General features: G+C 70.2%; 49 protein-coding genes (1 of these 49 only partly in view). 29 read left to right on the plus strand and 20 right to left on the minus strand.

Going from position 1 to position 57,671, the window contains the following annotated elements; all coding sequences use genetic code 11:
• Positions 1-46: 46 nt before the first annotated feature.
• From ABD401_RS12820 to ABD401_RS12850, 7 genes are all read right to left on the minus strand, one after another.
• Positions 47-253, minus strand: coding sequence for a hypothetical protein (locus ABD401_RS12820; protein WP_344605260.1), 207 nt, complete (start codon positions 251-253; stop codon positions 47-49).
• Between the two features lie 37 nt (positions 254-290).
• A complete protein-coding gene (locus tag ABD401_RS12825; RefSeq protein WP_344605262.1) occupies positions 291-749 on the minus strand; it encodes an SRPBCC family protein in 459 nt (152 codons plus the stop codon).
• A gap of 94 nt (positions 750-843) precedes the next feature.
• Positions 844-1,296: a hypothetical protein gene (locus tag ABD401_RS12830; RefSeq protein WP_344605264.1), complete on the minus strand. Its 453-nt coding sequence runs from the start codon at positions 1,294-1,296 to the stop codon at positions 844-846.
• 178 nt (positions 1,297-1,474) lie between these two features.
• Positions 1,475-1,720 (minus strand): hypothetical protein, encoded by a 246-nt coding sequence (locus ABD401_RS12835; protein WP_344605266.1) that lies wholly within the window; start codon positions 1,718-1,720, stop codon positions 1,475-1,477.
• Between the two features lie 46 nt (positions 1,721-1,766).
• Positions 1,767-2,156 (minus strand): VOC family protein, encoded by a 390-nt coding sequence (locus ABD401_RS12840; protein ID WP_344605268.1) that lies wholly within the window; start codon positions 2,154-2,156, stop codon positions 1,767-1,769.
• Positions 2,157-2,271: 115 nt separating this feature from the next.
• Complete coding sequence (locus ABD401_RS12845; RefSeq protein WP_344605270.1) at positions 2,272-3,654, minus strand: nitrate/nitrite transporter; 1,383 nt, start codon at positions 3,652-3,654, stop codon at positions 2,272-2,274.
• 215 nt (positions 3,655-3,869) lie between these two features.
• Positions 3,870-4,367, minus strand: a complete 498-nt coding sequence (locus ABD401_RS12850; protein ID WP_344605525.1) for an inorganic diphosphatase — start codon at positions 4,365-4,367, stop codon at positions 3,870-3,872.
• Between the two features lie 130 nt (positions 4,368-4,497).
• On the opposite strand from ABD401_RS12850, the gene dacB reads away from it, so the two are divergent.
• The 5 genes from dacB (at position 4,498) to ftsH (ending at position 10,850) form a co-directional block, all read left to right on the plus strand.
• On the plus strand, positions 4,498-5,943 hold the full coding sequence (gene dacB, locus ABD401_RS12855) for a D-alanyl-D-alanine carboxypeptidase/D-alanyl-D-alanine endopeptidase (RefSeq protein WP_344605272.1): 1,446 nt from the start codon (positions 4,498-4,500) through the stop codon (positions 5,941-5,943).
• Positions 5,944-5,995: 52 nt separating this feature from the next.
• Complete coding sequence (locus ABD401_RS12860; protein WP_344605527.1) at positions 5,996-7,075, plus strand: zinc-dependent metalloprotease; 1,080 nt, start codon at positions 5,996-5,998, stop codon at positions 7,073-7,075.
• 107 nt (positions 7,076-7,182) lie between these two features.
• Positions 7,183-8,169 (plus strand): tRNA lysidine(34) synthetase TilS, encoded by a 987-nt coding sequence (tilS, locus tag ABD401_RS12865; RefSeq protein ID WP_344605274.1) that lies wholly within the window; start codon positions 7,183-7,185, stop codon positions 8,167-8,169.
• A gap of 16 nt (positions 8,170-8,185) precedes the next feature.
• The gene (hpt, locus tag ABD401_RS12870; protein ID WP_344605276.1) at positions 8,186-8,737 is read left to right on the plus strand and encodes a hypoxanthine phosphoribosyltransferase; all 552 of its coding nucleotides are present in this window, start codon (positions 8,186-8,188) and stop codon (positions 8,735-8,737) included.
• Positions 8,738-8,798: 61 nt separating this feature from the next.
• Complete coding sequence (ftsH, locus tag ABD401_RS12875; RefSeq protein ID WP_344605278.1) at positions 8,799-10,850, plus strand: ATP-dependent zinc metalloprotease FtsH; 2,052 nt, start codon at positions 8,799-8,801, stop codon at positions 10,848-10,850.
• 114 nt (positions 10,851-10,964) lie between these two features.
• On the opposite strand, the gene ABD401_RS12880 is transcribed toward ftsH, so the two are convergent.
• Entirely contained in the window at positions 10,965-11,639 is a 675-nt protein-coding gene (locus ABD401_RS12880) for a hypothetical protein (protein WP_344605280.1), read from the minus strand.
• Positions 11,640-11,981: 342 nt separating this feature from the next.
• On the opposite strand from ABD401_RS12880, the gene folE reads away from it, so the two are divergent.
• The 13 genes from folE to ABD401_RS25095 all read left to right on the plus strand — a co-directional run bounded on the left by folE (position 11,982) and on the right by ABD401_RS25095 (position 22,125).
• Positions 11,982-12,605: a GTP cyclohydrolase I FolE gene (folE, locus tag ABD401_RS12885; RefSeq protein ID WP_344605282.1), complete on the plus strand. Its 624-nt coding sequence runs from the start codon at positions 11,982-11,984 to the stop codon at positions 12,603-12,605.
• A gap of 52 nt (positions 12,606-12,657) precedes the next feature.
• Entirely contained in the window at positions 12,658-13,455 is a 798-nt protein-coding gene (folP, locus tag ABD401_RS12890; protein WP_344605529.1) for a dihydropteroate synthase, read from the plus strand.
• Complete coding sequence (locus ABD401_RS12895) at positions 13,452-13,883, plus strand: nuclear transport factor 2 family protein (RefSeq protein WP_344605284.1); 432 nt, start codon at positions 13,452-13,454, stop codon at positions 13,881-13,883. Before folP ends, ABD401_RS12895 begins: the two co-directional genes overlap by 4 nt.
• A gap of 113 nt (positions 13,884-13,996) precedes the next feature.
• The gene (gene folB / locus ABD401_RS12900) at positions 13,997-14,365 is read left to right on the plus strand and encodes a dihydroneopterin aldolase (RefSeq protein WP_344605286.1); all 369 of its coding nucleotides are present in this window, start codon (positions 13,997-13,999) and stop codon (positions 14,363-14,365) included.
• The gene (gene folK, locus ABD401_RS12905) at positions 14,362-14,922 is read left to right on the plus strand and encodes a 2-amino-4-hydroxy-6-hydroxymethyldihydropteridine diphosphokinase (RefSeq protein ID WP_344605288.1); all 561 of its coding nucleotides are present in this window, start codon (positions 14,362-14,364) and stop codon (positions 14,920-14,922) included. The genes folB and folK overlap by 4 nt, the downstream gene beginning before the upstream one ends.
• A 7-nt stretch (positions 14,923-14,929) precedes the next feature.
• Entirely contained in the window at positions 14,930-15,445 is a 516-nt protein-coding gene (locus ABD401_RS12910; RefSeq protein WP_344605290.1) for a DUF3180 family protein, read from the plus strand.
• Between the two features lie 303 nt (positions 15,446-15,748).
• A complete protein-coding gene (locus tag ABD401_RS12915) occupies positions 15,749-16,285 on the plus strand; it encodes a DNA-binding protein (RefSeq protein WP_344605292.1) in 537 nt (178 codons plus the stop codon).
• Positions 16,286-16,560: 275 nt separating this feature from the next.
• Positions 16,561-17,184 carry a hypothetical protein gene (locus tag ABD401_RS12920; protein ID WP_344605294.1) on the plus strand — a complete coding sequence of 208 codons (624 nt, stop codon included), beginning with the start codon at positions 16,561-16,563 and terminating at the stop codon, positions 17,182-17,184.
• A 561-nt stretch (positions 17,185-17,745) separates the two neighbouring features.
• Positions 17,746-17,964, plus strand: coding sequence for a ribonuclease PH (locus tag ABD401_RS12930; RefSeq protein ID WP_344605296.1), 219 nt, complete (start codon positions 17,746-17,748; stop codon positions 17,962-17,964).
• A complete protein-coding gene (locus ABD401_RS12935; protein ID WP_344605298.1) occupies positions 17,952-18,347 on the plus strand; it encodes a hypothetical protein in 396 nt (131 codons plus the stop codon). Before ABD401_RS12930 ends, ABD401_RS12935 begins: the two co-directional genes overlap by 13 nt.
• Positions 18,348-18,524: 177 nt before the next feature.
• The gene (locus ABD401_RS12940; protein WP_344605300.1) at positions 18,525-19,145 is read left to right on the plus strand and encodes an arsenate reductase/protein-tyrosine-phosphatase family protein; all 621 of its coding nucleotides are present in this window, start codon (positions 18,525-18,527) and stop codon (positions 19,143-19,145) included.
• 450 nt (positions 19,146-19,595) lie between these two features.
• Positions 19,596-21,089 (plus strand): sugar transferase, encoded by a 1,494-nt coding sequence (locus ABD401_RS12945; protein WP_344605302.1) that lies wholly within the window; start codon positions 19,596-19,598, stop codon positions 21,087-21,089.
• 289 nt (positions 21,090-21,378) lie between these two features.
• On the plus strand, positions 21,379-22,125 hold the full coding sequence (locus tag ABD401_RS25095; RefSeq protein WP_425566130.1) for an FkbM family methyltransferase: 747 nt from the start codon (positions 21,379-21,381) through the stop codon (positions 22,123-22,125).
• A gap of 124 nt (positions 22,126-22,249) precedes the next feature.
• On the opposite strand, the gene ABD401_RS25100 is transcribed toward ABD401_RS25095, so the two are convergent.
• The 6 genes from ABD401_RS25100 to ABD401_RS12970 all read right to left on the minus strand — a co-directional run bounded on the left by ABD401_RS25100 (position 22,250) and on the right by ABD401_RS12970 (position 28,884).
• Positions 22,250-23,125, minus strand: coding sequence for a glycosyltransferase family A protein (locus ABD401_RS25100; protein WP_425566131.1), 876 nt, complete (start codon positions 23,123-23,125; stop codon positions 22,250-22,252).
• Between the two features lie 51 nt (positions 23,126-23,176).
• Entirely contained in the window at positions 23,177-24,280 is a 1,104-nt protein-coding gene (locus tag ABD401_RS12955) for a hypothetical protein (RefSeq protein ID WP_344605306.1), read from the minus strand.
• A gap of 182 nt (positions 24,281-24,462) precedes the next feature.
• Positions 24,463-24,966, minus strand: coding sequence for a serine O-acetyltransferase (locus tag ABD401_RS25105; RefSeq protein WP_425566132.1), 504 nt, complete (start codon positions 24,964-24,966; stop codon positions 24,463-24,465).
• A gap of 124 nt (positions 24,967-25,090) precedes the next feature.
• The gene (locus tag ABD401_RS12960; protein ID WP_344605308.1) at positions 25,091-25,849 is read right to left on the minus strand and encodes a WecB/TagA/CpsF family glycosyltransferase; all 759 of its coding nucleotides are present in this window, start codon (positions 25,847-25,849) and stop codon (positions 25,091-25,093) included.
• Between the two features lie 53 nt (positions 25,850-25,902).
• Entirely contained in the window at positions 25,903-27,210 is a 1,308-nt protein-coding gene (locus ABD401_RS12965) for a lipopolysaccharide biosynthesis protein (RefSeq protein ID WP_344605310.1), read from the minus strand.
• 3 nt (positions 27,211-27,213) lie between these two features.
• Positions 27,214-28,884, minus strand: coding sequence for a tyrosine-protein kinase domain-containing protein (locus tag ABD401_RS12970; RefSeq protein WP_344605312.1), 1,671 nt, complete (start codon positions 28,882-28,884; stop codon positions 27,214-27,216).
• A gap of 383 nt (positions 28,885-29,267) precedes the next feature.
• On the opposite strand from ABD401_RS12970, the gene ABD401_RS12975 reads away from it, so the two are divergent.
• Positions 29,268-30,902: an Hsp70 family protein gene (locus tag ABD401_RS12975; RefSeq protein WP_344605314.1), complete on the plus strand. Its 1,635-nt coding sequence runs from the start codon at positions 29,268-29,270 to the stop codon at positions 30,900-30,902.
• 105 nt (positions 30,903-31,007) lie between these two features.
• On the opposite strand, the gene ABD401_RS12980 is transcribed toward ABD401_RS12975, so the two are convergent.
• On the minus strand, positions 31,008-31,397 hold the full coding sequence (locus tag ABD401_RS12980; RefSeq protein ID WP_344605316.1) for a hypothetical protein: 390 nt from the start codon (positions 31,395-31,397) through the stop codon (positions 31,008-31,010).
• A 174-nt stretch (positions 31,398-31,571) separates the two neighbouring features.
• Between ABD401_RS12980 and ABD401_RS12985 the strand changes: the two genes are divergently transcribed.
• Complete coding sequence (locus ABD401_RS12985) at positions 31,572-33,293, plus strand: DUF4012 domain-containing protein (RefSeq protein ID WP_344605318.1); 1,722 nt, start codon at positions 31,572-31,574, stop codon at positions 33,291-33,293.
• 199 nt (positions 33,294-33,492) lie between these two features.
• On the opposite strand, the gene ABD401_RS12990 is transcribed toward ABD401_RS12985, so the two are convergent.
• Together ABD401_RS12990 and ABD401_RS12995 are read right to left on the minus strand one after the other, a co-directional pair.
• Positions 33,493-34,032 carry a hypothetical protein gene (locus tag ABD401_RS12990; RefSeq protein ID WP_344605320.1) on the minus strand — a complete coding sequence of 180 codons (540 nt, stop codon included), beginning with the start codon at positions 34,030-34,032 and terminating at the stop codon, positions 33,493-33,495.
• Between the two features lie 238 nt (positions 34,033-34,270).
• Positions 34,271-34,948: a pentapeptide repeat-containing protein gene (locus tag ABD401_RS12995; RefSeq protein WP_344605322.1), complete on the minus strand. Its 678-nt coding sequence runs from the start codon at positions 34,946-34,948 to the stop codon at positions 34,271-34,273.
• 372 nt (positions 34,949-35,320) lie between these two features.
• On the opposite strand from ABD401_RS12995, the gene ABD401_RS13000 reads away from it, so the two are divergent.
• Positions 35,321-36,049: a DUF4184 family protein gene (locus ABD401_RS13000; protein ID WP_344605323.1), complete on the plus strand. Its 729-nt coding sequence runs from the start codon at positions 35,321-35,323 to the stop codon at positions 36,047-36,049.
• A gap of 15 nt (positions 36,050-36,064) precedes the next feature.
• On the opposite strand, the gene ABD401_RS13005 is transcribed toward ABD401_RS13000, so the two are convergent.
• Entirely contained in the window at positions 36,065-37,780 is a 1,716-nt protein-coding gene (locus tag ABD401_RS13005; RefSeq protein ID WP_344605325.1) for an Hsp70 family protein, read from the minus strand.
• A 553-nt stretch (positions 37,781-38,333) separates the two neighbouring features.
• Here ABD401_RS13005 and ABD401_RS13010 point away from each other — a divergent pair.
• The 4 genes from ABD401_RS13010 (at position 38,334) to ABD401_RS13025 (ending at position 48,741) form a co-directional block, all read left to right on the plus strand.
• Complete coding sequence (locus tag ABD401_RS13010; protein ID WP_344605327.1) at positions 38,334-43,094, plus strand: IniB N-terminal domain-containing protein; 4,761 nt, start codon at positions 38,334-38,336, stop codon at positions 43,092-43,094.
• A 181-nt stretch (positions 43,095-43,275) separates the two neighbouring features.
• Positions 43,276-44,226, plus strand: a complete 951-nt coding sequence (locus ABD401_RS13015) for a hypothetical protein (RefSeq protein ID WP_344605329.1) — start codon at positions 43,276-43,278, stop codon at positions 44,224-44,226.
• A gap of 180 nt (positions 44,227-44,406) precedes the next feature.
• Positions 44,407-46,575 (plus strand): hypothetical protein, encoded by a 2,169-nt coding sequence (locus tag ABD401_RS13020; RefSeq protein WP_344605331.1) that lies wholly within the window; start codon positions 44,407-44,409, stop codon positions 46,573-46,575.
• Positions 46,576-47,040: 465 nt separating this feature from the next.
• Complete coding sequence (locus tag ABD401_RS13025; protein WP_344605333.1) at positions 47,041-48,741, plus strand: hypothetical protein; 1,701 nt, start codon at positions 47,041-47,043, stop codon at positions 48,739-48,741.
• A gap of 133 nt (positions 48,742-48,874) precedes the next feature.
• On the opposite strand, the gene ABD401_RS13030 is transcribed toward ABD401_RS13025, so the two are convergent.
• Positions 48,875-50,821, minus strand: a complete 1,947-nt coding sequence (locus tag ABD401_RS13030; protein ID WP_344605335.1) for an Hsp70 family protein — start codon at positions 50,819-50,821, stop codon at positions 48,875-48,877.
• Positions 50,822-51,246: 425 nt separating this feature from the next.
• On the opposite strand from ABD401_RS13030, the gene ABD401_RS13035 reads away from it, so the two are divergent.
• The 4 genes from ABD401_RS13035 (at position 51,247) to ABD401_RS13050 (ending at position 56,634) form a co-directional block, all read left to right on the plus strand.
• On the plus strand, positions 51,247-51,948 hold the full coding sequence (locus ABD401_RS13035) for an IniB N-terminal domain-containing protein (RefSeq protein WP_344605337.1): 702 nt from the start codon (positions 51,247-51,249) through the stop codon (positions 51,946-51,948).
• 241 nt (positions 51,949-52,189) lie between these two features.
• Positions 52,190-52,882, plus strand: a complete 693-nt coding sequence (locus tag ABD401_RS13040) for a hypothetical protein (RefSeq protein ID WP_344605339.1) — start codon at positions 52,190-52,192, stop codon at positions 52,880-52,882.
• Between the two features lie 210 nt (positions 52,883-53,092).
• Positions 53,093-54,937 carry a dynamin family protein gene (locus tag ABD401_RS13045; protein WP_344605341.1) on the plus strand — a complete coding sequence of 615 codons (1,845 nt, stop codon included), beginning with the start codon at positions 53,093-53,095 and terminating at the stop codon, positions 54,935-54,937.
• A complete protein-coding gene (locus ABD401_RS13050) occupies positions 54,934-56,634 on the plus strand; it encodes a dynamin family protein (RefSeq protein WP_344605343.1) in 1,701 nt (566 codons plus the stop codon). The genes ABD401_RS13045 and ABD401_RS13050 overlap by 4 nt, the downstream gene beginning before the upstream one ends.
• Before the next feature lie 110 nt (positions 56,635-56,744).
• Here ABD401_RS13050 and ABD401_RS13055 read toward each other — a convergent pair whose 3' ends face one another.
• Positions 56,745-57,671: the end of a helix-turn-helix transcriptional regulator gene (locus ABD401_RS13055; RefSeq protein ID WP_344605345.1), read on the minus strand. Its footprint extends 1,734 nt past the window's final position; 927 of the gene's 2,661 nt are visible here — the last part of the coding sequence; its start codon lies off the right edge, out of view — the gene reads right to left on this strand; it ends in the stop codon at positions 56,745-56,747.

The following is a 57,671-nucleotide window of genomic DNA, read 5'->3' on the forward strand; positions in this document are numbered from 1 at the left end:
CCTATAGCCCACAGTTGGCCGGACGCTACGAGCTCAGTCGACGAGCTCAGTCCGCGGCGGCGCGGCGCTCGGCTCCGGTCTCGCCGGAGAAGTCCTCGTCCCCGGCGACCCGGCCGACGAACTCCTCCGCACGGCTGGTCCCGGTGGTGCCGCCCTCGGTGTGCCGGCGGTCCGGGTCACCCCCGGTGGCCCGGGAGTCGACCCGCGCCTCGTCGGGCTGCACGTCGTCCTCGGTCTTCTGGCGTCCGCTCATGGCGTTCTCCTCTCGTCGCGACGGGGAAGCGCGCTGGTCAGGGCTTCGGCCGCTCGACCTCGCCGCGCCAGCCGCCGGTCTCGGCGCCGCGCTGCTCGATGAACTCCTTGAACCGGCCCAGGTCGCCGTCGATCTGGCGGCCGATCACGCCGGTGGCGAGTCCGAGCTTCTCGAGCATCCCGCCCTCGATGTCCATCTGCAGGGTGAGGCGGGTCTGCGCCTCGTCGAGGCGGTGGAACGTGACGACGCCGGCCTGCTCGGTCTCGCCGTTGGTCGTGGTCCAGGCGATCCGCTCGTCCGGGATCTGCTCGGTGATGCGGGTCTCGAACTCACGCTCGGCGCCCATCACGTTGGTCTTCCAGCGGCTGCGGGTGTCGTCGATCTGCTGGACCGACTCGACGCCGTCCATGAAGCGCGGGAACTCCTCCAGCTGCGTCCACTGGTTGTAGGCCGTCGACACGGGGACGGCGACGTCGACCGTCTTGAGCAGCGTCATGTCGCTCTCCTTCGTTCCGGGCACAACCCGTTCGGGCGCGCCGTGATCACGTGGGAGAGCCCTACCCGGGCCGGGGCCGGAAACTCGGGAGTAACTAGCCGAGCCGACCCGGCAGCGCCGGGCGCGGGTGGGTGCGGAGGCGGTCCGCGAGCGTGGTCGCCGCGGCGGGGTCCCCGACGCCGGCGGCGGCGAGGGTGGCGTACGTCTCGGACCGGTCCAGGCCCTCGAGGTGCCGAAGCGCGTACGCCGCGCGCGCGGCGGGGAACAGGCCGACGAGGTCGGGGTCGGACGCCCGGGGCCGGGCGGCGCAGGAGGCGAGGACGGCGCGGCGGCGGCCGGTGTCCAGCGTGCGGCGCAGGACCAGCTCGCGCAGGACGGTGTACGGGGCCTCGGCGTTGTAGGTCCGGTCCACCGCGACGTGGGCGATCAACGCCCGCCGGCGGCGTCCCAGGCTGGGGCTCAGCACCAGGAACGCCAGTCGCTGCAGTCGGGCGCGCGCGTCGGCGGCGGAGGGGTTCAGACCTGGTTCGGCAGGGTTACCGGACACGAGAGCGACGTCCCATCTTCCGGAGCGGCGGGACCGCGAGTGGCGGGTGGCGGTGCTGTGACTGATCCGGAGCGCAGCGTCACGGGTTTGACGCACGTCCGAGGGACAATCCTCTGGTTCCCGGGGGGTGTGTCAAGACCCTTGGGCCCGGTGGGCCGAACTCTTAGCTGACGGCCCGTCACTTGCTCGGCGTGTCGCCGCCTGAGCCCGCCTTACCGGTGATCTTGCTCTTGAGCGTCTCGACTCGTTCCTTGTTCTTCGGATCCTGGAGCTGCTTCTGGACCTGTTCCTTGGCCTTGGCGATGCGCTCCTGGTTCTTAGGGTCGGCGAGCTGCTTGCGGACCTGCTCGTTCGCGACCTTGATCGCCCGGCGGCCTTGGGGGGACGCGAGGATCTGGGCGACCTTGACAATCGGCACCGCCATGAGAAACCCCTTGGACGAGTCGGAGGACTTTCTCAGATTACCGGCATTACGGACGCTGGTCCCGGCGAAGCGGATGGTCGGCCGGGACCTCGACCAGGACGATCTTCATGCCGTCGGGGTCGGCGATCCAGCACTCGATGAGCCCCCAGGGCTCCTGGACCGGCGGCCGGAGGATCGGGACGCCCGCCCGTTCGAGCCGTTCGTGCTGCTTGTGGACGTTGCGGACCTGGATCCACATGGCGATCGCGTCGTTCGGTCCGCTCTCGGAGGAGCCGGAGAGCTCCAGCAGCCCGTTGCCCAGGTGGAACACCACGCCGGGGTGGTCGGCCGGCCCGAACTCGCGGAACACCGCGAGACCGAGCGTCTCCTCGTAGAAGTGGCGGGACCGGGCGTGGTCCGTCGGGCGCACCAGTACGCGACTGCTCAGGACGTCCATGGCCGCAATTCTTTCGGACCGGACCCCGCGAACGGAGAACGGCCCCGGGACCGAGGGAGGGAACTCCCGGTCCCGGGGCCGACTCGCCCGGAGTGATGTAGCTCGTGACGGGGCGTCAGACTCCGAGGAGCTTGCCGTCGCGCGGCCGGAGGTAGACCCACCAGGTGACGACGAAGCAGGCCGCGTAGAAGAGCAGGAAGCTCAGGTAGGCGGCGTCGCCCGTGCCGTTGCGGAGGAAGGACTCGCGGAAGGCGATGTTGACGAGCACGCCGCCGAAGGCGCCGATCGCACCGGCGATGCCGATCAGGGCGCCGGACATCCGGCGCGCGTGCTTGTCGGCGACGGCCGAGTCCTCGCCCGCGGCGACCGCGAGCTGGGCCTTGGCCCGGAAGATCATCGGGATCATCTTGTAGGTCGAGCCGTTGCCGATGCCCGAGGTGATGAACAGGCCGACGAAGCCGATCAGGTGCAACGGCAGCGACTCCTGCATCGAGGCGATCCACACCAGCGAGGCGAAGACCGCCATCCCGACGAAGTTCCAGAACGTCACCAGTGCGCCGCCGAGCCGGTCGGCCATGACGCCGCCCACCGGGCGGGCGATCGAGCCGATCAGGGCGCCGATGAAGGTGATCTCCGCGGCGTCACGGGCCGTCGGGAACTGGTCCGGGAACTGCGTGAGCAGGACCTGGCCGAAGGCGAAGCCGAAGCCGATGAACGAGCCGAAGGTGCCGATGTAGAGGAAGGACATGATCCAGGTCTGCGCGTCCTTGCAGACCTCCCGCATCGCGCCCTTCTCGTTCGCAGCGCTGGTGATGTTGTCCATGTACATCGCCGAGAGGACCGCGGCGACGACGATGAACGGGATGTAGATGCCGACGACCATCTTCGGGTGGTTCACGCCGGCCGTGGCGAGGATGATCAGGCCGACGATCTGGATCGTCGCGACACCGAGGTTGCCGCCGGCGGCGTTGAGCCCGAGCGCGCGGCCCTTGAGCCGGGCCGGGTAGAAGACGTTGATGTTCGCCATCGACGAGGCGAAGTTGCCACCACCGACGCCGGCGATCGCCGAGAGGACGAGCAGCGTCTCGTAGGAGATGCCGGGCTCGAGCAGGAAGAACGTCGCCAGCGTCGGGAGCAGCAGCAAGGCTGCGGAGACGATCGTCCAGTTCCGCCCGCCGAACTTCGCGACCGCGAAGGTGTACGGCAGGCGCAGGAACGACCCGCAACCGGCGGCGACCGAGACGATGGTGAACTTCTCCGCCGGCGTCAGGCCGTAGGCCGGGCCGAGGAACAGGACGAGGGTCGACCACATCGTCCAGACCGAGAACCCGATGTGCTCGGAGAAGATCGAGAAGATCAGGTTCCGGCGGGCGATGTCCTTGCCCTTCGACTCCCAGAACTCGACGTCCTCCGGCCGCCAGTCGTCGATCCAGTGCGGCCGGGCGGCGGTAGTGGTGGCCTCAGGGCTGGTGCCCGGGCTCTCCGCGGCAATCGTCATCGGGGCTCCTGCTCGTGCGGTGGACTCCTGCAGAGTCCGGCACGGTTGTTGCCGCCCTGTGTGTGTCGTGTTAACCGAAACGCACGGGAAGCCGCACCCGTCTCACCGCCGGCCGTGAGGACGGCCTCTGAACAGCACGAAAGCGCAGTCCCGTACGCGCGGATCGGCGGATCCGTGCGCGGTTCTGCGCTTTCGAGGTGCTGAGCGGGGGTGCGTCAGTGAGCTGCGTCACCGTGGTCGGCGAGGCGCTTGCGCGAGGCGACGATCTCGGCCTCCGCGGCGGCCCGGTCGACCCAGGTCGCGCCCTCGACGGACTTGCCGGGCTCCAGGTCCTTGTAGACCTCGAAGAAGTGCTGGATCTCGAGACGGTCGAACTCCGAGAGGTGGTGGATGTCCCGGATGTGCTCGACGCGGGGGTCGTTCGCGGGCACGCAGAGGACCTTGTCGTCGCCGCCCTTCTCGTCGGTCATGCGGAACATGCCGATCGCGCGGCAGAGGATCAGGCAGCCGGGGAAGGTGGGCTCCTCCACGAGGACCAGGGCGTCCAGCGGGTCGCCGTCCTCACCGAGGGTGTCGTCCACGAAGCCGTAGTCGGCCGGGTAGCGCGTCGAGGTGAAGAGCATCCGGTCGAGCCGGATGCGGCCGCTCACGTGGTCGACCTCGTACTTGTTGCGCTGCCCCTTGGGGATCTCGATCGTGACGTCGAACTGCAGGGGCGTGGTCATCGCAGGTAATTCCTCAGGTGGCGGAATCGCAGGGGTAGGGCGGGATGTCTCGATAATCTCGCAGGGGCTTGATCATGGTGGGGTCGGGTCGACGGGCTGTCGTACGAGTGGAGGCCAGGTGGGGGTTCCGCTGCGGTACCGCACGCTCGCGGGAGCGGCTGCGCTCGCGCTGCTGCCGGCGTTGGCGGGCGGCGCCGTCGGTGCGGCTGAGATCACACCGTCCCCGACCGCTCCGGACGACGTCCCGCAGGTCCTCGCCCCGGTCGACCCCGCGTCCGGGACCGGGCCGACCGCGACGGGCCTGGGCTCCGCCCTCGCCGACCTGCTGAAGCCCGGCCCGCTCGGCGGGGTGCGCGGGATCGCCGTCGTCGACGTCGCGACCGGCGCGCTGCTCTACGAGGCGGACGGCTCCCGTCCGATCACGCCCGCCTCCACGACGAAGGTCCTCACCGCGGCCGGCATCCTCGCGGCGCTCGGCCCCGACGCCGTGCTCCGCACCCGCGTGCAGCGGGTGGTCGAGCCGGGCGCCGAGACCGCGGCCCCGACGCCGTCCCCCTCGCCCGGGGCCACGGCCCCGCCCGCGCCGCCGGCCAAGCTCGTGCTCGTCGGCGGCGGCGACCCGCTGCTGTCCTCGCTGCCGAAGGGGACGGACAAGCTGCCCGACTACCCCCGGCGGGCCTCGCTGGTCGACCTCGCGGTGCAGACCGTCCGCGAGCTCAACGACGAGGGCATCACCGCGGTGCGCCTCCAGTACGACGGGGGGATCTTCCCCGGCCCCGCGGCCTCGCCGCACTGGCCGCGGACCTACACCGGTGACGTGGTCGGGCCGGTCATGGGCCTGTCCGCGGACCAGGGTCGCAGCGGGCCGCTGAACGGGGGACGCGTCAACGACCCCGCGCTGCGGACGGCGCAGTTGTTCGCCGCCGAGCTCGAGCGGCGGGGCGTCGACGTCCTGGGCTCGCCGGCCGCCGGGGTCGCGCCGGCCGAGGCGCCGACCGTCGCCGAGGTGACGTCCGCGCCGATCACCGCCCTGGTCGAGCACATGCTGGTCGAGTCCGACAACGACGTCGCCGAGGCGCTGCTGCGGCAGATCGCGATCGCCCGCGGCAAGCCGGGGACGTTTCACGACGGCGTCGCCACCCTGCTCGCGGAGCTGACCGCGCTCGGGATCGACGTCACCGGCGTGACGCTCCACGACGGCAGCGGGCTCTCCCGTGACAACCGGATCCCGCCGCAGGTGATCGCGAAGACCCTCGCCGTCGCCGCGGCCGGCCCGCGCCTGGAGCTGCGGCCGCTGATCGCCGGTCTCGCGATCGCCGGGACCAACGGCACCCTGGGGCAGCGGTTCACCTCCGGCGCCGCCGTCCCCGCCCGCGGCGTGCTGCGCGGGAAGAGCGGATACCTGACCGGCGTCGTCTCCCTCTCCGGCGTGGTCCTCGACGCCTCCGGCCGCCTGCTCGCGTTCGACGTCGCCGCCGACGCCGTCCGCCCCGGCTCCGGCATCGCCGTCCGCACCACCTGGGACCGCGTCGCCGGCGTTCTCGCCAAGTGCGGGTGCAGCTGACCCCCGCCCCCGCGGCGGCCGTACCGTTGCGCCCATGAGCAGCGGCGGCGCGATGATCGACTGGGGCGTGGCCCGGGCCACCGGGAAGCGCCTGATGCCGGCGCCGCCCCGGCGGACCGAGATCGAGATCAACCAGGTGGTCGGGCAGCTGCGGACGCTGGCGCTCGACTCCCGCGCCTACGTGCGCGACTTCACCGGGATGATCCCGGCCGGGCCGGAGCCGCCCGTGCTCGTCGTCGACCGGTTCCGCTGGCTCGACGTCAACGTCGCCTCGTTCTCCGAGCTCTCCGCCCCGTTGCTGGAGCGCATGGCCGAGGAGCGCCAGGGCGCGACCGGCGCGGTGATGAGCGCGTTCGGCTCGCGGGTCACCGGTGCCGAGCTCGGTGCGCTGCTCGCGTTCGTCGGGTCCAAGGTGCTCGGCCAGTACGAGCCGTTCCTGCCGGCCGCGGACGCGAAGGAGGGGGAGCGGGGGAGCCTGCTGCTCGTCGCGCCGAACATCGTCGCCGTCGAGCGGGAGCTGCAGGTCGACCCGACCGACTTCCGCCTGTGGGTGTGCCTGCACGAGGAGACGCACCGCACGCAGTTCACCGCCGTCCCCTGGCTCGCCGACCACGTGCGCGGCGAGATCCGCGAGTTCCTCGACGCGACCGACGTCGACCCCGCCGCGATGCTCCGTCAGATCGGCCGTGCGGTGCAGGGTCTCGGCGACGTCGCGCGGGGGCAGGGCTCGGTTCTCGACCTCGTCGCGACGCCGGATCAGAAGACCGCGCTGGACCGCATCACCGCCGTCATGTCCCTGCTCGAAGGTCACGCCGACTTCGTCATGGACGGCGTCGGGCCCGAGGTCATCCCGTCGGTCGGGGAGATCCGCTCGGCGTTCCAGCGCCGCCGCGAGTCCGCGTCCGGGCTCGACGCGCTCCTGCGCCGCCTCCTCGGCCTGGAGGCGAAGCTCAAGCAGTACGCGGACGGAGTCAAGTTCGTCTCGGCCGTCGTCGACGCCGTCGGGATGGCGGGGTTCAACAAGGTCTGGGACTCCCCGGCCACGCTCCCCAGCCTCGCCGAGCTCCACGACCCCGCCGCCTGGGTCGCCCGGGTCCACCCGGCGGCCCCGGCCTCGGCCCCGGCCCCCTGACGGGCGACCCCTGATGCCCCCGCCTTCAAAAAAGGGTGACACCCCTTACTGCGCAGTAAGGGGTGTCACCCTTTTTTCACCGCGCGCCGCGACGGGGGCGGGCTGACATGGGTCCCCACCCGGCGGTGGCGGAGATCCGGCGGGCAATCCGGGCCGCGGTCGCGGACCTGGAGCCTGGGGACCTCGTCCTCGTCGCGTGCAGCGGGGGGCCGGACTCGCTCGCCCTGGCGCGGGCGACGGCCTTCGAGGCCCCGCGCGCCGGGCTGCGGGCCGGACTGATCACCGTCGACCACGGGCTGCAGCCCGGCTCGGCGGAGCGGGCGGCCGCGGTCGCCGCGACCGGCCGCGAGTGGGGGTTCGACCCGGCGGAGGCGATCGCCGTCGACGTCGGGACCGACGGGGGGCCCGAGGCCGCCGCCCGGACCGCGCGCTACGCCGCGCTGGACGCTGCGGCCGAGAAGCACGGCGCGGCGGCCGTCCTGCTCGCCCATACCCGGGACGACCAGGCCGAGACGGTCCTGCTCGGCCTCGCCCGCGGCTCCGGGGCCCGGTCGCTCGCCGGCATGGCCCCGCGCTCCGGGCGCTACCGGCGTCCGCTGCTCGACGTCACCCGCGCGACCGTCGCGCTCGCCTGCCAGGCCGAGCACCTCCAGCCCTGGCACGACCCCCACAACGCCGACCCGGCGTACGCCCGGTCCCGGGTCCGCCACGAGGCCCTCCCGGCCCTGGAGGCGGCGCTCGGCCCCGGCATCGTCGACGCCCTCGCCCGGACCGCGACCCTGCTCCGCGCCGACGCCGACGCCCTCGACGCCCTCGCCGCCGCAGCGGCCGCCGCCTGCGCCGCCCCCGCCGGGCTCGACTGCGTGCGGCTCGCGGAGCAGCCGGGGGCGATCCGGACCCGGGTGCTGCGGACCGCGGCGATCGCGGCGGGCTCGCCGGCGGGGGACCTGACGGCCGGCCACGTCGAGGCGCTGGACGCGCTGGTCATCGCCTGGCGGGGGCAGCGGTGGGTAGATCTCCCGGGCGCGGTCCGCGCGCTCCGATCGTGTGGGACGCTCGTCTTTGTCGGCCCCCCGGAGGAGAACTCCCCGTGAGCGAGAAGGAACCAGCGTGAACGAGGGCGATCTCGGGTCGGACCTGGACCGGGTCCTGATCACCGAGGCGGAGATCCAGGCGAAGCTGCACGAACTCGCGAAGCAGATCGACGCCGACTACGCCGGGCAGGACCTTCTCCTCATCGGGGTCCTCAAGGGGGCGGTCATGGTCATGGCCGACCTCGCGCGGGCGCTGTCGTCCCCGGTGGAGATGGACTGGATGGCGGTCAGCTCCTACGGCTCCGGGACGAAGTCCTCGGGCGTGGTCCGGATCCTCAAGGACCTCGACATCGATCTGGCCGGCAAGCACGTCCTGGTCGTCGAGGACATCATCGACTCCGGCCTGACGCTCTCCTGGCTGCTGCGCAACCTCAAGATGCGCCAGCCGGCGAGCCTGGAGGTCTTCACGCTGCTCCGGAAGCCGGAGGCCGTGCAGGTCGAGATCAATGTCCGATATGTCGGATTCGACATCCCCAACGAGTTCGTCGTGGGCTACGGCCTGGACTACCGCCAGCGCTACCGGAACCTGCCGTTCGTGGGCACGCTCGCGCAGCACGTGTATCAGTAGCCACACCCCTTGACCGGCCAGCCCGCATCTCGGGAGGCCCGCGACAGGTATCGTCACAGTGATGGACGTCAAGCGTTATCTGCGCGGCCCGGTGGTCTGGATCATCGTGGCCGTTCTCGCCGTGATCCTGGTGAGCCGGGTGTTCGACGCGGCGAACGGCTACAAGAAGGTCGACACCGCGACCGTCGTTGACGCCATCAACAAGGATCAGGTCCAGAAGGCCGAGCTGATCGGCGGCGCCTCGCCGCGCATCCAGCTCGAGCTCAAGGGCGACGTCAAGAACGACAAGATCCAGGCGTCCTACCTGGAGCGCCAGGGCGCCGAGCTCGGCAAGCTCCTCCAGGACAAGAAGGCCTCCGGCGCGATCGAGACCTACGACATCTCGAACCCGCGACAGAACTTCTTCGTCTCGCTGCTGGTGACGCTGCTGCCGTTCGTGCTGATCGTCGTCATCTTCCTGTTCCTCATGAACCAGATGCAGGGCGGCGGCTCGCGCGTCATGCAGTTCGGGAAGTCCAAGGCGAAGCTCATCTCCAAGGACACCCCGAAGACGACGTTCGCCGACGTCGCCGGTGCCGGTGAGGCGGTGCAGGAGCTCCACGAGATCAAGGAGTTCCTCGAGGCCCCCGGCAAGTTCCAGGCGATGGGCGCGAAGATCCCGAAGGGCGTCCTGCTCTACGGCCCGCCCGGCACCGGTAAGACCCTCCTCGCGCGCGCCGTCGCCGGCGAGGCGGGCGTGCCGTTCTACTCGATCTCCGGGTCCGACTTCGTCGAGATGTTCGTCGGTGTCGGTGCCTCCCGCGTCCGCGACCTGTTCGAGCAGGCCAAGGCCAACGCCCCCGCGATCGTCTTCGTCGACGAGATCGACGCCGTCGGTCGCCACCGCGGCGCCGGCCTCGGGGGTGGTCACGACGAGCGCGAGCAGACGCTGAACCAGCTCCTCGTCGAGATGGACGGCTTCGACGTCAAGGGCGGCGTCATCCTGATCGCGGCGACGAACCGGCCCGACATCCTCGACCCGGCGCTGCTGCGTCCGGGTCGTTTCGACCGGCAGATCGCCGTCGAGCGTCCGGACCTGCAGGGCCGCCACGAGATCCTCAAGGTCCACGCGCGCGGCAAGCCCGTCGCGCCGGACATCGACCTGCTCTCGATCGCCCGCCGGACGCCCGGCTTCACCGGCGCGGACCTCGCGAACGTCCTCAACGAGGCCGCGCTGCTGACGGCCCGCAGCGACGGCAAGCTGATCGACTACAAGGCCCTCGACGAGGCGATCGACCGCGTCGTCGCCGGCCCGCAGAAGTCCTCTCGTCTGATGAACGAGAAGGAGAAGAAGATCACCGCCTACCACGAGGGCGGGCACGCCCTGGTGGCCGCGGCGCTGCCGAACACCGACCCGGTGCACAAGATCACGATCCTGTCCCGCGGCCGGGCCCTCGGCTACACGATGGTGCTGCCGGACGAGGACAAGTACTCGACGACGCGCAACCAGATGCTCGACCAGCTCGCCTACATGATGGGCGGCCGCGCGGCGGAGGAGCTGATCTTCCACGACCCGACGACGGGCGCCGCGAACGACATCGAGAAGGCGACGGGTCTCGCCCGCGCGATGGTCACGCAGTACGGCATGACCGAGCGCCTCGGCGCGATCAAGCTCGGCCAGGACAACGGCGAGGTCTTCCTCGGCCGCGACATGGGCCACCAGCGCGACTACTCCGAGGAGATCGCGGCGATCGTCGACGCCGAGGTCAAGAAGCTGATCGAGACCGCGCACAACGAGGCCTTCCAGATCCTCGCCGACAACCGCGACATCCTCGACAACCTCGTCGTCGCCCTCCTGGAGAAGGAGACGCTGAACAAGGAGGAGGTCGCCGAGATCTTCCGCGACCTCAACCGGCGTCCCCAGCGTCCGGCGTGGACGGGTTCGGACCTGCGCATCCCGTCCAACCGCGCCCCGGTCATGACGCCGAAGGAGATCGCGCTCGCCAACGGGGCCCCCGTCGACGACGCCTCCACCCCGCCGCCCTCGATCCCCGCGGACAACCGTCCCGCCTACGAGCCCGACCCGAACTCCGGGCTCCCCGGCCGCCCCATCTGGGACCCCCCGACCGCCTGAACCACCCCGCTGGCGCGCGGGCCCGGGCTGCCGGCCCCAACCGCCGGGCCCAGCTGCACCGAGTGCGCAGTTGAGCCCCGGTGTGCGGCCTCGAACCGGTGCTGATCTGCGCACTCAGCGCAGGTGAGCCCCGCGCCGCCGGAGGAGGTCGAGGACGCGGGCGATGTCCGACCCCCACTGGCGGGGTTGGTTCCGGTGGTGCGCGCCCTCGTACTCCAGGGCGAGGCCGATCCGGAAGCCCAGGTCGGGCTTCGCCCACTGGCGGCCGTACTCGTCGTAGAGCGGCTCGTTGACGGTGTCCGGGACGAACCCGTTCTCCACGAGGAGGATCCGCAGGTGACTCTCGGGCGCGGAGTCGGCCCGGGGATTGAGCAGCGGGAAGGCGCGCCGCGCCATGCGGACACCCGGCCGTCCGGTGCCGGCCTCCAGTGCCGTCACGAACGACGGCCGCGCCGACGGCACGCGGAGCAACCCGTCCCCGACGGCGACGAGGTTCGGGAAGTCCAGATGCGCCGCGAGGTCGACGAAAGTCCGGCCGGGGGAGGTTGTCCGGAGTCCTCCGTGTTCCCACACCGCGCCGAGGTCCCGGACCCGATGTGCGACGACGCCCTTGATCCGCGGCTCGACGGTCGCCGCCACGCTGGCATGCACCCGGGAGTCTGCGGCCACCGGAGCGTCGAAGAGCCTCGCCGCCGTCTGGTGGCTGAAGGCGGCGTCGTCCGGCAGCACGAGCCGCGCCGCCTCGCACCGCGCGCGGAGGTCCAGGCGCGCGTCGGTCGCGATCCGCACTCCCCGTGACACCGAACGGAATCGCCTGCCTTGCAGCTGACGCCGTGTCAGCCCCGCCGCCATCGCGTCCGAGTTCCGGAACGGCCGGGAATCGCTGAAGTCGGAAGAAGTCATGGCGCGGACTCTGCCTCCTCGCGGACGCCGCCGTTCCTGGGCTGTGGACAACCCCGTGGGGGTGCGCCCCTGTGCATAAGTCGCCCGAACGTGCTCGCCGGCCAGGCACGGAGGTGCTCTTCTGCGCACTCGGCGCAGCTGGGCCCGGGGCTAGGGCCGCGGACCGGTGCTGATCTGCGCACCGGGTGCCGTTGGGCCCCGTCACCGGGCAGTGCCTAGGCTGACGGGATGGTCCAACCCACCTCCCTGCCGGCAGACGACGGGGGCGCGAAGCGTCCCTACGACGCGAAGCGGGCGGAGGACGCCGTCCGGGAGCTGCTGTACGCGATCGGGGAGGACCCGGAGCGGGACGGGCTCAAGGACACCCCGGCCCGGGTGGCGCGAGCGTACGCGGAGATGTTCTCCGGGCTCTGGCAGCGGCCGGAGGACGTGCTGACCACGACCTTCGACCTCGGGCACGACGAGATGATCCTGGTCCGGGACATCGAGATGTACTCCTGCTGCGAGCACCACCTCGTGCCGTTCCACGGGCTCGCGCACATCGGGTACATCCCGGCGCCGGAGGGCCGGATCACCGGGCTGTCCAAGCTGGCCCGCCTGGTCGACGTGTTCGCCAAGCGCCCGCAGGTCCAGGAGCGACTGACGACGCAGATCGCCGACTCGCTGATGCGGATCCTCGAGCCGCGGGGCGCGATCGTCGTCATCGAGGCCGAGCACCTGTGCATGACGATGCGCGGGGTCCGGAAGCCGGGGTCGCGGACGATCACGTCCGCGGTGCGCGGGAGCCTGCTCAACGCCACCACACGGGCCGAGGCGATGGCCCTGATCATGGAGTCCGGGCCGCGCCGGTGACCAGGTGAACAGAGCAGTCCCCGGCCTGCCGGTCCGGGACCGGTGCCTGGTCATGGGCGTCGTCAACGTCACCCCCGACTCGTTCTCCGACGGCGGCGAGTTCTTCGACGCCGAGACCGCCGTCCAGCGGGGCCGGTACCTCATGCGCACCGGCGCGGACCTCATCGACGTCGGCGGGGAGTCGACCCGCCCGGGCGCGGTGCGGATCGAGGCGGCCGAGGAGCTGCGCCGGGTCATCCCGGTGGTCGCGGCGCTGGCGAACGACGGCATCCCCGTCGCGGTGGACACGACCCGGGCCGAGGTCGCGGCCGACGCGCTCGCGGCCGGGGCGCGCCTGGTCAACGACGTCTCCGGCGGCCTGTCGGACCCCGAGATGGTCGGGTTGGTCGCCGCGGCGGGCGTACCGTACGTCCTCATGCACTGGCGCGGCCCGAGCGTCGACATGCAGTCCCGCGCCGTCTACGACGACGTGGTGGCCGACGTCTGCCGTGAACTGCAGACCCGCCTCGACGAGGTGACGGCCGCGGGGGTCGACCCCGAGCACGTCATCCTCGACCCGGGCCTGGGCTTCGCGAAGACCGCCGAGCACAACTGGGCCCTGCTCGCCCGCCTGCACGAGCTGCACGCCCTCGGCCGGCCGCTGCTGGTCGCGGCCTCGCGGAAGGCCTTCCTCGGCCGCCTGCTGCCCGACGCGGACGGCCACCCGCGCCCGGTGGACCAGCGCGAGGACGCCACGACCGCCGTCTCGGCCCTGGCGGCCGCGCAGGGGGCGTACTGCGTCCGCGTGCACGAGGCGGGCCCGACCGCCGACGCCGTCCGCGTGGCGGCCGCCTGGACGGGAGCGCGATGAGCGACGAACAGCGGCTCATCGAGCTCAACGAGGACTTCTACGCCGCCTTCGAGGCCGGCGACCTGGACCGCATGGACCGGATCTGGGCCAACGGCGACCTCGCGGCGTCGGTGACCTGCGTGCACCCGGGCTGGCCGGCGCTGCGGGGCCGGGACGAGGTGCTGCGCTCCTGGGCGATGATCATGGCGAACACGACGTACATCCAGTTCGTCCTGACGGACGTCGAGGTCCACCTCGGGTCGGACTTCGCGGTGCTCACCTGCGTCGAGAACATCCTCACCGACGACGACGAGGACGACGCCACGACCTTCGCCGGGGCAAAAGGCGTGGCCACGAACATTTTTCGGCGGACCGAGAACGGCTGGCAGCTGTGGGTCCGCCACGGCTCACCGGTCATCTCGGACACGCACGACGACGACGAGGGGTAGCTGAGGGATTACTTAACCCTTCGCCGGGTCTCAACTGCCCGGTGCCGTGGAAGAACCAGGGCAGGTAGGTTGCACGTACCGCTCTCCCGCCGAGAAGTGAGGACACCGCCCGTATGCAGCAGCTCGACCGCATCGCCCTCCGGGGTCTGCGCGGCTTCGGGCGGCACGGGGTCCTGCCCTCGGAGCGGGCGAACGGGCAGCCGTTCCTGGTCGACGTGGAGCTCGGGGTCGACACCCGCCGCGCCGCCAAGAGCGACGACCTGTCCGACACCGTGGACTACGCCGGTCTCGCCGACCGTGTCGTGGCCCTCGTGGAGGGGGAGCCCGTCAACCTGATCGAGACCCTGGCCGAGCGCATCGCCGCGATGTGCCTGGAGGACCCCGGGGTCGAGCAGGTGCAGATCACCGTCCACAAGCCCGAAGCGCCGGTCTCCGTCGCGTTCGAGGACGTATCCGTGACGATCATGCGGAGCCGCTCATGACTGACACCTCGCCCGGCGTCGACGACACCCTCACCGGCCAGCTGCGCCCCATCCGGCGGGCCGTGCTCTCGCTCGGCTCGAACACCGGCGACCGTGAGACGAACCTGCAGAACGCGATCGACGCGATCCTCGACGCCCCCGGCATCTGGGGGCTGAGCGTCTCCCCGGTGTACGAGTCCGAGCCGGAGAAGCCCGAGGACGGCGGGAAGTTCTACAACGCGGTCCTGCTGGTCGACACCGAGATGTCCGGCGCCACGCTGCTGGAGCGCTGCCACGCCGTCGAGGAGGCCTTCGGCCGCCCGCGCGTGGGGGAGGACCGCTCCGGTCCCCGCCGTCTGGACGTCGACGTCGTCGCGCTCGCCGACCGCGTGCTGGACGACCCGGCGATCACGCTGCCGCACCCGCGTGCCCACAAGCGGGCGTTCGTGCTGCTGCCGTGGCGGGACGTCGAGCCCGACGCCGAGCTCGTCACCCACGGCAAGATCGCCGACCTCCTGACGGACCTGGACACCTCGACGCTGCGCCGCACCGACGTCGTCCTGGAACTGCCGGCCTGACGCGGTCGTGCTGCGACCGACGCGACCGCCGGTCCTCGCCGCGGTCGCGGTGCTGGCCGGCTCGGTCGGGTACTCGGCCGGGCTGCTGATCGACGGCTCGGGCCGGACGCTGCCGCGCGTCCCGGCCACGGCCGCCGGCGTCCTCGCGCTGCTGGCGGCGGTGCTGATCGGCCTGGCCGTGAGCACCCGGGGCCGGCTGCGCGCGATCGCCGAGCGCCGCCCCGACGCCCGGCCGGTGAACGCGCTGCAGACCGCGCGGTACGTGGTCCTGGCACGGGCGAGCTCGCCGGTCGGGGCCGCGATGGCGGGCGGCTACGGCGGCTACACGCTCTTCCTCGCCGGGGACTGGGGCGAGCCCGGCCGCTCCGAGATCGGGACGAACGCGCTCGCGGCCGCGGTCGCGTCGGTGGCGGTGATCGCCGGGGCGCTGTTCCTCGAGCACGTCTGCCGGGTCCCCGGGGGCGACGGCGACGGCCCCGACCGCCCCGGCCTCCCCGGCCCCCGGGCCGACCACGCGGGCTGACAGTTGCTGTTGTGTCTTATGCAACAGTGTTGTATGGTGCACAACAGTGATTAGCAAGGGGCGTCACCCCAAGAACTCGATCGCGCAGGCGCTCGATGGTGCGCGTGAAGCCTCCATGGTCGTCACGGAGGTACACAAAGGTCATCGGTGGGGCGTCGTTCGGTGTGCCTGTGGAGCGGACTTCGCGGTCTGGAGCACGCCGCGGAACGCTGACACTCATGCCAAGCAAGTCGATCGGTTCGTCGCCAAGCACCGCGCCTGTGTTACCGAGCAGACCGGAGAGTTCGAGGAGGGATGAGCCCGATGAGCATGTGGAACTTCCGATTGCGGCTCAACCGTGCGCTTAGTGACGACGAGGTCGACGCTCTGTACGAAGCAGGGCTCGACGATGCCGGCATCCAAGCCCGCCCGGTCGGGCTTCTCGACGTCGACCGGGAGGCTGACACGCTCCTGGACGCTGTCCTGTCGGCGGTCGGACAGGCCGAGTCGGTCGAGGGTCTCCGGGTCGCCGAGTTGGTCGACTCGGACGCCGTGACATTGGCGGAAATCGCCGAACGCGTCGGCCGGACGTACGAGTCCATCCGGCTCCTCGCGGAAGGGAAGCGCGGCCCGGGCGGATTCCCCGCTCCGCTGCACGGTCTGGAGGGTCCGCGCGGTGCGCGGCTGTACTCCTGGGTAGAGGTTCGCGAATGGCTGCTCGGCGCGGGCGTGCATCTCGACAAGGGGCCTGCAGTCGATCGCACCCTCCCTGCGATCCGTGGCGCCCTGCTACTGCGTGACGCCCTGCTCGCCCTCGATCCGTCGAACGCCGCCAAGGTTCGGCACCTGGTGGGCGCCTGACTCCTCGGGTCTACCTGCGCAGAGTGCGCAGATCGGCCCCGGTCCGTGCCCGGCGACCCGTGCCCAACTCCACCGAGTGCGCAGATCGGCCCCGCGGGCCGGCCTCGCGGGCTGCTGGACGCGGTCGATTCGCCCCGCTTCGTCACACAAGTCGCGACACGCCTCTCACGTCTCGGCGTGCCTCATCGGAATCGTGAGTCACACCGGTTACTTTTTCGCCCATGACACGTGGACGCCATCGCCAGCAGCTCCCCACCGTCAAGACCGTGTCCGGCGTGAGCGTCGGAACGGTCGCGACCGCGGGGGTCGTACTCGCCGTCGTTTCCGGAGACACCCAGGTTCTGCGGCTGGCCGTGGTCGCGTCCTGGTTGATCGCGCTCGGGCTGGTCGCGGACTCGGTCCGCCGCAGCCGGCGCTACTCCCGCGAACTGGCGCTGCAGGAATCGATGCGCCGCCGGGACGAGTCGCTGTTCACCCAGCAGCTGTCCGTTCTGAGCGAGAGCATCAAGTCGCTGCAGACGCAGGTCGAGACGATGAACGCCGAGTCCGCCGAGCTGCGGGCCGAGGTCGCCCAGCTGCGGGTCGAGAAGGCGGAGGCCGACGAGATCGTCCGCCAGGCCCGCGCCGAGCGCGCGAAGGCTCAGCTGGCCGAGCGCGAGGCCGCGGACCAGCGTCTGCTCACCGCCGCCGCGTTCGAGGCCGCCGCCGCCGTGCTCCAGAGCTTCGGCAACGGCGAGACCGAGGACTCCGGCGACTGGATCGACGCCTGGGTCGCCAGCCTCCGCACCTCCGGCGAGCTGGACCTCACCATGCACGACGACACGATCGAGATCGACCTCGACTCCGACGAGGTCGCCGTCGACGAGGTCGACAACCTCCCGATCGTCAAGATCGCCTGACCGAGGGCTTCACCTCGACGAAGGGCCCGGCATCCAGCCGGGCCCTTCCCTTTTGCGCCCGTCCTTCGGCAGCCTGGTCAGGCCACCACCGGAGGAGGGGTTGAAGTGAGCGAGAGCCGCCCCACCTACCTCGTCCCGGGTTCGTTCGATCTCGAGGTCGACCACGGTTAGATCGGTCGGACGCCGAAAGACGCACCGGTGCTGCTCATCGGGATCGGTTCGGACCTCGCGATGATGGAGGCGCTCAACTCTTACGGACGGCCCTTCCACCAGAGTTTCCCGTCGAGGCCCAGGCGCGAACGGTGCTCTCCGCGGTGGGAGGTGGGGAGCGGACCTTCTCGAACATCGGCCGCGCGGCAAGCGATCTGCAGCAGGCGTCGCTGAACCGATCCCTACGGCTGCTGGCGGAGAAGAGCATGACTCCGTCGACCAGCCGCTCTCCACGAAGGCCAGTCCAAAGGACAAGCGCTACCGCCCCTGCTCACCGCCTGGTCGTGACACCCCCCGGGGGACGTGGGTCCTCTAGCCCCCTTGACATTGAAAATCAAGGGGGGATTGATTATGCTGGTGAAGCGAGCCGAGATCCTCCGGAAGATCCGCAAGGCGGCCAAAGCGGCAGGCCTTGAGGTCGTCGAGGTCGAAGACACCCGGCACACTCACATCGAGGTTGGCGGAGTCCGGACCACTGTCAGCCGGAGCACCAAAGACTTCGGCCGGATGAGTGACGTGATCTTCAGCCAGTTGGAGTCCGTTCTCGGGACAGGTTGGTGGCGCAAGTGAGCGAGCGAGTATTCGTCGTGCATGCCGAGCGTGCACCTCAGGGTCAGTGGGGCCTGACCGTGCCCGAGGTCCCAGGAGCGGTGTCGCTGGTCGCGCGACTGTCCCAAGCTGAGCAGCACATCCGGGAGGCCATTTCCTGGGTCGCCGACCTCCCGTCGGATTCCTTCGCTGTGCGGCTCGTGGTCAACCTGAGTGGCGATGTCGGCAAGGAGTTGGCCGAGGTTCGCGACCTCTCGACCCACGCGGAGCAACTGGCGCGGGAAGCCGCGGACCGTAAGCGTCGGCTGGTCGGACAGTTGAAGGCCGCAGGGTGGTCCGGCAGTGACATTGCAACAGTGCTCGAGGTCTCTCCGCAACGGGTGTCGCAGCTGATCAAGGGCTGACCCGGGGCAGTCTGCGATCGCGCCGACCGGGGGATCAACGGCCCTCCCCGCTCGCCCCTCATTTGTCACTTCCGCGAGCTCACGGACGCCCCCGTCATGGCGGGCATCTCCTACGTGATGTGGGGCGCCGGGCACGCCTTCCGAAACGGACGCGGCGGCCCCACTAGGGTTTCGGCCGTGGGAGGGACGGACGGCGAGGCGGCGGGGGTGCTCGACCCCGGGTTCCGGATCCTGTTCGTCTGCACGGGGAACATCTGCCGGTCGGCGTTCGCGGAGCTGCTGACGGCCCACTTCCTGGCCGAGCGGCTCGGGGACGGGGTGACCCGCTTCGCGCTCGGGAGCGCGGGGACGCAGGCGATCGTCGGGCGCCAGATTCACGCCGACACCCGCCGCGAGCTGGAGCCGTGGAAGCTCGACGGCCCGTATGCGGACCGGTTCGTCTCCCGGCAGCTGGAGGCCTGGCTGGTCGACTGGGCCGACGTCGTCCTCACCGCCACCCCGGAGCACCGGGTCGCGGTCCTGACGCTCGCCCCGCAGGCCCTGCCGAAGGCGTTCGCGCTGCGCGAGTTCGCGCGCCTCGCGGCTTCCATCGACCCCGGTGACCTCCCGCTCGACCCGGTCGAGCGCGCGCACGCCCTCGTCGACCGCGCCCGCCGCAAGCGGGGCACGATCCGGGTCAAGAGCCCGGACGACGACACCATCGTCGACCCCATCGGCCGGCCGCAGAAGATTCACCACCAGGCCGCCACGCAGATCGCCGAGGCGGTCCAGACGATCGCGGAGATCGTCGCGATCTGAGCCCGAAGCGGCTCTTTCCTGGGGACTCTCTGTAGATTTCGCACCGCGATCTGGAGCGCGTCTCACACATCACATGCGGTAGCCGTATTGGCCCGCGTGGAGCTTTGCGCCACTACCCCTCTCCGGGGCGCGTTCGCGCGCTCGGTTCACCCGTCAAACCTGCGTCTACTGGGCGAATCGGACACACAAAACACCGGTATTCGACGGATATTCCACTCCACTGCGCCAAATGGATGAATTCGAAGTTCCACCGAATTGAGTACAGACAGTGAGGGGAATACGGGCGCTTAATAGCCCTGCTCAGCGAAAATTCGACGGCTCGCACCACGGTGGAACCAATCGGACAAACACCTGGGTCAGTGATTGGGCACCACCCGCGGGGGCGGGCTTGTCGCGGGGGAGGCGGCACCACTTGCTAGTCCACAGCTTCACCACCCCGGGCGGGTCCCGATGAGTGTCCTCACGGGTCACGGCCTGCCGGAGATGCGCCGGCCCGTCGATGACCTGACGCTCGACCTCGCCCCTCCCGTCCCGACGCCCGCCCGCACCCGCCGCCACGAGTGGCAGACCACCTACACCGCGTTCTCGGTCCTCATCGACATCACCGCCGCGCTCGCGGCCGCGGGCCTGGCGCTCGGGCTCCGCTTCGGGGAAGCCACCCCGCCCCTCTACGTCGCCGGCTCGCTGGCCCTCGCGCCCCTGTGGGTGCTCCTCGTGACCGTCTCCCGCGCCTACGAGCACCGGTTCATCGGAGTCGGCACCGAAGCCTGCCGCCGCGTCTTCCACGCCGGCGTCGGGATGATGGCGACGGTCGCGTTCGTCTCCTACGCGTTCAAGGCGCAGATCAGCCGTGGCTGGGTCGTCATGGCCATCCCCGGCGCGGTGGCGCTCAGCCTGCTCGGGCGGGCGGCGCAGCGGGCGTGGCTCAACCGTCAGCGGGCGTCGGACCGCTGCGTCCAGCGGACGTTGCTCATCGGTTCGCCGAGCGCGGTCCGGTGGACCCTCGATCGGCTCCGCGCCGACAAGACGCACGGCATGGACGTCGTCGGGGCCTGCCTGTCCGAGGGGGACCCGTCCGACCTGTTCGACACCGGCCTGCAGGCCTACGGCGATCTGAACGACATCGTCGACGCGGTCGCCAAGAGCGACGCCGAGGTCGTGACGGTGCTCGCCAGCGCGCGCCTCGACGGTGACGACCTGCGCCGCCTCAGTTGGCGCCTCGAGGCGCTCGGCACCGAGCTCGTCGTCTGCTCGGGTCTGACGGAGATCAGCGGCGCCCGCGTCACGATCCGCTCCGCCGGCCACTCGCCGATGCTGCAGGTCGCACACGCTCGTCTGTCCGGCCCGTCGCGGGTCATCAAGGGTGTGTTCGACCGAGTCGGCGCGCTCGTCGGGATCGTGCTGATCTCGCCGATCGTGGTCCCGGTCGCCCTGGCGGTCTGGGCGCAGGACCGCAAGAACCCGTTCTTCCGCCAGACCCGCGTCGGGCTGAACGGCCGTGAGTTCCGGATGTGGAAGCTCCGGACGATGTGCGTCGACGCCGAGGAGCGCAAAGCCGAGCTGCTCCCGCTGAACGAGGCCGACGGCGCGCTGTTCAAGATCGCCGACGACCCGCGGATCACCCCGATCGGCAAGTGGCTCCGCAAGTACTCGATCGACGAGCTCCCGCAGCTGATCAACGTGCTCCGCGGCGAGATGTCGCTGGTCGGACCCCGGCCGCCGCTGCCCGATGAGGTCAACACCTACGGGCACGACATGCGGCGCCGGCTGCTGGTGAAGCCGGGCATGACGGGCCTGTGGCAGGTCAGTGGACGGTCCCAGCTCTCGTGGGTTGAGACGGAGCAACTTGATATCCGATACGTCGAAAACTGGTCGCTCACTTACGACCTCGCAATCCTTTGGCGGACAGTCCGCGCCGTCGTCGCGGGGACAGGCGCCCATTAGCAGGAGACATCTCCAGCGCCCGCAATCGCGCGCAGGGGGACGCGTCTGTCCTAGGTTTAAGTTCATGATCGATGTCGACGACACGCGGCCGCTCGGACGAGCGCGTTCGCGAGATGAAGCCCCGCGGCGTCCCGGCAGACGTAGACGAAGGTCGTCCTGCCCGGGCGACCGGTGGTTGGGAATGGGACGCTCATGGCTCCCTGTGGTGTCTCACGACAGGTAGTCACGAATCACCCAATCGGCGCTCACGCCAAGTCGGTGGTTCGAAGGATGCGAGGAGTCAGAGCCGATGCCCACTAGGACGCTGACCAACAAAGTCGTCCGCCGGTGGAAACTTCGCGGGCCTACTCACGGCAGCGACCTCGCTCGGGATATCGAACGGCGCCTGCCAACGTACTGTCCTGAGAACATCTTGGATATTGGAGCGAACGTCGGTCAGTCCACTCGCGCCTTCCGGCGGCGGTTTCCGCGGAGCAATATCTATTGCGTCGAGCCGGTGCGGTCGACCTTCGAGGAGCTGTACAAGAACACGCGTCGGCTTCCGAGAGTTTGGCAGCTGCAGGCCGCGGTCGGTGCGCAGCCCGGTGTGGCCCGGATGGAGTGCCCTCCGGAGGCTTCGGACCGCGCGCGAATTCTCGCTACGGCTAGCGGAGCTGGCGCAAACGTAGCGACGGAAGAAGTGGAAGTCACCACGGTCGACTTGTTGTGCGACCGTTGGCAACTGTCAGACGTAGGACTGCTAAAGATCGACACAGAAGGATTCGACCTCGAAGTTCTCCGGGGTGCCACCGATGTGTTGCGTCGGCAGCGCGTTGATCTCGTTGAAGCCGAGGTGGCGATGAATCCGCGCAACGACACGCACGTCCCATTCGAGAGTGTGAAGAAATTTCTCGAACCACACGGCTACTTTCTCTTCGGCATCTACGAGCAGGTTGAGGAGTGGCCTAGCGGTGGTCCGAACCTCCGTCGCGGAAACGTAGTCTTCATCTCGAGTCAGATGATCGAGCGATACCGATCCAGTGCGGACCGCCTGTAACTTGCGCGGCGCGAGCGGAGCCATTCGGCGCGCCTGCTGCTAACGCTGGGCATCGCTAACCGCAAACGGCATCGTTGCGCCCCTCGTCGCCCGCTCGACTGTCGCTGCCGCCTCGGCGGGTGAATTATCTGCGGCGAAGCACGCCGGAAGCCCCGACGATGACGGCGGCCGCGTGCGGCGCATGACGGAGCGTTCTAAGTGCTTGCAGGACTCCGTGGCGGTCCCGCGCCGCCAAGGCACTCCGCAGGGCGACCGCTGTGATGAAGTCGCTTCGGGCGCGGCCGGACACAGCATCCGACACCGCGCATAGCCACTCCAGGCTGGCTTGCCAGTCTGGCGAGACGGAGACGCTGTGCGCGCTTCCCTGCATGATATGTACGAGTGGCTTTCGAACCATCGCGAACTCGGTATCGGGTCGATTGATAGTTCGAATAATTAAGTCCCAGTCCTGGTGTCGCCGCAGTGCGGGGTTCCAGGGTTCGGCGATTGCGAGGGCGCGATCCATCAGCAACATCGACGTCTGGATGAAGCCCTGTCCGAAGCGAATCCGGGATCTTCGGAGCAGGTGATCTGCAACGTCGCCGCCGGCCCTCAAAGGTTCCGCGGGGATGATCCGAACGCGGCCGTCCGTGGCGTGGAAAACCGCCTGGGTCCCCACAACCGCGTGGCCACGCGCAACGAGGTCCTCAGCTACAGGCAGCTGGGACGCCAATTTGGTTGGCTCCCACCAATCATCATCGTCCAAAAAGGCGATGAATTGAGCGCTCGATGAGTGGACTCCCAAATTGCGAGCCGCTCCGCCCGTAATTCGAGTCGGCGCGACGACCACGCGCGCCGGCAAGCCGTCCAACTGAGCGCGAACGTCTCTCTCTGCTTCAGGGTCCGCAACAACTACGACAACGTCAGAATCGACGCCATCTTGGGAGCGTGCAGTTGCAACAGCCTTGCGCAGGGATGGCCGACCCAGTGACGGGATCACTACCGCGATCTGCGCTCCCACTTTCGGATGACCCCTTTCACGGACTGGTCAGCGTTAGATCGGCGGCCGCACCTAATGCGGACGCGAGAGACGTGGTCCACCCATCATCCTGGACGCTGCCACGCCTCGAGAGCGTCCGACCGCCGAACCGCTTTCGCCGACCTGCAAAGCAATGAGAACCATTAGAGGCAGGACACCGAACTCGCTGTTAACCGATGACACGGAGAAGGAGTTAGCGAGCGCGAGCGCGAAGATCACGAGACGATCTTTTCGGGCCACGCACGACGTCGCAGCGAGGTACCAGAGCATGACCGCCAAAAATGCGGTGCCGAGCAAGCCCTGATCAAATATAGCCCGCAAGGAGTACATGTGGAGGATGACGGAGTAACAGACCTCATCGCCGCCTTGCAGCGATACCAGGCTGTCGTAACTGCTTAGCGCCTTACAACTGGCATCGGAAAGGGGAGTAAGGGGAGGTGCCCCGAAAAGCCACTCCTGGATGCCCCAGTGGGACGTCTCCCGCTGGAAGAACTGAAAGAATCGAAAGCGATCGACGCTCGCCAATCCGCCCTGACCGGCCCGCTGAGCGAAAATCTCGGTCGCGGCGAACAGCGCACAACCGAGGGCACCCAGGTACAACGGAAAACGCGGGGATCGCGGTTTTAGATACAGGGCCACAAGCAAAATCGCTAGTTCGACGACGCCAGAACGGGACTCGGAGAGGATGGTGATGAGACTGAGGGCCGCGACCCATGCACCGCTGTACTGACCAAGAGCGGGAAAAGCAATATATGTTAGACCGATGAGGGTTAGAAGCTCGAAGTTGTTCTCAGTCCAGATTCCGGGACGATCGCCTCCTGCCGCCACCACTGCGATGTATTTGAGCAGCGTCAGGCCGAGGAGAATTTTGACAGTTCGCGCGAGGCCTTCCCTGGAGAAGCATCTCCGGCCGACGAAGAAGGCGAGGAATAGTAGAAAGAAGTAAGCTTTGTATGCCCGTATGAACTCCGTAGCTGGCGCTGGGTCAGCTTCCAGTGCATACAGGGAGGTCTTGAGAATGAGGTAGGTCGACGTGAGGAGTGAGAAAGTAGCGACGGGGGGGCGAGAAAGCCGGCTTGGTGACAGCAGGCATGCCAAAAGAACTGCGCCGAGAACTCCGTCCATCGCGAGCGGCATCGGTAGTCGGTTGAAGGAGTTGAGCGTCGAGAGCCCGCTCAGTGCGGTGATTACTAGACCCCACCGCAAAATGCGGTCCGCAGAGGTGTCGGCGGACCGGTCTAGCTTGCCGTGCTCCGCTGGTCCGGACCCATGCTGGTGGTGATGCGTAGAGACCCCGGCCGGCTTGAGTGCATGACGCGTCATGATGAGTCCGGGAGTGGTGCGGACGTGGCGTTGGCTGCGCGAGGACGGTTGGGTGGCGAGACAATTCGAGCAGGAACTCCTACTGCCGTCGAGTCGGCGGGCACGTTCCCTAAGACAACTGCGTTCGCGCCAATCCGAGCAGACGGGCCCACCACGACGGCACCGAGGAGGCACGCTCCGGTGCCTATGTACACGCCGTCGCCAATTTCTGGAGCGCCTTGACTGGGACCGCTCACGCCCAGAGTGACGCCATGGTAAATGGTAACGTTCCGACCGATTCGACTGCCAGGATGCACAACAACTCCCCGGCCCCCGTGGGGGAGTCGCAAGCCGGCCTCAATCGCCACTGACCTCGGAATGTCGCATCCGCAGAGTATGCGAAGAAGGGTGTCCGGGATAACGCTCAGTGCTGATGGCAGGGACCGAGAGAGTCGCAACAAGATTACGGCGACGCGGCCAAAGTTGTCGGTCGCCTTCGACAGATCGTCTTTGAGATCCATTCGCTTCCGACTCTCCTTTCCGGCCGTTGTCGGCGCCGACCGAGGCCAATTTTCGCATTGCCAGAATCTGAGCGCTTTCAGGGCCAGTGGTTTCTTGGCGTTTAGCCCACGTCGAGGATTGACGTTAGGCCCCGCTGCGGTCGTACTGATGAAACCGAAGATCGATCAATGTCCTGGCCGTGTCGAGTGCTCCGAGCAAATAGCGCTTCCAAAGACGCCGCGGACTCTGAACCACCCGAAACACCCACTCAAGCCGCAGGTTCTGCAAGAGCTTCGGGGCTCGCCTTTCCTGGCCTGCCAGAAATCCGAACCATCCGCCGCACGTGACGACGAGGGCTCCACCAGGGAAGGCATCTCGCTGCTGAACGCAAAAGACCTGCTCCCGGGGTGAGCCGAGGCCGACAAAAACAATGTCCAAACGCGTTGTGCTCAGGCCCCTCACCGCCGCTTCAAGGTCCTCTCGATAGCCGTCGATCGCGGTCACGACCTGTGCGCCGTACTCCTCAAGGCGCGTCCCCGCAGCTTCGGCCAACCCCGGTGGCCCCCCTACGAGGCCGACGCGGACAGGACGCCCGAGTTCCTCGGCGAGGATCTGGACAAGATCGCATCCTAGGTCTGTGGTCGGTGCGCGCTCGATGTGTTTCGCTCCCGCGGCCTTTGCGCAGAGCACGATGCTGGCGCCGTCGGCGTACACCACATCGGCGCTCCGCATCGCGGCTACGTAGTCGTCGGACTTGCGGTGGCGCAAAGCGCCGACGTGAGCTGCAAAGACTAGGACGGGTTCGGGCGGGGACGAAGCCGCGGCGCTCGCGCGTGCCCGAGCCAGATGCAAGGCGAGCTCTGTTTGTGTCAGGTCAGCGATCGACATCTCGTAGATGTCCACTCGCGGCATTGTCTCGAGATTCCGTCCGGTGTCGGTGCCGGCTTCTTTCGCTGTCATTTGTCACCACCACTCAGATAAGAACGCTTCCGATCGACTCGCCTTTCGATGACGCAGACAACGGCGGCGAGTGCCACATATGTCGCCGAACAAGCTGCCGCAGCGCCTTGTGCGCCGTAGCGCGATGCGAGAAAGGCTGTGAGGATGCCTTCCACGGCAAGGCCCATCATCAGGACCAGCGACGGGGTCCGGCTTTCCCCGAATGCGGAAGCCTCCATGACCCACAGTCTCACAACGACGAAAGCGAGGACGCCGGGGATGAGCCAAAGCATGGCTCGGTAAGAATCGACGTATTCCACGCCGAGTAGAATTTTCACGGCCGCGTAGCCGAACACGCAGGCCCCGAGGGCTAGCGCCGCTGTGACGACAAGACAGTCGCGCCTCGCGGCAGCCCGCGCCATCTTTCGCTCGTCATACGGCTGTCCTACGAGGGAAGGGAAGAGGACGACCGACTTGGCGCTCGCATACATCCATATGCACTCGGCGGCCATCAGGCTTATTGAGTAAATTCCCACCTGGCCCGCGTCCGAAAATATGCCAAGCAGTACCAGGTCCGCTCTGTAGAGAAGCAGCAGCAGCATCGCTGCCGTCCAGGTCTTCAACGTCGACCGGAACAATGCGTCGCGACGCAATCGCTGGCAGACGACTACAGCGGTGACCGTCTCGCGTTGGCGATTCGCGATGGTCCTCACCGCGACGAGGATCGGGAGAGGACTCACGCATGCAGTTACAACAGTGGCGTGCCAGTCACGAGTCCAGATTGCGACTGTCGCAGTTAGCAGGGGCGGGATCGCAGTCCAGAACGTTCGTTCGATCGCGAGCCGCGAGAACAGGCCCTCAGATTGGCGGCGCGCGGCGTGATGCTCCGCGGCGACCTGCGTGCACGCGGCGAGCGCAGCAATCCCAGCGAGACCGACGAGTCCGCTGGCATCAAGATCTGCGAGCCCCGAGTGTCCTAAGAGCCCCACTGTTCCCGCGCCGGCAAGCAGACAGGCCGCTATTAGCGCAAGGCGGACTGCCGTGCCCGCCCCTGCGTAGGGCTGACCGGCGCGGGCGGCTCGCACGATGTATTGGTTCGTACCTAGCAAGCCGCAGTAGGCGCCGATCGCTACAACCACCATCGACGCAGAGACCAAACCGCGGCCCTCGGGACCAAGCACTCGCGCCGTGATGACGGCGCACAAGCTCAAGCTGGCTACTGCCGCTCCCTGCGAAGCCAGGAGCGCGAACTCGGCTCGCCGGTGTCTAGGCAGACGCTCTGACGATGTGACGCTCGGCGATATGCCGAGCGTGGAACCAGACATCGACTAGGCCGTGGGTCGAGTGGAAGCGTCGGGGCGCTTGCCGGTGGTGATGACGACGACCTCGTCCGGAGTTGCTACGGAGGCGGACTGCTGCCCGTTGCGCGATGCCGGGACGAACGGCGTCTCGGCGGGGGCTGGGACCGGAGTCTCGACCCAGTCGACGACGCCGTTCGACGTCATCGCGCCGCCGGCGGCGCGGAGCAAGGTCTCGGCCTCGGAGACGTTGCCGGCCTGCTGGGCCTCGATCGCCTTGCGGGTCCGGGGCGTGCGGAGCTTCCCGGCCTGGACCTTCATCGACGACTGCAGCCCACTCGACACCACGGTGCCGGGAGAGGCGGAGTAGCCGTACTCGTAGTAGTAACCGCCCTTGCCCTTCGAGCGCGGGGCCATCGTGAGGATGACGCCGAAGACGTTCGCCGAGACCCGGTGCAGGGTGTCGGCGGCGGCTCGGACCTGGTCGAGGGTCACCTTGCCGTGGCGCGCGATGAACAGCGCGCCGTGGCACTGCGCGGTGAGCACGGCCGCGTCGGCGACCGGCAGGGTCGGCGGGGCGTCGAAGAGCACGACGTCGTAGTTGCGGCCGAGCTCCTCGAGCACGTCGCCCATCTGGCGCGAGGCCAGCAGCTCGCTCGGGTTCGGCGGCAGCGGGCCGCTGCCGAGGAAGTCGAACAGTCCGTCGCCCCACGGCTGGATCGCCGAGGCCAGCGGGAGCTGACCGGTCAGCACGTTGGTCAGGCCGACGGCGTTGTCCAGGCCGAGCAGGTGTGCGGCTTTGGGCCGGCGCAGGTCCGCCTCGACGAGAGCGACCCGCGCGCCGCCCTGGGCCAGTGCGATCGCGAGGTTCGCACTCGTCGTGGTCTTGCCCTCCGACGGCAGCGAGCTCGTGACCACGATCAGCTTCGCGGTGTTGTCGAGGTCGACGTACTGCAGGTTCGTCCGCAGCTGACGGAAGGACTCGGCGAGACCCGACTGCGGGGCGTCGAAGACGACGAGCGGGTTGGTCTTGATGTCCGGGTCGAACGACGTCGCGCCCATGACCGGGGCTTCGACCAGCGCCGAGAGCGCGTCCGTGGTCTTCATCGAGCGGTCGAGCGTGTGGCGCAGGACGGCCAGGCCGACACCGAGCATCGCGCCGAGCACGATGCCGAGCGCGAAGTCACGCGCGGGCTTCGGCGAGACGGGCGCCTCGGGCAGCGTCGGGGTCTGCACGATCTTCGCGGTGACGGCGGGCGTGCCGCCGGCGACGGGCTTCTCGACCTCGTTCACCAGCGCGACGAACTCGCTCGAGGCGATCTGCGCGATGCGCTGCGCGCGCTGCGGCGACGGGTCGGTGACGGAGATGGTGAGCAGGACGGTGTCCGGGCGGGCGCTCGCGCCGAGCTTGGCGCTGCCGAGCGGAGCGCCGAGTTGCTGCTCGACCTGCTCCTCCATCCGGCGGCCGGTCGCGAGCTCGGTGTAGGACTTGATCTTCTGCTCCGAGAGCAAGCTGCCCTGGTAGGCCTTGGTGACGTCGTCGCCCAGGTCCGTGGTCGCGATGAAGAACGTCGCGCTCGTCGAGTACTGCTCGGTCGCGAGGAAGGCGTGGGCGCCGGCGCCCGTGACGCCGAGGATGAGGCCGAACACCACCAGCAGCCAGCGTTCGCGGAGCACCCGCACGTAGTCCTGGAAGGTCACTGGATCCCCCGTCGTCCGCGGCGGCCGGCTCGGAGACCGGCCAAGCTGTTGCAGGCTAGCGCCGCTGGTGTTGATGTGACAGATGTGACGACAGTGCGTGGTATGTCTGCCACGGTCGCTCCCCTACGACGGTGTGCCTCGAACGCGAAATCCGCCCGATGTGCGCGCAGGACCAACCCTGATCGATCCGGCCGGAACGGGCCATTTCGGCGTCACCCGAACGGCCCAAGATCAAACGGACATACAGCGGAGGGGAACGGACGGAGGTAGCACCTCGTCTCACCGCTCACGCAGACCTATCGTCTGCTGCGGGGACCGGTTTGCCTCTCGGGGCGAGAACCGGACGGAAGATGCGGCGGGGGCCGCGTCTTCAGGGGGGAACGATGACGTACCGGCTCGGCATTGACCTGGGCACGACCTTCACGGCTGCCGCCGTGCTCCGCGCGGGGGGACGCCCGGAGCCGTTGGTGCTGGGGTCACGGTCGGCCGCCGTGCCGTCGGTCGTCTTCCTCGGCCCCGACGGCAAGGTCCTGTTCGGCGAGGCCGCCGAGGACCGCGCCCCGGACGCGCCCGAGCGCATCGCCCGCCACTTCAAGCGCCGCATCGGTGACGAGGTTCCGCTTGTCCTCGGCGCCACCGCCGCCGACCGCGTCGAGTGCTACGCCCACGACCTCGCCGCCGCGATCATCGCCTGGGTCGTCGCCGTCGCCACCGCCCGCGAGGGCGAGCGGCCGGCCGAGATCGCCGTGACCCACCCGGCGTCCTGGACCCGCCGCAAGATCGACCTCCTGCTCGGCGCGCTCGCCGCGCAGAACCTGCCGCCGGTCACCCTGATCACCGAGCCCGAGGCCGTCGCCGTGGGCTACGCCGGCACCGGCCTCATCGCGCACCCCGCGACGCTCGCGGTCTACGACCTCGGCGGCGGCACGCTCGACGTCGCCATCCTCACGACCTCCGACGACGGCCGCTTCACCCGCGTCGGCGCCGCCGCCGGCCTCGACGGGCTCGGCGGCATCGACTTCGACGACGCCGTCCTCAAGCGCGTGCTCGACGCCGTTGACGCGGAGTCCTGGGCCGGCCTCGACGGCTCCGACGTCACGCCCGAGGTCCTGCGCGCACTCGCCCAACTGCGCGCGGCGAGCGTCGCCGCCAAGGAGACGCTGAGTACTCAGCCGACCGCCTCGGTCTCGGTGCTGTTCGACGGCGAGACCGTCACCGTCCCCCTCGAGCGCGAGACCTTCGACAGCCTCATCGCCGACAAGATCGGCCAGTCCGTCGCCTTCTTCGTCGACGCCATCGCCTCCGCCGGCTACGGCGTCGAGAACCTGACGGCAGTCCTGCTCACCGGCGGTTCGGTGCAGATCCCGCTCGTGACGGAGATGCTCGCCGACGACCTGCCCGAGGGCATCACGATCCTGCGCGCGGTCGACCCCAAGGCGATGGTCGCCGCCGGCGCCGTGCTCTCGCTCGCGGCTCCGATGGCCGTCACCGCTCCGGCTCCGCGGCGCGGCTCCGACCTCGCGGTCGCGCAGGCTCGGGCCTTCTTCGACTCCCGGACCGCGGCGGCCTCGATTCCGGCCGCCCGTAGCGGTGGGTCCGAGGACACGCCCGTCGCGGCGGCTGCGGTCCCGGCGGCCGCGGTGGCGGCCGGTGGCCCGCCCGCGACCCCGCCCCTGATCCCGGCCGCTCCGAGCCCGTCGCTCGACGACGCCCCGGCGCCGCAGAAGGTCCCGACCCCGCGGACGCCCGAGACGATGCCGGACGAGACCGTCCCGATCGTTCCGGCCCCGCGCCGGCGCCTGCTCACCTGGCCCCGCGCCGCGGCCGCCACGGTCGTCGCGGCGGCGGTTCTCGTGGGCGGTGGCTTCTGGCTCCGGGCCGAGAGTCCGACCGTCCCGCCGGCCGCCCCGACGTCGACGAGCGACTCCCTCGGCACGTCGACCGCCCCGGACGACAAGCCGGCCAAGGCCGCGAAGCCGAAGAAGCCGAAGGCGACCGCGTCCAACGACACGCCCTGACGGGTCGTCAAGTTCACCCGATCGGCGTAATCGCGCTACGAAGAAGTCCGGGCCCCGTGGGGGCCCGGACTTGGTCGTTCGTGGGTGGATTTGTCGGCCGGTGGATCAGCGGCAGGCCTTCTTCTTGCCGATGAACAGGTCGGTCAGGACGGTCAGCTTCGAGGACTTCCCCCGCACGACGAGGGTGGCACCGCACTTGTACTTGCGCGGGATCGTGACCTTGCTGGAGAAGCCGCCCTTGCCGTTCGCCTTGAACGACTTGAGCGTGTCCCGCTGCTTGCCCTGACGGAGCTTGACGACGATCTGCTCGCGTGCCTTGAACTTGGTCGCCTTGAGCGTGATGGTGGCCCCCCGCCCGGGGTTGGGCTTGGAGACGGTCACCGTCGGCTGGGGTGTGTAGGGGGCGGGTACTGCCTCCGCGGGCGCGGCACCCACCGTCCCCAGGCCGATGGCCGTGGCGGTCGCGATTGCGCAGACGCTCTTCGTCCAGTTCATGTGTGCCCCCTTGTAGGCGCACCACGGGCGCGTGGTGCGCCGGATCTGTTGGTGCTGGACCGTAGGGCAAGATCGAATAGCTGAGCAACGGATGCACGGGTGAGGCACGGGGGTCGGAAGGTGCGGAGATCGGCACGCCGATTGCGGCGACGACACCCGCGTCGCTGGCGCGCGTTGCAGCTGGCTGTGGTCGGCGCCGTGGTCCTCGGCGTCCTCGGCGTCGTGTGGCTCGGCGTCACCGCGATGATGGCGCGCAGCGAGCTGAACAAGGTCCGCGCCGGCGCCCCGCAACTGCGCGCGCAACTGCTCGCGGCCGACATCCCGTCCGCCACCGCGTCCGCTGATCTGATTGCACGTCAGGCTACGCGTTCCCACAAGTTGACGAGTGGTCCCGCGTGGGCGGTGATCAGTCGCATCCCGGTCCTCGGCGACCCGTTCGAGACGGCGCGCGGCATCACCGGCGTCGCGAACGAACTCGGCCGCAACGCGCTGCCGGAACTGGTCGAGGCGGGCACGACGATCGACCCGTCCGCGCTCCGCGGAGCGGACGGCCGCATCGACATCGCAGCCCTGCAGCGCATCACCCCGGCCCTTGACTCCGCGGCGGCCTCCATCGACCGCGCGATCGCGCGAACCGAGCGGCTTCCCGCCTCGACGTACCTGCCGGCCGTCGACGACGCCCGCGTCGACCTCCTCGACGAGCTGCGCCCGTTGGCCCATATGGCTGAAGCTTCGCAGCAGGCTGCGCAGCTGCTGCCGCCGATGCTCGGGTCCACCAAGCCGCAGACGTACTTCCTCGGCTTCCAGAACAACGCCGAGGCCCGGGGGACCGGCGGCCTGCCCGGCGCGTTCGCGATCGTCAAGGCGTCGAAGGGGAAGATCGACTTCGTCGGGTTCCACAACGACGACGAGCTGAGGGGCGTCACCGCCAAGGTTCGGTTCGACTCCGAGTACGAGGAGCTCTACCGCAACGCGGCCACGAAGACGCTGTTCCTCAACAGCAACCTGTCGCCGCACTTCCCTTACGCCGCGGCGATCTGGGCCGACATGTGGCGCCAGCACTCCGGCCAGCGCGTGGACGGCGCGATTGCCGTCGACCCCGAGGTGCTCAGCTACCTGCTCGCCGTCACCGGGCCGGCGAAGCTGCGCGACGGGACGCAACTGAGCGCCGCCAACGTCGTCGAGCTGACCCAGAGCACGGCCTACAACCGCTTCGCCGACGACAACGCCGCGCGCAAGCGGTTCCTGATCGAGATCGCGGCCGCCGCGGCCGACAAGGTGATCGGGTCGGTCGACGACCCCGTCGAGCTCGCGCGTGCCCTCGCCCGCGCCGCGGACGAGCGCCGGCTGCTCGTGTGGAGCGCGAACAAGGACCTGCAGACGCTCATCGAGAAGACCGAGCTCTCCGGCGCCGTCCCCGTGACGAACGCGCCCTACGTCGGGCTGACGATCATCAACGAGGGCGGCAACAAGCTCGACTACTACCTCGACCGCGCGCTCACCTGGCAGCGCGGCGCCTGTGGGGAGGACCGTCCGGTCACCGCGACCGTCCGCCTCACCAACACCGCCCCGGACGGGCTCTCGCCCTACGTGACGTCGCGTTCGGACGACCCGGGCTACCCGATCAAGCCCGGTGACCACCGGGTGACGATCTTCTACGCCGCGACCTCGGGTGCGGTGCTCACCTCGGCGACGCTCGACGGCAAGCCCGCCGGCGTCTCCGCCGGCAAGGAGCGCGGCCACCCGGTCTTCATCGTCGACGTCGAGCTGCCCCGCGGGAAGCCGCGCACGGTCGTCCTGAACATCGACGAACCCCACCGCGCGGGGGAGCCCATCGTCTTCCGCCAGCCCCTGGTCCGCGACCTCGCCCTGGACGTCCGCGACACCCCCTGCTGAGTCCCCGCCTGCACTGGAGATGACATCTCCACTCGGATTCGCCGTTTTCCTTGGAGATGTCATCTCCAAGGAAAGGGGTTCACGTTTCGGGGCTGGGGGCGGACGCGCGGGCGCCCCCTCCGCCGAGAGATCGTCCCGACGGAGGGGGTGGCTGTAGCGGCAGCCGCCGCGGGCCTGACGGCGGGTCAGGCCGCGGGGCTCAGTAGCGGTACGACTTGCGTCGGCGGGCGAGGAAGCCCGCACCCGCGACGACGGCCAGGCCGGCGGCCGCGGCGGTCGCGACGGCGGGGGAGGACGTGCCCGACCCCGTCGACGGGGCGGCGAGCAGCGTCGGCTCGAGCGTCCGCTCGGTGGCGGTCTGCGCCCCGCACAGGTTGAGGCCACCGATGAGCATGCTCGACGTCGCCACCGAGCCCGACTCACGTCCCGTGGCCGTGAGCGTCTGCTCGCACAGGACGTTCTTCGGCAGCATGACGACGCCGGTCGCCGTGCCGTCCGACTTCGCCTGGAGGGTGCCGAGCGGCAGGTCCATGCCGTTCAGGGTGATGTCGATGAGCTCACCGGTCGCGAAGTTCAGGACCGTGACCGTGATGGAGCCGCCGAGGATCGGGTTGAACAGATTGATCTGCAGCAGCGGGTCCGGCGTGTACGGCGCAGCCGTCGCCGGGGCCGCAGCCGGGATCGCGAGCGCGGTGGCGCTGCACACTCCGGCGAGAACGGCGCGTGTGGTCGTGCGCATGGCGGAATGCCCCTTCGCAATGGGCCCGCGTTGTCCGCCTTGGGCCCCCGTGCGGCGGACGTTAGTGAGGGCCGGAGTACGCGCGCGTTTCCTCACGCTCTTCCGGGCCCGACGAGATAAACCGTTTCGTCACGGGATGTCCGGGTTGTCCAGCCAGTTCGGAAGCACAACCCGTGATCGAAAGATCACCGAAACGGACTAACCCTCTTTTGTCGGTCGCGCCGAATCTGTCGGGACGTCAGGTGTTGCGGCGTCCTCGCGTGCACAGGAAGCCGACCCCGCCGGTGACGGTCAGGCCGAGCAGCAGGGCCGCGGCGACCTGGCCGGGGGCGTCCTGGGTCAGCGTCGCGCTGTGGGCGACGTTGCCCCATCCGGTGTGACCCTCGCCGACGTTGCCGCTGCCGGTGTTGTCCTCACCGAGGTTGCCCTCGCCGGTGTTGCCCTCGCCGGTGTTGCCCTCGCCGATGTTCCCGTTGCCGGTGTTGCCCTCGCCGATGTTCCCGCTGCCCGAGTTGCCGGAGCCGAGGTTGCCGCCCGGGTTCGAGCTGCAGCCGTCCCGGCCACCGATGACGATCTGCGTGGACGCGACGAATCCCGACGTCAGGCCCGTCGCGACGATCTCGTGCAGGCAGTGCGCCGACCACGGCAGCTGCACGCGCTTGCTGGCCTCGCCGTCCTCGTCGGTCTTGAGCGAGCCGAGCGGGACCGGGTCCGAGTGCAGTTCCAGTTCGACGGTCTCGGAGGGGGCGAAGCCGAACAGGTCGACCCACACGATGCCGCCGATGGGCGGGTTGTAGGGACCGACCACGACCTCGGGGTCGTCGGTGTACGGGTGGGCCGCTGCGGTCGCGGCGCCGGCCAGGGTCAGGGTCGCCGCGGCCACGAGAGCGGCGAACGCGGTGCGCGTCGGTGACACGGGGCCTCCCTCGGGGGCTCGGGGCTGCGATGTCCGCTTTGCCCGGGTGGCGCGGGACGCTAGTTGATCAGCGAGGCGGGTGTGACTGGCTCCCCTGCGCGGTTCTGTCCGGGTATGTCCGGATTCCGACGCTTGTGGTGAGCCCTGAGGCATCCGACGGTCTGTGACCAGAAATCACCGGAATGGCCGAATGCTGACCGATGGTTCTGATGAGGCGTCAGGAGCTCTGGGAGGCGACGGCCCTATTCGTCCGCCCGCTGACGTTGTGGCCCCACCTTTGCGATCTGTGCGCCCTGATTTGGGCGATCACGCCGGAATCGCGTGCTTACCTCGAACGGCCGGGATCAGCCCGGCCTCGGGAGGGAGTGCGCAGTGCCGTTCACGGTCAGCCACGTGGCCGTCGTGCTGCCGCTGACGCGGACGCCACTGCCGGCGTCGGCGCTCGTGATCGGGTCGATGGTGCCGGACCTGCCGGTCCACCTCGCGCACCGGCCGACGGAGATCACCCACTCCTGGAGCGGACTGGTCGGCCAGGACCTCGCGATGGGTCTCGCCGGCTGGGCGCTCTGGCACGGGCTGCTCGCGGCGCCCGTCCTCGCGGGGGCGCCGGCGGCCGTGCGGGCCCGCGCGGCCGGGGTCCGGATGGGGCTGGGCAACCGGCTCCGGGACGTCCGGGAGCTCGGCCTCGTCGTCGTCGCGCTGCTGCTCGGCTCTGCGCTGCACGTGCTGCTCGACTCGTTCACCCACGTCGACCGGTGGGGCACCTCGCTGGTCCCGGCCCTGAACGAGACCTACGCCGGGCACGCCGGCTACTCCTGGCTGCAGTACGGCGGCAGTGTGCTCGGGCTCGCCGTCGTCGGCGCGGTGCTGCTGCGCGCGTGGCGCGGTCCCGGCCAGTCCTGGACGCTCGTCATCGCCAGCGCCGCCACCGTCGGCGGGCTGCTCGGCCTGCACGGCGCGGTCAGCTCCGGCGACCTGCGGACGATCGCGTACTACGCGGTCACCCGGGCGTCGGCGGCGCTGCTCGCGACCGTCCTGGTCCTCGCGGCGGCCTGGCACCTCCGGCGGGCACTACTGCCGCCGGACCGCGTCTCGGCTTAGGAGCCGGCCGCCGAACTACTTCGCCGCGCGCGGGGCCGAAGCGACCTTCATGTCCTTCACCGGCTGGTCGGTGATGGCCGGGGTCGCGGGGTTCCACGCCGTCGCGCCGACGAAGATCGCCGCCGTCAGGGCCGTGAGCGCCAGCGAACGGCGGACGCTGACGAGCGAGCGCCAGGTCCAGCCGGCCTGCAGGGCCTCGAGCTCGACGTCGTCGACCGCGGAGAAGAGCTGGTCCTCGAGCGCCGGGCGCGGCGGGGGCAGGGTCTCCGCGCTGCGGACCGGGGCGGGGGCGTCCTCGACGAGGAGCGCCTCGACCGACCGGACCGCGCGGGCCGGGATCACCGCACGCGGGACCTCGGCGACCATCGCCGCCGGGGCCTCGGACGGCGCCGCCGGACGCGGAGCGACGGGCGTCGCGACCGCGATCCCCTCGAGCCCGACCACCTCGGGGCGACGGGCACCCCGGCGGGGACGGATCGGCTTGCTGCTCGGGCCGGTCGGCGTCGGGAGCGGGATCGCCGGGGCCGCGGGGGCCTCGGCGACCGGTGCCTCCGGGGCAGCCGCGACCGCCTGAGCGGCAGCCTTGGGCTTGCGAGCAGCGGTCTTCACGACCTGCTTCGCGGCGGCGAGCACCGGCGCCGGGGCGGCGGGCGAGGCCTCACCGAGCGCGAGGACCGCACCCGCGGCGACCGCGGTGGCGGGGGTGGCGGGGGTGGCCCCACCGGCGCGGACCACCGGGCGCTGGAACTGACGCGAGACCAGCTGGGTCACGAGCGGGATCCGGGCCGAGCCGCCGATCGTCAGGACGGCGGCGAGGTCCGCCGCCGCGACGCCGGCATTCTCCAGCACGGAGTCGAGGACGTCGACGGTCGCCTCGAGCGGGCCGGCGATCAGGCCTTCGAGCTCGGACCGGGTCAGGCGCACCGAGCCGGCGATGCCGGGCAGGGCGACCTTCACGGTCACGGCGGTTTCGGTGGACAGCTTCTCCTTGGCCGCGACGCACGAGGCGCGCAGGGTGGACAGGGCGGCGCCGGTCTCGGCGTCCTCGGCGTCGAGGGCGGCGAAGGCGGTCTGCTGATCCGGCGTCAGGCCCGAGACGACGTGCGCGAGGACGAGGTCGTCGAAGTCCGCGCCGCCGAAGTCGGCGAGCTCGGCGGGCCGGCCGAGGACGGACCAGGTCTGCCCCGCCTCGTCGAGCTGGACGACCGCGGCGTCGAACGTGCGGCCGCCGAGGTCGTAGATCGCGAGCTTCGTGCCGGGCGCGTAGGCCGCGTCCTGCGCACCCAGCGCGGCGGCGGCGACGGGCTCGGCGACGAGGGTCGCGTTCGCGACGCCGGCCTCGGCGAGGGCGGCGGCGAAGAGCTCACGCTTGTGCGGGCCCCAGGTGGCGGGGTGCGTCACGGCGACGGCGTCGGGCGCACGGCCCTCCTGCACGCTCGCCTGGTCGACGACCCATGCGACGAGGTCCGCGGCGACGCGGTGCGCGGCGGAGGCCGCCCCGACGGCCGGGATCATCGGCGTCTCGTCGCCGATCCGGCGCACGAACCCGCGCAGGACACGCTCGGACTCCGCGGCGGCGACATCCGCCACGGCGTGGCCGTAAAGACGGGCTCCGTCCGTGCCGATGTAGACCACGGACGGCACCACCGCGGAGTCAGCGCCGAGGGAGGAGCCGCCGGCTCCACCGTCCCGCGCGATCGTCGCGGCCGTATATGACGTTCCCAGGTCCACGCCCAGTCGGTAACCCACTTGTCAGCCCCCCCAGCTGTCCCCCTGCTACCCCTTAGAGGGGACCACGGCCCGTTTGGTTGCCTGTCGGGGTTTGCTGAATGGAGACCGTGCGTATTCGCACACCGCCGGGATCGCTGCTGAAAGCGCCGGCCTGAGCCGTTGCGGCCAATTGTGGCGGAATGTCCGTTTGTTTCCCGGAGGGCGCCGAATTGGCACCCTGACCGGACGGAAAGCTCGTTACCGAGAGTCACCCGAACGGGGGAACTTGCCTTTGGGCGGTTAGTTCCCGGCTTCGTCCGATTTGCCGACCCCATATTGCCGACAGGCCTCCGACCAGCGGCTTTGCGCGTTCTTGACAAGGGTTATCGCCGATGGTGGCCTGTCACCCGCGAACCCCCTAATCGCCGATTGGGGGGTGTCGTGAGAGCCCCTAAGGTCCAAGCCGAGCATTGGGGAACAGGCCCGATGGACGGCTCCAGTGAATTTCTAACGTGATCAGAAGAACCGGTCCGGTGTGGATCGGTCACGCTGACAAATTGGTGGGGGAGCCGGCATGGCAACACCTTCGTTGCTCGAATGGATCATGGATCTGCTGCGCGACAACGACGCGCGCACCGCCTTCAGTCGGAACCCGGAGGCCGCGCTGACGGCTGCCGGCTTCTCGGCCCGCTGCGGCGCTGAGGTCCAGCAGGCGCGTCTCGCGCTCGCGGACAACCCGTGCATTCAGGAGGTCAAGGGCGTCACGATCCTGCCGCCCGGTGGCCAGGTCGGCGGCGTGGACCTCGACCCGGACGACGCGGTCGGTCAGATCATCAACATCATCAACAACTACACCTACACCGCCGGCGACATCACCAACACCGGCGACGGTGCGGTGCAGCAGGGTGACGGCAACGTCAACGCCCCGAACAACAGCGGCGTCGTGAACACCGGTGACGGGAACGTCATCAACAACGGCGACCAGAACGGCAACACCGGGACCATCGTCAACGGCGACGGCAACACCGTGAACAACGGTGGCCTCATCGGTGGCGACCTCATCGGTGGCGACCTGATCGGTGGCGACCTGCTCTCCGGCATCCTCAGCCCGGGTGGGGACCTGCTCTCCGGGATCCTGAGCCCCGGCGGGGACCAGAACATCCTCGGCAACCTCGGTCTGCTCAACGGTGGCCTCGTCAACGGCGGCCTGCTGAACGGCGGCGTCGTCAACGGTGGCCTGCTCACCGACCTGATCGACGGTGGCCTCCTCAACGGCGCGCTCAACGGCCTGCTGGCCGGCGGCCTGCTCAACACCGTCGGCACGGGCAACACCGGTGGCCTCACCGGCGTCCTCGGCGGCGACATCCTCGGCAACGTCCTGAACATCGGGAACCTGCTCAGCCCCGGTGGTTCCGTGAGCGGCGGCGGCATGGACGGCCTCGGCGCCCTCGGCATCGGCGACACCGCCAACGGTCCGGGGAACGACAACAACTCGCTCATCGGCGGCGTCGCGCTCGACGGCGTCCTCGGCAACGTCCTCAGCTCCGGCGGGACGGGCCTCGACCTGGGCGGCGTGCTCAACGGCGCCGGCCTGCTCAACGGCAACGCTGTTCTCTCGGGTCTGCTCAGCGGCACCCTGAACGGCACCCTGAACGGCACCAACGTCGTCGCGCCGCTGCTGAACGGTCTCGACGTCGGCCTGCTCAACGAGGTCAGCCCGAACGTCTTCGCCCCGCTGCTCAACGGTGCGCTCACCGGTCTCCTCGGTGGCGCGGACGTCGACGCGGACGTGGTCGGCGGCATCCTCAACGGCCTCGACGGTGGCGTCCTCAACGGCCTCCTCGGCGAGGGCGTCGGCGGGATCGGCGACATCAGCGTCCTGTCCGGCCTGCTCAACGGCGTCGGCCTGGCCGCTGCGAACGGCGTCACCGCGCCGGTCCTGAACGGCGCGCTGAACGGCGTCGCCAACGGCATCCTGAGCCCGGAGATCCTCACCGGCGTCCTCGCGGGCGTCGGCACCGGCGACATCGGCGTCGACCTGCTGAGCGGTCTGCTCGGTGGCGACAACGACGTCCTGTCGAACCTGATCACCGGCGACACCGCGCTGCTGTCCGGCCTGCTCGCGGGTGTGGGCGTCGGCGACATCGGCGTCGACCTGCTGAGCAACCTCGTCGGCGACGTCGCCAACGGTGCGCTCAGCCCGGTCATCATCCCGACGCTGCTGAACGGCATCACCGCCGGGATGATCGACACCGACATCCTGACCGGTCTGCTCTCGGGCAACGTCGTCTCGCCGGCGCTGCTCAACGGTGTCCTCAGCGGCATCACCTCCGGCGTGTTCACCGGCGACGTCCTGTCGGACCTCATCACCGGTGACACCGCCGTCCTCAGCGGCATCACCGCGGGTCTGCTGCAGGGCATCACCACCGGCGACCTGGGCGTCAACCTGATTCCGCAGCTGCTCAACGGCATCAGCCCGACGCTGCTCAACGGCATCGGTGTGGGTGCGTTGAACGACGTGCTCGGCGGTGGCGTCAACGTCGTGCCGGCGCTGCTCAGCGGCATCACGACCGGAGACCTGGGCCTGCTCAACGGCCTGCTGGTCGGCGTCGCCAACGGCGACAACGCGATCCTGAGCGGTCTGTTCAACGGCGTCGCCAACGGCGTCCTGAACCCGCAGATCGTGACCGGCCTGCTCACCGGCGACCTCGCCATCGTCCCGGCCCTGCTCAACGGCGTCTCCGGCGGCGACATCGGCGTGGGCCTGCTGAACGACCTCGTCGGCGGGATCGCCGCCGGCGACATCGGCGTCAACCTGCTCCCGGCCGTGGTCAACGGCGTCCTCGGCGGCGACAACGACCTGCTGAACGGGATCCTGGGCGGCGACATCATCGGCGACATCACCTCGGGCGACATCACTGACGTTCTGTCAGGGATCAACGTCCAGGGCGTCACGGCGGCCATCGCGCCGGCCGTGACGATCGTCCCGACGCTCATCGGTGGCCTCGCCACCGGCGACATCTCGCCGGCGATCCTGACCGACCTGATCGGCAGCATCACCACCGGTGCGGTCGGGGCCGAGCTGCTGACCGACCTGGTCGACCTGGCCACCGGCAACATCGCGCCGGACATCCTGACCGACGTGGTCGGCGGCATCACCGGCAACGTGATCTCGCCCGAGATCGTGACGACGCTCCTGAGCGGCATCGTCGGCAACGCGATCGCCCCGTCGATCCTGACGGACCTGATCGGCGACGTCACCACCGGCGCCGTCTCGCCGGAGGTCGTGACGACCCTGCTCAACGGCATCGTCGGCAACACGATCTCGCCGACGCTCGTCACCGGGCTGCTCAACGGCGTCACCGCGGGCCTGTTCGACACGGATGTCCTGACCGACCTCGTCGGTGGCCTCACCACCGGCGACATCACGCCGGAGATCCTGACCGACCTGCTCAACATCGGCGCCCTCGCGGCGCCGGTGACCGTGGTGCCGGCTCTGCTCAACGGCATCGTCGGCAACACGATCGCGCCGGAGATCCTCACGGACCTGGTCGACGCGGTCGTCGGTGGCACGCTCTCGCCGGAGATCCTGAACAACGTCCTCGGCCCCGTGCTGTCGGACAACGGCGTCTTCGCCGGCCTCGGCGACGTGCTGTCGAACAACGGCCTCGTCCTCGGTGCGCTGACCGGGACGCTGGCGAGCATCGACCCGACCACCACGGTCGGCGACCTGCTCACCGGCAACATGCTCGGCGAGCTGCTCTCGGGCAACACCCTGGGCGACCTGCTGTCCGGCAACACGATCGACTCGATCACGGCCGCCCTGGGCGACCTCGACGTGACCACGACGGTGTCGGAGCTCCTCACCGGCGACCTGCTCGAGAACGTGCTCTCCGGCAACAACCTGCCGGTGGTCGCGAACGTGATGCCGATCGTCTCGACGGTGCTCCCGGCCGTCAGCACCGCGCTGGGCGTCCTCAACCCGGAGACGACCGTGGGCAACCTGCTCTCGGACAACCTCCTGGGCGACGTGCTCTCGGGCGATCTGCTGTCGGGCAACTTCCTCGGCCCGATCCTGGCCAACGTCGCTCCGCTCACCACGGTCGGCGACCTGCTCGGCGGTGACCTGCTCAGCGACCTGGTCGACGGTGGCCTGCTCACCGGTGACCTGCTGAGCAACGTCACCACGACGCTTCAGGCGCTCAACCCGACCGTGCTGGTCGAGGACCTGCTCAACGGGTCGCTGCTCGACGGCGCGACGGACCTGCTCGACCTGGACGCCGGTGTCAGCGACCTGCTGAACGGCACCGCGATCGGCGACATCCTCAACGGGAACGTCATCCCGGTCGCGGCGATCCTGCCGGCGATCAGCGCGGCGCTGACCACGCTGAACCCGACCACCACGGTGGGCGACCTGCTCAGCGGTGACCTGCTGCCGAACCTGCTGCAGGGCAACGCGCTCAGCGAGATCCTGACCGGCAACAGCGGTGCGATCACCGACGTCCTCAGCAACACGGGCGCGGTCTCGGACCTGCTCGACGTCAACGCCGGCCCGGTCAGCGCCCTCACCGGCACGATCGCTCCGGTGCTCACCGCGACGACCGGCCTCCTCACCGGCGACAACGGCCTGCTCGCCGGCAACGGTGGCCTGCTCTCCGGGAACGGCGGCCTGCTGTCCGGCAACGGTGGCCTGCTCAACAACCTCCTGGGTGGCAACGGCGGGAACGGCGGCCTGCTCAACGGCCTCCTCCCGAACCAGGGCGGCATCCTCAACGGCGGCGTCGTCGACGCGGTCGTCGGGGAGAACGGCATCGCCAACGGCCTGCTCGGCGGCGACGGTGGCCTCCTCGGCACCGGCGGTGTCGGCGGGATCCTCACCGGTGACGACGGCGTCCTGAACGGTGTCCTCGGTGGCGACAACCTCGTCGGTGGCGTCCTCACCGGTGACGACGGTGTGCTGAACGGTGTCCTCGGTGGGGACGGTGCCCTCGGCAACGTCCTCGGCGGTGAGAACAGCGTCGTCGGCGGCATCCTCAACAGCGAGGACGGCCTGCTGAACAACGTGGTCGGGGACACCAGCCTCGTCAGCGAGGTCCTCGGTGGGGACGGTGCCCTCGGCAACGTCCTCGGCGGCGACAACAGCGTCGTGGGCGGCATCCTCGGTGGGGAGAACAACGTCCTCACCGGCGACAACGGCCTGCTGAACACGACGGTCGACGCGCTCACCGGCGACCAGGGCGTCCTGAACAACGTCGTCGGCGACGTCGACCTGCTCGACGACGTCACCGCGACCGTGGACAACATCACCGCGACGGTGACGGACACGATCCTGTAGTCCAGCAACACCTCCGGCGGCCCCACCCTCCTCGCGAGGGTGGGGCCGTCGGCGTTTCCACCCCCGCAACGTCAGCGGGATCGCGCCTCATAGCGCTCGATCCCGCTGACGTTGTGAGGGTTGCGAGACTTGTCCACAGGGGGAGTGGCGGACACAGGAAGATCCCCCACGATGCGGGGCCATGTCCCACACCCGCGCGGACCGGATCGCCCGACGGGCTGCCATCGAGGCGGTCGCGAGCCGGCAGGGAAATCTCATCGGGCGTCGGCAGCTCTATGCCCTCGGCGTGACGCGCAGCGAGGTGCGCGCGGAGATCGTCGCCCGGCGATGGCGACGGCGCGGCTGTCAGTGCATCCAGGTCGGGGACGCCGGCGACGCGACTCCCTACTGGCGGGCCGTCCTGGAGGTCGGGCCGACGGCTGTGGTCGACGGCGTCAGCGCACTGATCTTCGCCGGCCTGCGGACGATCAGCTCGGCGGAGATTCACATCGCGGTCCCTCAGGGCGCCTGGTACCGCCGCTGCAAAGGCGTCCGCGTGCACGAGACGCGGCGCTTCCGTGAGGTGGACGTCGTACGCGGCGGCCTCCCGCGCACGGCGCCGGCGACCGCCGCGGTCCACGGTGCGCTGTGGGCGCGTACCGACAACGAGGCGGCGCTGTTCGTCATCGCCTCCGTGCAGCAGGGTCTCGTCGCGGTGCCGCAGCTCGTCGACGCCGTCGCTCTCATCAAGCGCGACAAGCGCCGCAAGCTGCTCAAGGGCTTGCTGATCGACGTCAGCGACGGCATCGAGTCGATCGACGAACGCGCGTTCGCGAAGGTGTGCCGGGACCGCGGGATTCCCAAACCGGATCGTCAGGTGGTGGCCCGACTTCCGTCGGGGCGCGTCCGCTACGACAACTACTGGGGCGACGTTCTCGTCGTCGAGATCCATGGCGCCCAGCACCTCGACGTCGCGATGACGACGCGGGACATGCTCAAGCTGAACGCCGCCTCGATGGACGGTCGCGCCGTCATCCAGATCCCCAACTTCGCGATCCGGACGAACCCGGATCCGTTCCTCGACCAGATCGAGTCCGTCCTCGCCGCCAGGGCTTACAAACCCCCGCAACGTCAGCGAAAGCGCGCGTCATAGCGCTCGATCCCGCTGACGTTGCGAGGGGGACCGGGGGCCCTAGTGCGATCTTCACGTCCCCCTAGTGATCACGAGGCGCACCCGCCAAATCCCCGATGGAACAAGGGCTTCGCTCCGTGATCGTGAAGTGCAGACGCGGTGACCGACACCCACCGCGCACTACGGGGAGGTTCTACCGGCATGTCCATCTTCGACGGGATTCCTGGCTTCCGCATCGGCCTCGGGGCCGGTGACGCGGACGAGGAGTACGAGTTCGAGTTCGGCCTCGGCGACGAGCCCGGCGCCGACGCCCTCCGCCTCGGCACGCCCATGCTGGGTGACGCCACTGGATTCCTCCGGGCCGGCATCGCGATCGCGAACCCGCTCAGCGGGGGCTTCGGTGACCTGCCGAACCTCAACGACGTCCTGCCCACGATCCCGGACCTGGCGGGCGTTATCCCTGCCATCCCGGCGCTGCCGGACATCTCGCCGGAGATCCTCAACGACCTCGCGGTGACGGTGACCGACCTCGTGGGTGACGTCAACGTCCTCCCGAACCTGACCGAGCTCCCCGCGCTGCCGGACGTCACCGCGGTGCTGGGTGTGGTCGCGAACATCCTGCCGGGGCTGAGCCTGCCGGTGCTGCCGGGCGAGCCGAACCCGGGGACCCCGGGTCTGCCCGACCTCGGTGGACTGGTCGCGGTGCTGCCGGCGCTGGGCGAGATCGTCCCCGCGCTGACCGAGCTCCTGCCGGCGCTGCCGGGGATCGTCCCGGCCCTGCCCGAGCTGCTGCCCGCGCTGGGTGAGATCGTGCCGGACCTGCCCGCACTGCCGGACATGACCGCCGCCCTGGACGTGGTCACGAACATCCTGCCGGGCCTGGTCCTGCCGGGTCTGCCCGGACTGCCGGGCCTGCCGACCCCGGGGGCCCCGGGCCTGCCCGAGCTGGGTGACCTGCTCTCCGTGCTTCCGACGGTCACTCAGATCATCCCCGCGCTGGGTGAGATCGTCCCTGGCCTCCCGGCGCTGCCGGCGCTCCCGGCCCTGCCCGACATCACCGCCGCCCTGGACGTCGTCACCAACATCCTCCCGGGCCTGGTCCTCCCCGCCCTGCCGTCGCTGCCGTCGCTGCCGGTGCTGCCGGGCGAGCCGAACCCGGGAACCCCGGGCCTGCCCGAGCTCGGTGACCTGTTCGCGGTGCTGCCGGCGCTGGGCGAGATCGTCCCCGCGCTGACGGAGATCCTGCCGGCGCTCGGCGAGATCGTCCCGGACCTTCCGGCGCTGCCGGACATCACCGCGGCCCTGGACGTGGTCGCCAACATCCTGCCGGGTCTGGCACTGCCGGGCCTGCCGGCGCCGGGGGCGCCGGGTCTGCCGGAGCTGGGTGACCTGCTCTCCGTGCTTCCGACGCTGACGCAGATCGTCCCGGCCCTGGGCGAGATCCTCCCCAGCCTCCCGGCCGCGCCGGCGCTGCCGGACATCTCCGCAGCGCTGGACGTGGTCGCGAACATCCTCCCGGGCCTGGCGCTGCCGGGTCTGCCGACCCCGGGGCTGCCCGGGCTGCCGGACACCACGCCGCTCCAGCAGGTGATCGGGACGACCTTCAACGCGGCCGGGGGCTTCGTGGCGACGACCGCCGCGGCGGCCGAGTCCCTGATCGAGACCACCTTCGCCTCGGCGGGGGAGTTCGTCGACCACGTGCCGGCGGTGACCGACGTCGTGGGTGACCCCACGTCAGTTCTCGGCATCGTCGACGGTGTTCTCGGGCTGATCCAGCTGCCGAACCCCAACCCCGGCCCGCTGCCGCCCGACCCGAACCCGCTGCCGGGCCTGCCCGGGCTGCCGATCCCGGCGCTCGGCGACGTCCTGAACCTGCTGCCGCAGCTGAACCTGCCGCTGCCGGTTCCGGGTGGCCCCGTGCCGCTGCCGATGCCGCTCCCCGAACTGCCGCTGCCCCCGGAGATCGCGGGGATCGTCGACGGCACCCTCACCGCGACGTCGACCCTCGTCGCGGGTCTCGTGGAGACCGTCGAGATCGCCGGCGCCGAGGCGACCACCGCTGTGGCCGGGACCGGGGCTGCGGCGACCGCCGCGGTCGGCGAGCTCGGTGACGACCTCACCAGCAAGCTGCTCGGCACGAACACGATGGTCAGCGACGTTCTGACGCAAACTCAGACGACGGTCAGCACCATCGTCCCGCTCCACGACCTCGACCACCCGCAGGCTTTTGTCCAGAACACGCTGGCGAACCTCGGGCTGGCCGAGCCCGTCTTCACCACCCAGTCCACTGGTCTGACCGAGCCCGTCGAGGAGCTGCTGCCGGTGACCTCCGGCGTACTCGACACCGTGAGCGGCCTCGGCCTGCTCTGAGTCAGACCCCTCGGGGACCGGTCCGCCGGCCCCCGAGGTCAGGGCCGCCCGTGCGGCCGAAAGGGCCCCGTCCACTCCCCCCACCTGGACGGGGCCCTTTCCTGTGCCCGCGAGGGCACGTGCGAATTTCATAGCGGAAAGGTCCACCTTTCCTTTCGGACAGGGTGGATGAGGACCGTCACGGCCCCGAATTGGGAATGTCACTGCGCGGCCCTAGTGAGGCCGTCACATCTCCCTAATGACAGCAAGATCCGTTAGGTGCCGACCCCGATTGGATCTTGCGCTCGCATCCCTACTTTCGATTCAGGGACGCAACGGCCCCACCAACCACCGCTGCGTCGCCAGTGAGAACGACGTCTGCTCTGCATTTACGGGGCGATTCGGTCATCACGCTCGACCTGATCGACACAGAGATCTGACACCTGCGCGGGACCCCTTCCCCGCCGTAACTGGAGGCACCCACCCATGGCTTTTCCTGAGGACATTCTCGCGCCGGTCGACGGTGTCGTGGACACCGCGATCGGTCTGACCGGTCTGACGGCCACGGTGCCGGCTCTGGCCCTGCTGACCGAGCTGTCGGCCCTTGGTCAGGTGACCGACGTCTTCGACACCGTGAAGGACACGCTGCAGTCCGTCGGTTCGCTGGCGTCCGGCATCACTGCCGCGACCTCTCCGACCGGCCCCCTGGGTGCGGTCAACACCGCGGTGACGGGCGTCTACAACGCCGCGACCACCACGCTCGCCACCGGCCCGCTGAACGCGGCCGTCACGTCGGTCGTCACGGCTGCGAACCAGCTGCCGGTCGACCAGATCACCAGCGCGGTCGAGGGTGCTCTCGGCACCGCGGGGATCGCCACCGCGCTCGTTCCGACGGTCACTGGGCTCGTCGGCGGCATCGTGCCGGTCCCCGGCGTGGACGGGATCGTCGGTGGCGTCACCGGTGCGCTGGGCGTCACCGGGGCTCTCCCCGACGTCTTCGACGCCGTCAACGACCTGCACCAGACCGTGACCAACACGCAGGCCGGCCTCCTCAGCCCGCTCACCGGCGGTCTGCTCTCCACCGTTGGCCCGCTGGCCACCATCGGCGCCGTTGCGACGGCGGTCCGGACCGCCGTGAACCCGGCCAACACCCTCGCCGAGGTCGGCGCCCTGGTGAACGCGGTGCACGCGGTCACCAACACGACGGCCGAGCTGGCCACGGTGAACGCGCTGGTCAACTCGCTCTCCTCGACGTCGCTGAGCGCGCTGAACCCGATCGTGCCCGGCACGACGCTCGGCTTCGTGAACCAGGTCGTCGGCGCCACCACCGACGTCGTCGACCCGGTCCTCGGTGTCGTCACCGGGGCGACCGGGGCCAGCGACGGCCTGCTCGGCGGCCTCGGTGGCCTGCCCGGCACCGAGCTGCTCGACACGCTGCCCCTCAACGACCTGCTCGGCGGCGTCCTCGGCAGCAACGGCGACCTGCTCGGCGGGATCCTCGGGCCGGAGGGCCTGGTCGGTGGCCTGCTGAACGGCGGCGTCCTCGGCGGCGAGGGTGACCTGCTCGGCGGGATCCTCGGGCCGGAGGGCCTGGTCGGTGGCCTGCTCGGCGGTGTCACCGGCGGCGAGGGTGACCTGCTCGGCGGGATCCTCGGGCCGGAGGGCCTGGTCGGTGGCCTGCTCGGTGGCGTGACCGGCGGCGAGGGTGACCTGCTCGGTGGCCTGCTCGGTGGCGTCACCGGTGGCTCGGCGAGCCCGCTCGACGGTGTTCTCGGTGAGGACGGCGTCGTCGGTGGCCTGCTCGGCGGTGTCACGGGCGGTTCGGCGAGCCCGCTCGACGGTCTTCTCGGTGAGGACGGCGTCGTCGGTGGCCTGCTCGGCGGTGTCACGGGCGGTTCGGCGAGCCCGCTCGACGCTGTTCTCGGTGAGAACGGCATCGTCGGTGGTCTGCTCGGTGGCGTCACCGGCGGCACGGAGAACGGTGGCCTGCTGGCCCCGGTCACCGGCCTGCTCGGCGGCGTGACCGGCGGCACCGAGGGCGCGGACCCGCTGGCCCCGGTCAACGACATCCTGGGCGGCCTCACGGGCGGCACCGAGGGCTCCGACCCGGTCGGCGGCCTCCTGGGTGGCGTGCTCGGCGGCGAGAACGGCGGCCTCCTCGGCGGCCTCCTCGGCGGCGCTGCCTGATAGGTAGTCAGCTAGCTGCACAGCAACAAGACGAAGGGCCCCACCGCGCCGGCGGTGGGGCCCTTCCTTGCGTCCGGCGATAGGTGGCCTACCGGCCACAGTCAGCCGGACGCAGGGGAGGTTCCTCGAGGAATTACGGCGCGGGGGGAGACTCCTCACCAGCGTCGCCGAACTCGACGGAACCGGACTCGGTCGAGGTGTCTTCCTCGACCTCTGCGGCCGGGGCGGGGGCCGCCTGCTCGGCGGGGGCCGCCTCGACGGCCGACGGGGCGGCGACGGCGTCGACCGGTGCTGCCTCGGGGGTCGTGGCCTTCGTCGGGGTCACGGCGCCATCGCTGCGGCGGGCCGTGGCCTTGCGGTCGGTCTTCGCGGGACGCTCGACGACGACGTCGTCCTCCTCGTCCGCCCGCGCCGAATCTGTCGTGGCGTCAGACGATCCGGCCGAGGCGGCCCGCGAGTCGGCACTCCCCTCCGTGCGCCCACTCGCGGATCCGCCCGCCGACCCCGTGGCCGCGTCCGAGGAGGACGACTCCTCCGCGGCCGTCTCCTCGGCCCGCTCCCCGCGGGCCTTGTCCTTGTTCTTGCTCTTGCCGGTCTCCTCGACCTGGAGCTCGGCGTCGTCACCGACACCGGCACGGGCCTCCTGCACCGAACCGGCGGGAACGGCGTCGCCGAGGTCGAGCACGCCGAGCGACGCCAGCCCGAACCCGCCGAGCAGGATCACGCCCGCGGCGACTGTCACGACCTTGTGCGCCTTGCGCTGCGGCTTGGGCTCGGACTTCATCCGCCGTCCCTCGACGATCTCCGCCTCCCGACCGTCGAACTTCTCGGTCGTGAGCGCGGGACGCACCGGCCGGTCGGCGGTGGTGCCGGCTGCCACCGGAGCCAGGGGAGCCACGGAAGCCGGGGCGGGGGAGTTTGCCGCCGCGGCCGCCGGAGCGACGGCCGCGGCAGCGGCCAGTCCGGCGGTGAGGGCGAGCGCGGGACGGGCGTGCCGGCCGGACTTCTCCAGGGCCAGGACGCCGCCGATCGCGACCGCGAGCTTGGGGTCGATGTCCCGCTCGAGCGGGACGCCCGGGTACCGAGCGGACAGCAGCTGCGTCACGAGCGGGATCCGCGAGGACCCACCGGTGAGCAGGATGCGGTCGAGGTTCTTGCTCGTCAGCCCCGCGGAGACCAGCGCGGCCTCGACGAAGGTGCACGTCTCCTCGAGGGCGCCGGCGATCATCGCCTCGAAGTCGGCGCGGGTGACGCGGACGGAGGTCTGCGCCCCGCCGAGCAGGACCGGCACGGTCGCGGCGGTGTCGGCGGACAGGGCCTCCTTCGCCTCGACGCACTCACGCCGCAGGCGGGCCATCGCCGTCAGGTGCAGCGGGTCGTCGGGCTCGACGCCCGGGGTCTGCGGCCCGGCGACGCCGAGCACGTAGGCGAGCACTGCGTCGTCGAAGTCGACGCCACCGAGGTTCGGGATCCCCGTCGGGGTGCCGAGTGCGGTGAAGCGGTTGCCGGACTCCGCGCGCAGGACCGCCGCGTCGAACGTCCCGCCGCCGAGGTCGTAGACCGCGACGGCCGCGCCGGCCTCGAGCTTCCCGGCCTGTGCGTAGGCCAGGGCCGCGGCGGCGGGCTCGCTGATCATCGTGACGTCGAGCAGGCCCTCGCGGGCGAGCGCGCCGGCGAGCAGGTCCTTCTTGTGCGAGCCCCACGCGGCCGGGACGGTGACGGCGACGGCGTCGGGCGCCCCGCCCTCCTGCTCGGCGACGCGGTCGGCGACGAGGCCGATCATCTTCGCCGCGAGGGCGTGCGCGGTGAGGCCGTCGCCGGACGTGCCGACGAGCAGCGGGGTCTCGTCCCCGATGCGGCGCTTGAACCGACGGACCACGCGGTCCGGGTCGGTCAGCGCGCGGCGCTCGGCCGCCTCACCCATGAGGACGGTGCCGTCGGCGCCCAGGAACAGGACGGAGGGCACGGTCGCGGACCGGTCGCCCAGTCGGACGACGGTCGGCGCGGACCCGGTGCCCGGGCGGTGCACCACCGCCGCGGTGTTGGTGGTGCCGAGATCGACACTGAGTCGGTAACCCATGGCGCGCCAGCCCCCTTGGTCGTGGTTCAACGGGGGCAATACGACCGGAGCGACACCCGCCGGGTCGCCCTAAACCAGGACAAGATCGTTTGACCGCGAGCGCAGCAAAGGAGCCGAGGGAAGGTCCGATTTCGGGCGTTCGTGCAGGTCGGAGGCGGTTTACTACCGCTTGAACCAGTGTGACTGGTGATGTCTAGTGTGACGGTTGTTACCACTTCTTGAACACCAGTCACACGCGACACGCCGCGAATCCCCCAACGCGGGCGCGCCGGCCAAGATCCAGATCCCCCAATCCGGTGATCTTGATTTGGGGGTTTTCCCCGATCCGTCCGATTCGCCCGACTCCCTAGGTTCGGCACCACAGCGGCTCCGGTGCGGGGCCCCGAGCCCACCACCTCGGACGAATCTGACGAAGGGTCACCCCAATGGCTACCTCCCTGCTCGACTGGATCATGGACCTGATGCGGGACGGCAGCGCCCGCGAGGCGTTCAACACGAACCCGCAGCTGTCGATGGCGTCCGCCGGCTTCACCAACGTGTGCGGCGCGGACGTCGCGGACTCGCGCACGTTCCTCTTCGACAACCCCTCGATCCGCGAGGTCGGCGGCGTCGAGCGTCCCTCGGTCGACGAGGCGGACGCGGCGGAGCACATCCGCTACATCATCAACAACTACACGATCGAGCAGCCGGCCGTGGCGTCCGACAGCTTCACCGGCCCGACGACGATCATCGACACCCCCGAGCCCAGCAGCACGGACACGCAGTCGACCGGGATCGAGGGTGACAACAACACCGTCACCGCGAACCAGGAGAACACCGCGGACCAGAGCTCGTCGGACGACGACACGGTGACCGACTCCAGCACCAACATGGACAGCGACGCCGACAACGTCGTCACCGGCGACCACTCGGCCGGTGAGAACCAGATCGCCGGTGGCCTCGACGACATCGGCGAGGGCCTGTCGGGCAACGACAACACGAACATCATCACCCTCGCCGACGTGGTCGACATCGAGGACTCCCCGATCCTCAACGAGTCGCTGAACCGGCTCGTCGACGACAGCCTGAACGAGGTCGCCTACAACGGCCTGCAGTCCGCGCACGACCTGATCAACATCCTCGGCTGACACTCGCGAGATCTGCCGAAGCTCGACTCCCGAGCTACCTCGCGGAGGGGAGCATCTCGTCCGGCGCGCGTCACCCGTGTCGCGCCGATCTCAAGGCGCGCGTCGACGAGGTGTGTGGGGTATGGCCCCGCCCCGGCGGCCCACCGGGGCGGGGCGATCCCGACCAGCCAGCGCAGCATCCGGCCCGACCGGGCCCCATCAACCAACAGCCAGCACCACAACCTGAGGAAGGGTCACGGAAATGGCCATCACCCTGCTCGACTGGATCGCCGACCTGATGCGCAACGCCGGCGCCCGCGAGGCGTTCGCCGCGCAGCCGCAGCTCGCCATGGCGTCCGCCGGCTTCACGCAGTCCTGCGGCTCCGGCGAGGTCTCCCCGGCGTTCTACCCGGCGGACACCAGCTTCCGCGAGGTCCAGGGCGTCTCGGTGCCCGACACCGTCCAGGACGTCACGTACGTCGAGTACGTCATCAACAACTACACGTACACCACGCCGGCCGTCTCCACCTCGGAGTTCACCGGCCCGACGACCATCATCGACAACCCGGAGCCCAGCAACACCGAGACCCAGGGCGCCAACATCGAGGGCGACGGCAACACGGTCGACGCGAACCAGTCGAACACCGTCGACCAGAGCTCGAGCGACGACGACACCACGACCGACGAGAGCACCAACACCGACCAGGACGCCGACAACGTCGTGACCGGCGACCACTCGGCCGGTGGCAACCAGATCGCCGGCGGCATCGACGACGTCGGTGAGGGCATCTCGGGCAGCGACAACCTGAACGTCATCACGCTGGCGGACGTCGTCGACATCGAGGACTCGCCCATCCTCAACCGCAGCCTCAACGACGCGGTCGACGACAGCCTCAACGAGGTCGGCTACAACCTGCTCCAGAACGCCGAGAACCTGATCAACATCCTGGGCTGACGGCAACGCCTCAGGAGGGGACATCTCGACGTATTCCGTGTCGGTCGTGTCGCGCCAGATCCCCCGACACGCACCCGTCGAGGTGAGAGGATCGGCCCCGTCCCGGGTTCACCGGGGCGGGGCCGCCGCCTGCGCGGACCGGGTCGCGGACTTACCGTGGCTCGGGGCGCCTGTGGGGGCGGTCGTGAAGACCAGGGTCAGGAGAGGTACGTGCCGGCACCCGAAGCGGTGATCCAGACGGTCGACGAGGCGCTGCGCATGGTCACGGCGCGCGGCCGCACCGACCTCGCGGCACGCCTGCGCAAGACCAAGGACCGGCTCCACGACGACCGCATCCGTGTCCTGGTCATCGGGGAGTTCAAGCAGGGCAAGTCCCAGCTGGTGAACGCCCTGGTCCGGGCCCGGGTCTGCCCCGTCGACGACGACATCGCCACCTCCGTCCCGACGGCCGTGTACTACTCCGAGACGCCGGTCGTGACGCTGGTGAAGGAGGAGCCGGGCGCGGATCCCGACGACGAGTCACGTCCGGTGCGCACCGAACGCACCGAGGCGAGCCTGGAGGACATCCAGCGCTTCGTGACCGAGATGGGCAACCCCGCGAACCGCGAGGGGCTCAGCCACGTCGAGGTAGGACTGCCCACGCCGTTGCTCCAATCGGGTCTTGAGCTCGTGGACACTCCGGGCGTCGGTGGTCTCGGGTCCGTCCGCGCCACCGCGACCCTCGCAGCCCTGCCCGGCGCCGACGCCGTCCTCCTCGTCTCCGACGCCGCGCAGGAGTACACCGCCGCGGAGCTCGAGTTCCTCAAGCACGCGGTGAAGCTGTGCCCGAACATCGCCTGCATCCTGACGAAGATCGACCTCTACCCCGAGTGGCGGCGCATCTACGAGCTGAACCAGGCGCACCTGACCAAGGCGGGCATCACGGCCCAGCTGATCCCGGTCTCCTCGGTGCTGCGCTGGCACGCGCTCGACCGCAACGACAACGACCTCAACATCGAGTCCGGCTTCCCGGTGCTCGCGACGATGCTGACGAACACCGTCGGCCAGGCGGAGCTGCTGGTGCGGCGCGCGGTCGCGAACACCGTGGCCGGCGTGGCCGAGCAGCTCGCGCGGGGTCTGCAGTCCGAGCTCGGCGTCCAGGAGCACCCGGAGACCGTGCAGTCGACGGTCACCGACCTGCGTGCGGCCAAGGAGCGGATGGCCGCCCTGCGTGACCGGTCCGCCCGCTGGCAGCAGACGCTCTCGGACGGCGTCGCCGACCTCGCCGCCGACATCGACTACGACCTCCGCGACCGCATGCGCGACATCCAGCGCAACGCCGAGGAGGAGATCGACGTCCTCGGCGACCCCGCCGTCGTGTGGGTCGAGTTCGCCCCGTGGGTGGAGGAGCAGGTCGCGGCCGCGACGTCGGCCAACTTCGTCTGGGCGAACGAACGCGCCCGCTACCTGGCCGCGCTCGTCGCCGAGCACTTCGCGGAGGACGGTCAGCTCTCGCTGCCCGACCTCGACGTCGACTCCGGCGGGTCGATGCAGGCCGTCCGTCCGATGTACCTCTCCGACGAGGGTGACCCGAGCCTCGGCGAGCAGGCCCTGATCGCCGTCCGCGGCGGTTACATCGGAACACTCATGTTCGGCATGTTCTCCACCTTCGCGGGGATGGCTCTGCTGAACCCGTTCTCGGTCGGCGCCGGTCTCCTGCTCGGTGGACGTACGCTGCGGGAGGAGAAGAAGCGCTTGCTGCAGCGCCGTCAGGCGGAGGCGAAGAACGCTGTGCGTCGATACACCGACGATGTGACCTTCCACGTCGGGAAGGACTCGCGCGACATGCTGCGCCGGGTCCAGCGTCAGTTGCGCGACCACTTCACGCAGGTGGCCACCGAGCTCGAGACGTCGCTGCAGGACTCGCTGAAGGTCGCCGAGGCCGGCGCCCGCACCAACGCCAAGGACCGCGAGGCCCGGATCGGTGAGCTCAAGCGCGAGCTCGCCGGCGTCGCCGCGCTGCAGAAGCAGGCTCGCGACCTCGTCGCCGTCGCCGCGAAGGCGGGTGCGGTGTGATCCTTCGCCGCAAGAACAAGAAACGCGCGGCGGAAACGGACGAGACGGCGACCTCCGGCGTTCCCGCCCAGGCCACCCCCGCCGGTCCGCTGCCCGGCTCCGCTCCGCTCGAGCCCCCGACGGCTGCGGCTCCGGATGCGCCGCCGGCTCCGGTCGAGACGCCGGCCGCCCCGGTCGCGCGGGAGACGCCGGTCCCCGCGGCGCGGTCGCGGATCACGCCGGCGTCGACGGACATCTGCGACCAGGTGCGCGCCGTGCTGCAGCAGGCCGCGGAGGTCTACGCCGACCACCCCGAGGAGGCGGAGCGGATCGAGGCCCACCTCGACCGGCTCGACTCCCCGGTCCGGATCGCCATCGCCGGCAAGGTGAAGGCGGGCAAGTCGACGCTGTTGAACGCGCTCGTCGGCGAGATCATCGCCCCCACCGACGCGGGGGAGTGCACCCGCATCGTCACCTGGTACCGCAACGCCCAGGCGCCGCGGATCGTCATGCGGCGCAAGGACGGCGAGGCCGCGGACCTGCCGATCGTCCGGCACAACGGCAAGCTCGAGCTCGACCTGCTCGGCGCCGCGCCCGAGGACGTCGACCGCCTCACCGTCGACTGGCCCTCCGGTGACCTCTCCTCGATGACGCTGATCGACACCCCGGGCATCGCGTCCGCGTCGGCGGAGGTGTCCGCGCGGACCGAGGCGCTGCTCACCCCCGACGAGGAGCAGGGCGCCGCCGACGCGATCGTCTACCTGATGCGGCACGTGCACGCCGACGACGTCGGGTTCCTCGAGGCCTTCCACGCCCACGCGGCGATCGGGTCCTCCCCGGTGAACACCGTCGCGGTGCTCTCCCGGGCGGACGAGATCGGCGCCGGCCGCGTCGACGCGCTGCAGTCCGCGCGCGCGATCGCGTCCCGGCTGCGCGGCGAGGAGAAGATCCGGTCGCTGTGTCAGACCGTCGTCCCCGTCGCGGGTCTGCTGGCCGAGACGGGACGGACGCTCCGTCAGTCGGAGTTCAACGCGCTCGCGAAGATCGCCGCCGCGGACCGTGACTTCGTCGACGCGATGCTGCTCTCCGCCGACCGCTTCGGGCGCGAGCTGCCCGAGGGCTCGCCGGACCTGCCGTCGGCCGAGGTGCGCCGCCGGCTGCTCGAGCGGTTCGGGCTCTTCGGCGTCCGGCTCGCGCTGCCGCTGATCCGGCAGGGCATCACGGACTCGACGGCGCTGTCGGCGGAGCTCGTCCGTCGCTCCGGGCTGGAGGAGCTGCGCGAGGCCCTGACCGCGCTGTTCACCGAGCGCGGTGACCTGCTCAAGGCGCGGTCGGCGCTGATGGCGCTGGACTCGATCCTGCGTTCCACGCCGCTGCCCGAGTCGGAGATGCTCTTCGCGCAGGTCGAGAAGATCTCGTCCGGCGCGCACGAGTTCGTCGAGCTCGGCCTGCTGGGGTCGTTGCGCACTGGTGCCGTCGTGCTCCCCGCGGACCAGCGCGCCGAGGCCGAGCGCCTCCTCGGCGGGACCGGTCAGGCCCAGTTCGTGCGCCTCGGCCTCCCGCCGGAGGCGACCCCCGACGAGATCCGCGACGCCGCCACCGACGCGATGGGCCGCTGGCGCCGCCGGGCCGAGAACCCCGCCTCGACCCGCCCCGTCGCCGACGCCGCCCGCGTCATCGTCCGCACCTGCGAGGGCATCATCGCCTCCCTGCCCTGATCTGCGACCTCTTCGTCAAAAAAGGGTGTCACCCCTTACTGCGCAGTAAGGGGTGACACCCTTTTTGGCGCCAGAAAGGGTGTCACCCCCACTGTGACGGGTGAGGCTGATCAGGCGTCGTTGTCGAGGGCGGCGCGGAGCTGGGAGAACAGCTCGCCGCGGCTGCCGGCGCCGAGGCGCTGGCGCATACGGGCGACGTGGTGCTCGACGGTCTTCGCGGAGATGAACAGCCGCTCGCCGATCTCCTTGTACGTCAGGCCCGTGACGAGCAGAGCGGCGACCTCGCGCTCGCGCTCGGAGAGGCTGACCCCGCTCGACGAGGAGGACGACGAGGTCGGCGCGGAGTCCCCCGGACGGCTGGGGGAGGGGAAGGTCGGCGTGTCGGCCGGGAGGTCCAGGCCCGCGGCCTCGACCGCGACCGAGCCGGCGGCGGCCGGACGCAGCGAGCGGGCGACGCTCATCAGCGCCGACATCACCTGGCGGTCGCCGGTGCGGACGGCGGCCTGGCCGGCGAGGCGGGAGGCGTCCCAGGCGTGGCCGATCGAGTGCAGACGCCGGGCCGCGGCCTCGACCTCGGTGGCGTCGACCTGACCCGCCATCACGCGCATCCACGACCGCGCCGCCGCGGCGAGGACCGCCGCCTGCGGGTAGGACGGGGCCGCTGTCTCGAGCACAGCGATATGTGACTCGGCGTCAGCCGGACGGTCCGCCAGACTCGCGGCCTGGACGGCATACCAGTGCATCGGGGTCGCCCACAGCGCCGGCTGGCCGAGACGGTCGAGCAGAGCCCACGCCTCGGTGAGGTGCGGACGGATCCAGCTCTCCTCCTGCAGTCGCGCCGCGGCGACGGCGAGCTCGCCGACGGCGTGCAGCGCGAACAGGTCGACGGGGTGGCGGACGATCGCCTGCCGCGCCCGCTGCCACGCGGTGGTCAGCGCGCCGAGGTCGCCCTCGCGGCGGGCGAGCCCGACCTCGATGGCGGCGGCGGTCAGTTCCTCGCGGGGCTCCAGGGCGCCGCCGCCCGGGCCGGCGGAGGC

This window comes from Sporichthya brevicatena (assembly GCF_039525035.1).
Lineage (GTDB): Bacteria > Actinomycetota > Actinomycetes > Sporichthyales > Sporichthyaceae > Sporichthya > Sporichthya brevicatena.

Coding starts and splice junctions, on each gene's coding strand:
- ABD401_RS12820 (WP_344605260.1), bottom strand. CDS start 253: ATGAGCGGACGCCAGAAGACCGAGGACGACGTGCAGCCCGACGAGGCG.
- ABD401_RS12825 (WP_344605262.1), bottom strand. CDS start 749: ATGACGCTGCTCAAGACGGTCGACGTCGCCGTCCCCGTGTCGACGGCC.
- ABD401_RS12835 (WP_344605266.1), bottom strand. CDS start 1,720: ATGGCGGTGCCGATTGTCAAGGTCGCCCAGATCCTCGCGTCCCCCCAA.
- ABD401_RS12840 (WP_344605268.1), bottom strand. CDS start 2,156: ATGGACGTCCTGAGCAGTCGCGTACTGGTGCGCCCGACGGACCACGCC.
- ABD401_RS12845 (WP_344605270.1), bottom strand. CDS start 3,654: ATGACGATTGCCGCGGAGAGCCCGGGCACCAGCCCTGAGGCCACCACT.
- ABD401_RS12860 (WP_344605527.1), top strand. CDS start 5,996: ATGATCGACTGGGGCGTGGCCCGGGCCACCGGGAAGCGCCTGATGCCG.
- tilS (WP_344605274.1), top strand. CDS start 7,183: ATGGGTCCCCACCCGGCGGTGGCGGAGATCCGGCGGGCAATCCGGGCC.
- ftsH (WP_344605278.1), top strand. CDS start 8,799: ATGGACGTCAAGCGTTATCTGCGCGGCCCGGTGGTCTGGATCATCGTG.
- folE (WP_344605282.1), top strand. CDS start 11,982: ATGGTCCAACCCACCTCCCTGCCGGCAGACGACGGGGGCGCGAAGCGT.
- folP (WP_344605529.1), top strand. CDS start 12,658: ATGGGCGTCGTCAACGTCACCCCCGACTCGTTCTCCGACGGCGGCGAG.
- ABD401_RS12895 (WP_344605284.1), top strand. CDS start 13,452: ATGAGCGACGAACAGCGGCTCATCGAGCTCAACGAGGACTTCTACGCC.
- folB (WP_344605286.1), top strand. CDS start 13,997: ATGCAGCAGCTCGACCGCATCGCCCTCCGGGGTCTGCGCGGCTTCGGG.
- folK (WP_344605288.1), top strand. CDS start 14,362: ATGACTGACACCTCGCCCGGCGTCGACGACACCCTCACCGGCCAGCTG.
- ABD401_RS12915 (WP_344605292.1), top strand. CDS start 15,749: ATGAGCATGTGGAACTTCCGATTGCGGCTCAACCGTGCGCTTAGTGAC.
- ABD401_RS12930 (WP_344605296.1), top strand. CDS start 17,746: ATGCTGGTGAAGCGAGCCGAGATCCTCCGGAAGATCCGCAAGGCGGCC.
- ABD401_RS12945 (WP_344605302.1), top strand. CDS start 19,596: ATGAGTGTCCTCACGGGTCACGGCCTGCCGGAGATGCGCCGGCCCGTC.
- ABD401_RS25095 (WP_425566130.1), top strand. CDS start 21,379: ATGCCCACTAGGACGCTGACCAACAAAGTCGTCCGCCGGTGGAAACTT.
- ABD401_RS12955 (WP_344605306.1), bottom strand. CDS start 24,280: ATGCCGCTCGCGATGGACGGAGTTCTCGGCGCAGTTCTTTTGGCATGC.
- ABD401_RS25105 (WP_425566132.1), bottom strand. CDS start 24,966: ATGGATCTCAAAGACGATCTGTCGAAGGCGACCGACAACTTTGGCCGC.
- ABD401_RS12965 (WP_344605310.1), bottom strand. CDS start 27,210: ATGTCTGGTTCCACGCTCGGCATATCGCCGAGCGTCACATCGTCAGAG.
- ABD401_RS12975 (WP_344605314.1), top strand. CDS start 29,268: ATGACGTACCGGCTCGGCATTGACCTGGGCACGACCTTCACGGCTGCC.
- ABD401_RS12980 (WP_344605316.1), bottom strand. CDS start 31,397: ATGAACTGGACGAAGAGCGTCTGCGCAATCGCGACCGCCACGGCCATC.
- ABD401_RS12990 (WP_344605320.1), bottom strand. CDS start 34,032: ATGCGCACGACCACACGCGCCGTTCTCGCCGGAGTGTGCAGCGCCACC.
- ABD401_RS13010 (WP_344605327.1), top strand. CDS start 38,334: ATGGCAACACCTTCGTTGCTCGAATGGATCATGGATCTGCTGCGCGAC.
- ABD401_RS13015 (WP_344605329.1), top strand. CDS start 43,276: ATGTCCCACACCCGCGCGGACCGGATCGCCCGACGGGCTGCCATCGAG.
- ABD401_RS13020 (WP_344605331.1), top strand. CDS start 44,407: ATGTCCATCTTCGACGGGATTCCTGGCTTCCGCATCGGCCTCGGGGCC.
- ABD401_RS13025 (WP_344605333.1), top strand. CDS start 47,041: ATGGCTTTTCCTGAGGACATTCTCGCGCCGGTCGACGGTGTCGTGGAC.
- ABD401_RS13030 (WP_344605335.1), bottom strand. CDS start 50,821: ATGGGTTACCGACTCAGTGTCGATCTCGGCACCACCAACACCGCGGCG.
- ABD401_RS13035 (WP_344605337.1), top strand. CDS start 51,247: ATGGCTACCTCCCTGCTCGACTGGATCATGGACCTGATGCGGGACGGC.
- ABD401_RS13040 (WP_344605339.1), top strand. CDS start 52,190: ATGGCCATCACCCTGCTCGACTGGATCGCCGACCTGATGCGCAACGCC.